Source organism: Klenkia soli (assembly GCF_900103975.1).
Taxonomy (GTDB): domain Bacteria; phylum Actinomycetota; class Actinomycetes; order Mycobacteriales; family Geodermatophilaceae; genus Klenkia; species Klenkia soli.
Map to the genome: position 1 here is coordinate 1 of NZ_FNIR01000016.1, position 57,671 is coordinate 57,671.

Genomic DNA, 57,671 nt, shown 5'->3' on the forward strand with positions numbered 1-57,671 from the left:
TGCGGGCGGCGGGCCACGATGGCCAGGTCGGCCAGCAGCAGCACCGTGAGCCCGACGAACGTGCTGATCTCGAACCAGACGGGGAGTTCCACGTCGGGACACCCTACGGCGGTCCCTGTGCGCCGGCCGTGCGCTCCGCAGGTGTCGGTCCCCACACGCCGAGGGGCCCACCGGACGTCGTCCGGTGGGCCCCTCGGGTCAGCGGGAGGTCAGTCCCCGCGGGTGCCGTCGGTGACGGCGGCGGTGCGACCGGACGGCGGCGCCTCGCCGCGAGCACCGGCCGGGCTGCCGTCGCGGTCGCCGGGGCCCTGGGCGTGCAGGCCGTCGCGGCCGGCACCCTTGTCCCCCGCGCCGGTCGGGCTGGTGAGCCCGGCGGCCTCGTCCTTCTTGTTCTTGCGCAGGCTCAGCACTGTGGTGACGACCAGCGTGACCAGGATGACCAGCAGGGACAGCCAGGTCGGGATCTCCGGGATCACCGTGATGTGCTCGCCGCCGTTGATGAAGGGCAGCTCGTTGGTGTGCAGCGCGTGGATGACCAGCTTGATCCCGATGAAGCCCAGGATCACGGCCAAGCCGTAGGCCAGGTACACCAGGCGGTCCAGCAGCCCGTCGATGAGGAAGAACAGCTGGCGCAGGCCCAGCAGCGAGAACGCGTTGGCCGCGAACACCAGGTAGGTCTCCTGGGTCAGGCCGAAGATGGCCGGGATCGAGTCGACGGCGAAGATGATGTCCGCGGTGCCGATGGCGATCAGCGCGATCATCAGCGGGGTGATGAAGCGCTTGCCGTCGATCTTCGTGGTGAGCCGGTCGGAGTGGTACTCCTCGGTGGTCGGCACGACCTTCTTGACCAACCGGAGGACGCCGTTCTCCTTGAACTCCTCCTCCTCGTCGTGGCCGCCGCTGCGGGCCTGCACGACGGCGGTGTAGATGAGGATCGCGCCGAAGAGGTAGAAGACCCAGCTGAAGTTCTCGATGGCCGCGGCACCGACGAAGATGAAGATCGTGCGCAGCACCAGCGCGAACGCGATGCCGAACAGCAGCACCTTCTGCTGCAGCTCGCGCGGCACGCCGAAGCTGGCCATGATCAGCACGAACACGAACAGGTTGTCGACGCTGAGCGCCTTCTCGGTCACGTAGCCGGCGAAGTACTCACCGCCGAAGGTGCCGCCGGCGAAGACCAGCACGCCGAGGCCGAACAGGATCGCGATGCCGACGTAGATCGCCGACCAGGTGGCCGACTCCTTCAACGAGGGGGCGTGCGGCGTGCGGACGTGTCCGACGAAGTCGAACACGATCATGGCCAGGACCGCGGCGACGGTCAGGCCCCATACCCAGAGCGGGACGTCCAAGGGATTCCTCCGGTGTTCTGCAGACGGGCACCGGAGGTCTCTCCCGCCGACCCCCGAGGGATCGGCCGGCAGCGCCGGGGACCGATGGCGGTCCCGTGTTGACGACATCTGCCGCGGGGGATACTCCCCTCCACGCGAGTCCGTTGTGCGCGATGTGCTGCGATTGCAAACGGCAACCACACCGCGCGGCGGACTCGGAACGGTGAACGAGCACAGGTGGTGCTGGGTTCCCGCTCAGCCGGTGAGCGGGGTCACCGGCAGCCGCACCCGGAAGTGCGCACCCCGCACCGACGGCTCGCAGGACACCTCCCCGCCGTGCGCCCGCGCCAGGGCCCGCGCGATCGGCAGCCCCAACCCGGCCCCGCCGTCCCGACCCCGCGCGGCGTCCAGGCGCACCAGCCGGTCGAACACCCGCTCGCGCTGGTCGGCGGGCACGCCGGGGCCGTCGTCGGTCACGTCCACCTGCGCCCAGCCGCCGTCGCCGGTGACCCGGACCTGCACCGACCCGGCCGGACCCGCCGCGCGGACCGCGTTGCGCAGCAGGTTGTCCAGCACCTGGGCGACGCGGTCGGGGTCGACGTCGGCGCCCACCGGGTCACCGGTCACCCGCACCGGTCCCCCGACCCGCCCGGCGCTCCGCCGGGCCAGGTCGACCAGGTCGGTCGGGCGGCGCTGCAGCGCCGGGGCGTCACCGCTGTCGAACCGGGCGACGTCCAGCAGGTCCCCCACGAGACGGGCCGACCGCTGCAGCTCCCGCACCGCACCGGCCAGCAGCTCCTCCCGCCGGTCCCGCGGCGGGTCGCTGCGCAGCACCGTCTCCACCGAGGCCTGGACGGCGGCCAGCGGGGTGCGCAGCTCGTGCGCGGCGTCCCCCAGCAGGTCGCGCATGCCCGCCTCGGCCCGCCGTGCCGTCCGTTCGGCGCCCTCCAGCTCGTCGAGCATGTCGTCGAAGGCGGCGGCCGTGCTGCCCAGCTCGGTCTGCGGCCGGTCGGGGCGCAGCCGTCGCCCGCGGTCCCCCGAGGTGATCGAGCGGGCCAGGGTGGTCATCCGGCCCAGCGGTCGCAACCCCAGCCCGACGGTGGCGCTGACCAGCAACGCGGCCAGCGCGAGCGTGACGGCCGACCCCAGCAGCAGCACCCACCGCAGCTGGGTCACCGCGTCGGTGATCGGGCTCTGGTCGGCCACCAGGGTGAGCCGCGACCCGTCGGAGAGCTCGGTCTGCAGCAGGTACGCGTCGCCGGTGTCCACCACGGCGCCGGGGTCCGGTGCTGGAGCGGCCGGCCCGGGGCGGGACGCCGGACCCCCGGCCGGTCCCGCGGGCGGGTCGGCGATCTGGCCGACCTCCTCGCCGTCCGCGGTCTCGAGCCGGGCCTGCACGGTGTCCCCGGTGACCGCGCTGACCACCTCCTCGTCGGAGCGGCCCTGGTCCACCAGCGTCTGGGCGATCTCGGCCCGGTCGACCAGCCGTTCCCGCAGGTCGCTGCGCAGGTTGGCGCCCAGCACGAGGTCGACGGTCACCCCGAGGACGACCAGCAGGACCGCGAGCAGGCCCAGCACCCACAGGCTCAGCCGGCGGCGCAGCGATGCGGTGCGCAGGCCGGGTGCGGTCACGTGCGCACCGTGTAGCCCAGGCCGCGGACGGTGTGCACGAGCCGGTCGCCGTGCGCCTCGAGCTTGCGGCGCAGCGCGCTGACGTGCACCTCCACCAGGTTCGGGTCGTAGTCCCCGTAGCCCCAGACCTGCGTGAGGATCTGCGTCTTGGACACGGTGCGGCCGCGGTTGCCGACCAGGTAGCCCAGCAGGCGCAGCTCGGTGGCGGTGAGGTCCAGCCGGGCACCCGCACGCGTGGCGGTGCCCGCCGGCTCGTCGACGACCAGGTCGCCGACCTCCACCGCGCCCGGCCAGCGGCCGCGTCGGTTCAGCACGGCACGCACCCGGGCGACGAGCTCGGCCATGGCGAAGGGCTTCACCAGGTAGTCGTCGGCACCGGCCGCGAAGCCGGCCAGCCGGTCGGGCACGGCGTCGCGGGCGGTGAGGACGACGATGCCGGCGTCGCCCGCGCGTCGGACGTCGCCGGCCAGCTCCAGACCGTCGCGGCCGGGCAGCATCACGTCCAGCACCACCAGGTCCGGGCGGAAGCCGGTCAGGTCGGCGGACAGCGTGCTGCCGTCCGCGCGGCCCTCGACCACGCAGCCCTCGTCGGCCAGCGCGGTGACCACGCCCTCGCGGATCGCCGTCTCGTCCTCGACCACCAGCACCCGGGGCCTCGTCTCGCTCTGCACGGGAGCGATGGTGCCTGCCCCCACCTGAAGCCGCGCTGAAGAAGCGGCCCGCGGGCGCCGACTTCAGGGTGGGTTCAGGGTCGGCACCCACGGTGGGGACATGCCGTTCCACCCCGGGACGGCCATCCCCCAGGAGGACCTGTGACCCGCACCGCCCGCACCCGCCGCTGGACCGCCGCCGTCGTCGGTGGCACCGCCACGGGCGCCGTCCTGCTCGGCGGCGGCATCGCCCTGGCCGACGGCACCGACTCCCCCAGCACCACCCCCGAGGCCGGCACCTCCGCCGACGCCCCCGCTGCCCCGGCGGCCGGTGACCGGGTCGTCGGCACCGTGACCGCGGTGTCGGACTCCGCGCTCACCGTCACCGACGACACAGGGACCGAGCACGAGCTGACCCTGTCCGACGACACCCGCTTCGGCGGCGGCCCCACCAGCGGCCCCGACGGCGGCCCGGCCGCCGGTGGCCCCGGTGCCGGTGGTCCCGGCGGCCCGTCCGCCCCGGCCGACGGCTCCGCCCCCGCCGCCCCGTCCGACGGCTCCGCTCCTGCCGCCCCGTCCGACGGCTCCACCCCGGCCGCCCCGGCCGACGGTTCCGCCCCGGCGGCGCCGGCCGACGGCAGCGCGCCGGCCGCCCCGGCCGAGGGCGGCAGCTCCGACAGCACCGGTGCCCCCGCAGCGCCGGCAGCCCCGGCAGCCGGGTCCGTCGACGACATCGCGGTCGGCGACCGGGTCGAGGTCCGGGTCGCCGACGGCGCAGCGGTCGAGGTGCACGAGGTGGTCGCCACCGTCGACGGCACCGTCGTCTCGGTCGACGGCACAGACCTCACGGTCGTCACCACCCCCGGCCTCCGGGTGGAGGTCGACGCCGCCGCGCTCTCCTCGCTGCCCTCGGTGGGCGACGACGTGCACCTGCACGGCACCGCCACCGACGACGGGCGCTCCGTGGTCGCCGACGAGTCCACCGACGGGCCGCGATGACCACCGTTCTCTGGGTCGACCTGGCCCTCGTCCTGCTGCTGGCCGGCGGCGCCGTCGCCGGCTGGCGGCGGGGAGGCCTGCGGCTGGCCGGCTCCGTCGTCGGGCTGGTGGTCGGTCTCGCCGTCGGGGCCGCGCTGGTCCCGCTGCTGACCGGCTCCCTGGTGGGCGCCACCCGCGTGGTGGTCACCGTGCTGGGGGTCCTGGTGGTGGCCGCCCTGGGCTCGGGCCTCGGGCGTGCGGCCGGCGGACTGCTGGCCGGGCTGGTGGCCCGGCTGCACCTCGGCGTGCTCGACCGGGCCGCCGGCGCCGTCGGGGGGCTGCTGCTGGCCTTCGTGCTGGTCGGGCTCGTGCTGTCGGTGCTCGACCTGGACCCCGGTGTCGGCGGGCAGTGGCTGGCCACCGCCCGCACGTCCCAGCTGGGCGGCCTGGCCTCCGACGCCGCCGACCACGCCCTGCGCGTGGTCCACGTGCCCTCCGCAGGTCTGCACCTGCCGACCGGAGGGGGACCGCGATGAGCTGGCGGGACGGCGACACGACGGAGTTCCCCGCCGTCGGCCCGGACCTGCCCGGCGGCCGCCGGCCGACGCACGTCGTCGGCCCGTGGGCCCTGGGCACCCGGGACGAACCCACCACCGAGCAGCCGACCGTCGACGCCGTCGCCGGGCCGGCCGCCACGGGTGACCGTCCGGATCACCGGCGCCGGCGACTGGTCCTGGCGGCTGTAGGCCTCGTGGCCGTGGCGGCCGTGGCCGTCGGCGGGGTGGCGGTGGGTGCGGCGCTGAGCCCGGCCGACTCGTCGAGCACCGCACCGGCGGGATCGGTCACCAGCACCGTGCCCACCGACGACGGCTCGTCCGGCGACGGTTCCACGACGGGGTCCGGGACGGGGTCCACGACCGACACCCCCGCCGGTGACCCCGGTACCGCCCCGGACGGCGCGCCGGACGACCGCGGCACCGACGGCGGAGACACCTCCACGGGCGGCCCAGCCGCTGATGACCCGGCCGCAGGTGGCCCGGCCGCGGGTCCGGCGGCACCCGGTGGCGGTGGCCCCGCAGCAGGCGGTGGACCCGCCGGTGGTGGTCCCCGGGGCTGATCACGAGCACGGTCCACCGTGCCGGGGGATGGTCCGCGGTCTGCAGCGGACCATCCCCCCGCGGCCCTGCCCCACCTCCGCCCGGCGCTGCCTCCCCGTGCTCCCCGCGCCCCCGGCCGGACGGTCGGGTCAGGCGTGGGCCTGGTCGAACTGGCGCAGCTCCCTCTTCAGCTCGTTGAGCTCGTCACGCAGCCGGGCGGCCACCTCGAACTGCAGCTCGCGGGCCGCAGCCAGCATCTGGTCGTTCATCTCGGTGATCATGTCGGCCAGGGCCGCGCGCGGCAGGCCCTCCACGTCGATGGCCCCCGCCTTCTTGCCCTTGGCCTTCGACGACAACCCGGGCACCGGCGCCTTGCCGCGCGACTGCTGCCGGCCCGACCCGCCGAACTCCTCGGTGGCCCGCTCGGCGTCCTCGCTGGCCTTGTAGATGCCGTCGAGGATGTCGACGATCTTCTTGCGCAGCGGCTGCGGGTCGACGCCCTTCTCCTTGTTGTAGGCGATCTGCTTCTCGCGCCGCCGGCCGGTCTCGTCGATGGCCTGGGCCATCGACGGGGTGATCTTGTCGGCGTACATGTGCACCTGGCCTGACACGTTGCGCGCTGCCCGGCCGATGGTCTGGATCAGCGAGGTGCCCGACCGCAGGAACCCCTCCTTGTCGGCGTCGAGGATCGCCACCAGCGACACCTCGGGGAGGTCGAGGCCCTCGCGCAGCAGGTTGATGCCGACCAGGACGTCGTACTCGCCCTGCCGCAGTTCGCGCAGCAGCTCGACCCGGCGCAGGGTGTCGACCTCGGAGTGCAGGTACCGCACCTTGATGCCCAGCTCGAGCAGGTAGTCGGTGAGGTCCTCGCTCATCTTCTTGGTCAGCGTGGTGACCAGGATCCGCTCGTCCTTCTCGGTGCGGGTGCGGATCTCGTGCACCAGGTCGTCGATCTGGCCCTTGGTCGGCTTGACGACGATCTCGGGGTCGACCAGCCCGGTGGGCCGGATGACCTGCTCCACGAACTCGCCCTGCGTGCGGCCCAGCTCGTACTTGCCGGGTGTCGCCGACAGGTACACGGCCTGGCCGATGCGGTCGGTGAACTCCTCCCACTTGAGCGGGCGGTTGTCCATCGCCGAGGGCAGCCGGAAGCCGTGGTCGACCAGGGTGCGCTTGCGGCTCATGTCGCCCTCGTACATGCCGCCGATCTGCGGCACCGTCACGTGCGACTCGTCGATCACCAGCAGGAAGTCGTCGGGGAAGTAGTCGATCAGGCAGGCACCGGCGGAGCCGGCGCCGCGGCCGTCGATGTGCCGCGAGTAGTTCTCGATGCCCGAGCAGAACCCGACCTGGCGCATCATCTCGATGTCGTAGGTGGTGCGCATGCGCAGCCGCTGGGCCTCGAGCAGCTTGCCCTGCTTGTCGAGCTCGGCCAGCCGGGCCTCGAGCTCGGCCTCGATGCCGCCGATGGCCCGCTCCATGCGCTCGGGCCCGGCCACGTAGTGGGTGGCCGGGAAGACGTAGAGCTCCTCGACCTCGCGGACCACCTCACCCGTGAGCGGGTGCAGGTAGTAGAGCCGCTCGACCTCGTCGCCGAACATCTCGATGCGGACGGCGAGTTCCTCGTAGACCGGGAACACCTCGATGGTGTCGCCCCGGACCCGGAACGTGCCGCGGGTGAAGGCCAGGTCGTTGCGGGTGTACTGCTCGGTGACCAGCGTGCGCAGCAGCTCGTCGCGGTCGCGCTCCTGGCCCAGGGAGATCTTCAGGGCCCGGTCGACGTACTCCTGCGGGGTGCCCAGGCCGTAGATGCAGGACACCGTGGAGACCACGACGACGTCGCGACGGGTGAGCAGGCTCTGCGTGGTGGAGTGCCGCAGGCGCTCGACCTCCTCGTTGATCGAGGAGTCCTTCTCGATGTAGGTGTCGGTCTGCGGGACGTACGCCTCGGGTTGGTAGTAGTCGTAGTAGGAGACGAAGTACTCGACCGCGTTGTTGGGCAGCAGTTCCTTGAACTCGTTGGCCAGCTGGGCCGCGAGGGTCTTGTTGGGCGCCATGACCAGGGTCGGGCGCTGCACCTGCTCGATGAGCCAGGCCGTGGTCGCCGACTTGCCGGTGCCGGTGGCACCGAGCAGCACGGTGTCCTTCTGGCCGCCGTTGACCGCCGCCGCCAGCTCGCGGATGGCGGTCGGCTGGTCACCCGAGGGCTGGAACTCGCTGATGACCTCGAACGTGCCGCGGGTGGGCCGGAGGTCCGTCGTGGTGCTCACGGACCGAATGTAGGACCGGGTACCGACAGAACCGCCGGGTCGACCGGATCGTCCCGCGGCACCCGTGGGACCACAGTGGCGTAACTACACGGATGTGACTCTTCTCGCCCGAGGGCTTGCGCGCCGCGAACGGCCTGCTTAGCGTGGGTGCTGCAGGACCACGGGGACGTCGTCACCCGCGCCGCACGGCCCGCTCCGGCGGGTACCGCGGACGGCCGCGACGCTCCGGTACCACCCGGGATCCCCGGGCACGGCCGGCTCCCGTCCTGGCGTCACCGCGGCGGCCACCGGCCGTCGTCCACGAAGCCCCTCCGGCCACCGGCCCGAGGGGCTTCGTCGTCCCCGGGTCCCCGCGACCGGGCCCCCACGGGGCCGGCGGGGCCACACCCGGCGGACCCGGGCCGGTCACGGCAGACTCGTCCCGGGTCGTCGTGACCCGATCGTCACCGGCACCAGGTGTGGTGCCCGTGGCCCCTGGGCACCGGCGCTCTCGCAGCACCGCCCCACCGGCCCCGGATCCACCGCGGCCGCCCAGCGCAGGAGGAACTCAGACCACATGACCACCCAGGTCTGGCCAGGTACCGCCTATCCCCTCGGGGCGACGTACGACGGCACCGGCACGAACTTCGCGATCTTCAGCGAGGTGGCCGAGAAGGTCGAGCTGTGCCTGTTCGACGACGACGGCAACGAGGAGCGCATCCGCCTCCCCGAGATGGACGCCTTCGTCTGGCACGCCTTCCTGCCCGGCGTGCAGCCGGGGCAGCGCTACGGCTACCGCGTGCACGGGCCCTACGACCCCGACCAGGGCCAGCGGTGCAACCCGAACAAGCTGCTGATGGACCCCTACGCCAAGGCCGTCGACGGCGGCATCGACTGGGACCCGTCGCTGTTCGGCTACGACTTCGAGACCCAGGAGCGCAACGACGACGACTCCGCGGCGCACATGCCGAAGTCGGTCGTGATCAACCCCTACTTCGACTGGGGCAGCGACCGGCTCCCCCGCACCCCCTACCACAAGTCGGTCATCTACGAGGCCCACGTCAAGGGCCTGACGATGACCCACCCGCGCATCCCCGAGGAGCTGCGCGGCACCTACGCCGGCATCGCGCACCCGGCGATCATCGAGCACCTGACCGACCTGGGCATCACCGCGATCGAGCTCATGCCGGTCCACGAGTTCGTGCAGGACGACACGCTCCAGCAGAAGGGGTTGCGCAACTACTGGGGCTACAACTCGATCGGGTTCTTCGCCCCGCACCACGAGTACGCCAGCAACCAGGGCCCCGGCATGGCCGTGCAGGAGTTCAAGGGCATGGTCCGCACGCTGCACGACGCCGGCATCGAGGTGATCCTCGACGTGGTCTACAACCACACCGCCGAGGGCAACCACAACGGCCCGACCCTGTCGTTCAAGGGCATCGACAACCAGGCCTACTACCGGCTCGTCGAGGACGACCAGCAGTTCTACATGGACTACACGGGCACCGGGAACTCCCTCAACGTCCGCCAGCCGCAGTCGCTGCAGCTGATCATGGACTCCCTGCGCTACTGGGTCACCGAGATGCACGTCGACGGCTTCCGCTTCGACCTCGCCTCCACGCTGGCCCGCGAGCTGCACGACGTCGACAAGCTCTCGGCGTTCTTCGACCTGGTCCACCAGGACCCGATCGTCAGCCAGGTCAAGCTCATCGCCGAGCCCTGGGACGTCGGCGACGGCGGCTACCAGGTCGGCAACTTCCCGTCGCTGTGGACCGAGTGGAACGGCAAGTACCGAGACACGGTGCGCGACTTCTGGCGCGGCGAGGACGCCACGGTCGGGGAGTTCGCCAGCCGGATCACCGGGTCGGCCGACCTCTACCAGCACTCCGGCCGCCGGCCGGTGGCCAGCATCAACTTCGTCACCGCCCACGACGGCTTCACCATCAACGACCTCGTCTCCTACAACGAGAAGCACAACGAGGCCAACGGCGAGGGCAACAACGACGGCGAGAGCCACAACCGCAGCTGGAACTGCGGGGTCGAGGGCGAGACCGACGACCCCGAGGTCCTCGCGCTGCGCGCCCAGCAGCGCCGCAACTTCATCGCGACCCTGATGCTCAGCCAGGGCGTGCCCATGCTGCTGCACGGCGACGAGCTGGGCCGCAGCCAGGGCGGCAACAACAACGGCTACTGCCAGGACTCCGAGCTGACCTGGATCGACTGGTCCGACGTCGACGAGGGCCTCGTCGAGTTCACCAAGCTGGTCACCCACCTGCGGAACAACCACCCGACGTTCCGCCGCCGCCGGTTCTTCAACGGCCGACCGGTCGGCCGCGGCGAGGGCGACCCGGTGCCCGACATCGCCTGGCTGACCCCGTCCGGCGACCTGATGACCGAGGAGGACTGGGACGCCCACTACGCCAAGAGCGTGGCGGTCTACCTCAACGGCAACGGCATCCGGTCCACCGACGAGCGCGGCGACGCCGTGACCGACGACTGCTTCATCCTCGCGTTCAACGCCTGGCACGAGGACATCGAGTTCACGCTGCCCTCGTCGGAGTACGCACCGGTCTGGTCGGTCGTCGTCGACACCGCCGAGTTCGGCCCGGTCGAGCCCAACGAGAGCCAGGCCGGTGACGTCCTGACCGTCAAGGGTCGGGCCATGGTCGTGCTGCGCAGCGTCTCGTGAGCGGCGGGATCCCCAGCGGCACGTACCGGCTGCAGTTCCACGCCGACTTCACCCTGGACGACGGCGCGGCGCTGGCCGGCTACCTCGCCGACCTGGGCGTCAGCCACGCCTACGCCTCGCCGCTGCTGCGGTCGGCCGAGGGCTCCAGCCACGGGTACGACACCACCGACCACGAGCACGTCGACGAGGCGCGCGGCGGCCGCCCGGGGCTGGACCGGTTCGTGGCCGCGCTGCACGAGCGGGGCCTGGGCCTGGTGCTGGACCTCGTGCCCAACCACATGGGCGTCGACGACGCGCACGCGGCGGGCTGGTGGTGGTCGCTGCTCGAGCAGGGGACCGACAGCCCCCACGCGCACGCCTTCGACGTCGACTGGGCCGCCGGTGGTGGCCGGGTGCGCGTGCCGGTCCTCGGCTCGGCCGACGACCTCGCACAGCTGACGGTCGAGGACGGCGAGCTCCGCTACTACGAGCACCGCTTCCCGATCGCCCCGGGCACCGGCCCCACCGATGACGACCCGGCAACGCCGCAGGAGGTGCACGACCGGCAGCACTACGAGCTCGTTGACTGGCGGCGGGCCGACGGCGACCTCAACTACCGCCGGTTCTTCGCCATCAACACCCTGGCCGGGTTGCGGGTCGAGGACGAGCGGGTCTTCGAGGCCACCCACGCGCTGGTCCGCGAGCTGCTGGCGGACGGGGCGGTCGACGGGCTGCGGATCGACCACCCCGACGGCCTCGCCGACCCGGGCCAGTACCTGGACCGGCTCGCCGAGCTCAGCGACCACCGCTGGACGGTCGTGGAGAAGATCCTCGAGCCCGGCGAGCACCTCCCGTCCGGGTGGGCGACGGCCGGCACCACCGGCTACGACGCCCTGGCCGAGGTGGACGGCGTCCTGGTCGACCCGGCCGGCGAGCCGGCGTTCACCGCGCTGGACACCGAGATCGCCGGGCGGGCCGTCGACTACGCCGAGCTGGTGCACGGCACCAAGCGCGAGGTCACCGACGGCATCCTGGGCTCCGAGGTGCAGCGGCTGGCCCGGCTCGTCGGTGACCTCCCGGGTGTCGAGCCCGCGCAGGTGACCGAGGCGCTGGCCGAGCTGCTGGCCTGCTTCGACGTCTACCGCACCTACCTGCCCGAGGGCCGCGCGCACCTGGACAGCACGGTGGCGGCCGTCCGCGAGCGCCGTCCGGACCTCACCGCGGCCGTCGACGGCCTGCACCCGCTGCTGGCCACCCCGCACACCGAGCTGGCCACCCGGTTCGAGCAGACGTCGGGCCCGGTGATGGCTAAGGGCGTGGAGGACAGCGCCTACTACCGGTGGTCCCGGTTCGTGGCGCTGAACGAGGTGGGCGGTGACCCGACCCGGTTCGGGCTGCCCGTCGCCGACTTCCACGCCGCCCAGGCCGAGCGCGCCGACGGGAGGGCGGCGTCGATGACCACGCTGTCCACCCACGACACCAAGCGCAGCGAGGACGTCCGCGCGCGGCTGGCGGTCCTCGCCGAGCTGCCCGGTGAGTGGGCCGGCCTGGTCCGCGGGTGGCTGACCCGGCACCCGCTGGCCGACCGCCCGCTGGCCCACCAGATCTGGCAGAACCTGGTCGGCGCGTGGCCGCTGTCGGCCGAGCGGGCGCACGCCTACGCGGAGAAGGCGGCCCGCGAGGCCGGCACCTCGACGACCTACACGGCCGTGGACGAGGAGTTCGAGGCCTCGCTGCACGCGATGGTCGACGCCGCGTTCGAGGACCCGACCACCCGGGCCGAGGTCGACGCGTTCGTGGAGCGGATCTCCCCGTACGGCTGGTCGAACTCGCTCTCCCAGAAGCTGCTGCAGCTGACGATCGCCGGCGTCCCGGACGTCTACCAGGGCACCGAGCTGTGGGACTTCTCGCTGGTCGACCCGGACAACCGCCGTCCGGTCGACTACGCGCAGCGCCGCACCCTGCTGGCCGAGCTCGACGGCGGCACCGTGCCCGCCGTCGACGCCACCGGCGCGGCCAAGCTGCTGGTGGTCTCGCGGGCGCTGCGGCACCGCCGGGACTCCCCCGCGGCGTTCGCCGGGTACTCGCCCGTCGAGGTCACCGGGCCCGCCGCCGACCACGCCGTGGCCTTCGACCGCGGTGGGGTGGTCACCGTGGCCACCCGGCTGCCGGTCCGGTTGGCGGCCGAGGGCGGCTGGCGGGACACCGCGCTGCAGCTCCCGCACGGCGGCTGGCGTGACCTGCTCACCGGCACCCGGGTCGTCTCCGACCTCCACGGGGCGCCGCTGGCCGACCTGCTCACCGCCCTCCCCGTCGCGCTCCTCGTCCGCGACTGACGGCCACCCCCGAGAACCGAGGAACCAGCATGAGCACCGACAACGCCGACTTCGCCGTGTGGGCGCCGCTCCCCGAGCGCGTGCGCCTGCAGGTCGACGGCGCCGTCCACGACATGACCCGGGACGACGACGGCTGGTGGCGGGCGACGGTGCCCGCCGCGCCGGAGGCCGACTACGGCTTCCTGCTCGACGACACCACCCCGGCCCGACCCGACCCCCGGGGGCGTCGCCAGCCCGACGGCGTCCACGGCCTCACCCGCCGGTTCGACCCGAGCGGGTACCGCTGGGGCGACCGGGCCTGGACCGGCCGCCCGCTGGCCGGCGGGGTCGTCTACGAGCTGCACGTGGGCACCTTCACCGAGGCGGGCACCTTCGACGCCGCGGTGACCCGGCTGGACCACCTGGTCGAGCTGGGCGTCGGCTTCGTCGAGCTGCTGCCGGTCAACGGGTTCAACGGCACGCACAACTGGGGCTACGACGGCGTCGCCTGGTACGCCGTCCACGAGGGCTACGGGGGGCCCGCGGGCTACCAGCGGTTCGTCGACGCCTGCCACCAGCGGGGCCTCGCGGTCATCCAGGACGTCGTCTACAACCACCTGGGCCCCTCCGGGAACTACCTGCCCGAGTTCTTCCCGGTGTTCAGCGAGGGCGGGGCGAACACCTGGGGCGACTCGGTGAACCTGTCCGGTCCGCACTCCGACGAGGTCCGGCGCTACGTCATCGACAACGCGCTGATGTGGCTGCGCGACATGCACGTCGACGGCCTCCGGCTGGACGCCGTGCACGCGCTGGTCGACGAGCGGGCCACGCACGTGCTCGAGGAGCTGGCCGCCGAGGTCGACGCGCTCAGCGTCACCGAGGGCCGGCCGCTCACGCTGATCGCCGAGTCCGACCTCAACGACCCGCGCATGGTCACCCCGCGGGCCGCGGGCGGGCTGGGGCTCACGGCGCAGTGGAGCGACGACTTCCACCACTCGCTGCACGCCGTGCTCACCGGCGAGGGCCAGGGCTACTACCGGGACTTCGCCGAGGGCGGCCTCGGCGGGCTGGCCAAGGTGCTGACCGGGGCGTTCTTCCACGACGGCGCCTGGTCGTCGTTCCGCAAGCGGCACCACGGCCGCCCGGTCGACACCGACCGGCTGCCCGGCTGGAAGTTCCTGGCCTACCTGCAGGACCACGACCAGATCGGCAACCGGGCCACCGGTGACCGCATCTCGGCCACCCTCTCCCCCGGGCTGCTCGCCGTCGGTGCCACCATCACGCTGACCAGCCCGTTCACCCCGATGCTGTTCATGGGCGAGGAGTGGGGCGCCGGCACCCCGTGGCAGTTCTTCACCAGCCACCCCGAGCCCGAGCTGGGGAAGGCGACCGCCGAGGGCCGGATCGGCGAGTTCGCCGAGCACGGCTGGGACGCCGACGAGGTGCCCGACCCGCAGGACCCGGGCACGTTCACCCGCTCGAAGCTGGACTGGTCCGAGCTCGAGCAGCGTCCGCACGCCGACCTGCTGGCGCTGCACACCGCGCTGCTCGCGCTGCGCCGGGCCCGGCCGGAGCTGGTCGACGCCGACCTCACCCGGGTGCAGGTCGACTGGGACGACGCCGACCGCTGGCTGGTGGTCCACCGCGGGTCGCTGCGGGTGGTGGTCAACCTGGCCGCCGAGCCGCGGGAGGTCGACCTGGACCGCCCGGCCACCGAGGTGCTGCTCGCGACCGGCGAGCTGCCCACCCTGGACGGCGGGACGGTCACCCTGCCGGCCGAGTCCGCCGCCGTGCTGGCCACCGGCTGACGAGGGCGCCCGGGCCGTCCCCGCCGACGGCCCGGGCTGCTTGACTGCACGGGTGGACCTGCCCGTGAACCCGCCGGTCAAGCCGATGCTCGCCAAGGCCGCCAAGGAGGTGCCCGAGGGCGACTTCTTCTACGAGCCCAAGTGGGACGGCTTCCGGTGCATCGTCTTCCGCGACGGCGACGAGGTCGAGCTGGGCAGCCGCAACGAACGGCCGCTGACCCGCTACTTCCCCGAGGTGGTCGAGGCGGTGAAGGCCCAGCTGCCGCAGCGGTGCGTGCTCGACGGCGAGATCGTCGTCCCCCGCGGGGACCGGCTGCACTTCGAGTCGCTGCTGCAGCGCATCCACCCCGCCAAGTCGCGGGTGGACAGGCTGGCGGCCGAGACCCCGGCGTCCTTCCTGGCCTTCGACGTGCTGGCCCTCGGTGACGAGTCGCTGCTCGAGCTGCCCTTCCGCGAGCGGCAGGCCCGGCTGCGCGAGGCGCTGGCCGACGTGCAGGCACCCGTGTACGTGACCACGCTGACCACCGACGCCGTGGTCGCCCGCCGCTGGTTCGAGGAGTTCGAGGGTGCCGGCCTGGACGGCGTGGTGGCCAAGCCCGCCGACGCCCCCTACTCCCCCGACCAGCGCACGATGACCAAGGTCAAGCACGTGCGCACGGCGGACGTCGTGGTGGCCGGGTTCCGCTGGCACAAGACCTCGACGCCCGAGAACCCGCTGGTGGGCTCGCTGCTGCTGGGCCTGCACCGGGACGGCGCGCTGCAGCACATCGGGGTGGCCGCCTCCTTCACGACCAAGCGCCGCGGCGAGCTGGTCGACGAGCTGACGCCCTACCTGGCCGACGCGATCTCCGGCCACCCGTGGCAGGAGTGGGCGAACGCCCAGGTCGAGGCATCCGGCGAGCAGCGCATGCCGGGCGCGAAGAGCCGCTGGAACGTCGGCAAGGACCTCTCCTGGGTGCCGCTGCGGCCCGAGCTGGTCGTCGAGATCCGCTACGACCAGCTCGAGGGCGAGCGGCTCCGGCACACCGGCCAGTTCCAGCGCTGGCGCCCGGACAAGGACGCCGCCGACTGCACCTACGACCAGCTCGACATCCCGGTCAGCTACGACCTGGGCGAGGTGCTCGGGGGCTGAGAGGCTGACCACGCGGGGCGCCTGGGACGGGCGTGACGGGCGGGGCCCTCCTAGGGTGGTTCCCCGTGACCGCTCCTCCCCGTCGTCCCGCCGTCCTGGTGGCGCTGCTGGCCGTCGTCCTCGTCGTGCTGTCCGCCTGCTCCTCCGGGGACTCCACCGAGGAGGCGGCGACCAGCTCCTCCGCGGCGTCGGCCACGCCGACCGAGACGCCGGTCCAGCCGGTCGAGTGGTCCGACTGCACCGCCGACATCGCGCCGATCATCGCCGGCCGGGCCGGTGCCGACCGCCCGCTGACGTTCGGCTGCGGGCAGATCGAGGTGCCGCTGAGCTACGACGACCCGACCGGGCCCACCTTGTCGCTGTTCGCCGTCCGCGCGGTCTCGGGCACCCAGGCCGACCGGATCGGCTCGCTGGTGGTCAACCCCGGCGGGCCCGGGCTGTCCGCGACCGACGCCGCCGTGCAGTCCGCCCTCACGCTGCCCGACGGCGTGCTGGGCCGCTTCGACGTGGTGGGCGTCGACCCCCGCGGCGTGGGCCTGTCCCAGCCGGTCGAGTGCATCTCCGACGACACCAAGGACCAGCTGACGGCCTCCGAGCCGCGGCCCAGCACCGCCGACGAGCTGGACAGCGCGTTCGCGCTGGCCGACGACGTCGCGCAGGGCTGCGCCGACACCTACGGCGCCGGGCTGGGCGCCTTCTCCACCGTCGACTCCGCCCGCGACCTCGACCGGGTCCGCCAGGCCCTGGGCGACACCCAGCTGACCTACCTGGGCTACAGCTACGGCACCACCCTCGGCTCGACCTACGCCGAGCTCTACCCGGAGAACGTGCGGGCCCTGGTGCTCGACGGCGCGGTCGACCCCGACGCCGACCGGCAGTCCGCCGCCGAGGCCCAGGCGCAGGGCTTCGAGGCGGCGTTCGACGCCTTCGCCGCCAACTGCACGAGCCTGGTGGGCGGCTGCCCGGTCGGTGCCGACCCGCGCACCTTCGTGGGTGACCTGCTCACCCAGGCCGAGGCCACGCCGATCCCCAGCAGCCGCGAGGGCGAGACCCGCCAGGCCACCCCGGGGCTGGTGCTGGCCGCCGTCCGCTCGGCGCTCTACAACCCCGCCGCCTGGCCGCAGCTCGCGCAGTCCCTGGCCGCCGCGCAGGCCGGCGACTCCGCCGGGGTGCTCACCCTGGCCGACACCTTCACCGGGCGCGGCGAGGACGGCACCTACACCAACACCATCGACGCCAACATCACGATCAGCTGCTCCGACACCGACGAGTCCTACTCGCAGTCCGACGTCCGCACGCTGGTGGCCGACTGGGGTGCGCGGTACCCGCTGTTCGGGGCGGACTCCGCGCTGTCGCTGTACACCTGCACCCCGTGGGACGCACCCCGCACCCCGCTGCCCGACCGCGACGCCGAGGGGGCCGCGCCCATCCTGGTGATCGGCACGCAGGGCGATCCGGTCACCCCGCTGCCCGGCGCCGTCGACATGGCCGAGGACCTCGCCTCCGGCGTGCTGCTGACCTGGCAGGGCAGCGGGCACACCGCCTACCCCAAGACCGACTGCGTCACGGCCGCCGTCGACTCCTACCTGATCGACCTCGCGGCGCCGACGGCCGACCTGACCTGCCCGGCCTAGTCCCCGCGCCCTAGTCTCCGGGCATGGCCAGCAGCAAGGACGCCGTCGTGCTCGAGGTCGGCGGCCGGGAGGTGCGGGTGTCGAGCCCGGGCCGGGTCGTCTACGACGCCACGGACTCCACCCCGCAGGTCACCAAGCTCCAGGTCTGCGAGTACGTGGCCGGCGTCGCCGGCCCCATGCTGGCGGCGTTGGGCGACCGCCCCACGGCGATGGAGCGCTGGCCCGACGGGTGGCACGAGGGCATGCGGCTGGCCACCGGCCCCCGCGACCCCGATGCCGACGGCTTCTACCAGAAGCGGCTGCCCAAGGGCGCCCCCGAGTGGATCAGCACGGCCCGCATCACCTTCCCCGGCGGCCGGACGGCGGACGAGCTGTGCCCCACCGAGGCCGGCCACCTGGTGTGGGCCGCGCAGATGGGCACGCTGACCTTCCACCCGTGGCCGGTCCGGCGGCCCGACGTCGACCACCCCGACGAGCTGCGCATCGACCTCGACCCGCAGCCGGGCACCACCTTCGCCGACGTCCGCCGGGTGGCCGACACCACCCGCGAGCTGCTCGCCGAGCTGGGCATCCGCGGCTACGCCAAGACCAGCGGCAACCGGGGCGTGCACGTCTACGTGCGCATCCGGCCCGAGCACACCTTCGAGGACGTCCGGCACGCCGCGATCGGGCTGGGCCGCGAGCTCGAGCGCCGGGACGACGGCGTCACCACCGCCTGGTGGAAGGAGGAACGCGGCGAGCGGGTGTTCGTCGACTTCAACCAGAACAACCGCGACCGCACCATCGCCGGCGCCTGGAGCCTGCGCGCCCGACCCGGCGCGCCGGTGAGCACCCCGGTGACCTGGGCACAGCTGGCCGAGGTCCACGACCCGGCGGCCCTCAACCTGCACACCGTCCCCGAGCGGCTGGCCGACGGCGACCCGTGGGCCGGCATGGACGACGTGGCCCACGACCTGGCACCCCTGCTGGAGCTGTGGGAGACCCTGCCCGGCGGCGAGCTCAACTTCCCCCCGGACTACCCCAAGATGCCTGGTGAGCCGCCGCGGGTGCAGCCCAGCAAGAAGGTGGCCGCGCACTGGGACGACGACGGCAACCGCGTCGACGGCTGAGGGTCCGGGTCAGGCCGGCACGCCGAGGGTGATCGCGGCCAGCCAGCCCGTGGCGGCTGGGGCCGTGCGCAGCAGCGCCGTGGCGTCGTAGAAGGCGTCGCCGTCGTTGCGGGTGTCGCGCCCGGCGTGCTGGCGGTACGGGTCGCTGCCGGCGTACACCGCGTCGGAGACCGCGTCGTCGAAGAACAGCTGCGTGGTGAGCACCGTGGTCTCGGCCAGGTGCACCTTCAGGTGCAGGTGCGCCGTGCGGGTCGGGTACCAGCCGGGGTAGACGGTGCCGAAGCGCACGACGCCGTCCGGTCCGGTGACCTGGGTGCCGCGCAGGGCCGTGCCCGGGTCGGTGACCGCCGACTGGGCGTCCCCGTACTCGTCCCGGCCGCCCGGGTCGCCGCCCTGCCCGGGCAGCGCGCCGGCGAAGCCGGAGTACACCCCGAGCGCGTCGCACTGCCACAGGTCGACGACGGCCTGGTCGACCGGCGCGCAGTCCGGCAGCCGCACCACCCGGAACGCCAGGTCCAGCGGCACCCCGGGGCGGTCCTCGCGGACGTCGCTGCGCACGGCGTGCGCGTCGAACCAGGTCGAGCCGGCGATCGTCTCCGCGGTGAGCACGCACGTGCCGGCGGCGTCGAGCAGGTCGCTGGCCACCGGAGCCGGGGGCGTGGTCGGCGCGGGGGCCGTGCTGGTGGTGGCATCGGTGGCCGGGGTCGTCGCCACCGGCGGAGCTGCCGCTGGCGCGCTGCCGCCGCGGCAGGCCGCGAGCACCCCGGCGAGGCTCAGCAGGCCGCCGGCACCCAGCACCCGTCGCCGGTCGATCTCTCGGGTCACGAGGACGCACCGTACGACGCGCACCTGTGCGGGACGGCCCCGTCCAGGTTGCTCGTGTAGGAACGTGCGGCCGTCGCACCGGGCGACGGCGCGACGGAGGTCGATGTGCGGACCGGACGAAGCAGGCTGATCGCCCTCGGTGCAGCGCTCCTGCTGGTGGGGGGCTGCTCCTCGGGGGCCATGGAGGACCCGGCCGCGTCGGCGACGACGTCGCCCAGCGCGGCCCCGACCACGACCGCGGCACCCACCACGACCTCGCCGCCGACCCCGGCCGTGGCGAACCAGCTGCCCGGCATGCCCACCGTGGCCGACGCCCGCAACGTCTACGGGTCGGCCGGCGCCGGCATGCTCAGCGCCGCGGCCGCCGCCGCCGTGCCCATGGTCTACGTGCCGCACAACAGCGGCGAGGTCTGGGAGATCGACCCCAGCACCTTCCAGGTGGTGCGCAAGTTCCCGGCCGGGCAAGAGGTCCAGCACGTCGTCCCCTCCTGGGACATGACGACGCTGTACGCGACCGACGACGTGGGCAACACGATCACCCCGATCGACCCGCTCACCGGGGAGCCGGGCGACCGCATCCCGGTGGTCGACCCGTACAACATGTACTCGACCCCCGACGGCAGCTCGGCGATCTCGGTGGCCGAGGCCCGCCGGACCCTGGTGTTCTACGACCCGCACACCTGGGTCGAGCAGAGCCGACTGGAGATCCCCGACTGCGCGGGCATCGACCACGCCGACTTCACCCCCGACGGGCGCACCGCGGTCTTCAGCTGCGAGTTCGCCGGCCGAGTGGCCGTCGTCGACGTCCCCTCGCGCACCCTGCTGCGGATGATCGACATGCCGACCCGGAACACCCACATGGGCCCGCAGGACGTCAAGCTGGCCCCCGACGGCAGCCGCTTCTACATCGCGGACTCCGACCAGGGCGGCCTCTGGGTGCTCGACGGCGCGGCCACCCAGGTCATCGGCCAGATCCCGACCGCGGCGGGTGCCCACGGCCTCTACCTCAGCCGGGACGCCACCCAGCTCTACGTCACCAACCGGCACGCGGGCAGCGTGTCCGTGCTCGACGCCGACACCGGCGCCCCGATCACCACCTGGCCCATCGCGGGGTCGTCCAGCCCCGACATGGGCGGGGTGACCGCCGACGGCACCCAGCTGTGGCTGTCGGGCCGCTACGACGACGAGGTCTACGTGATGTCCACCGTCGACGGGCACATGATCGCCCGCATCCCGGTCGGCCACGGGCCGCACGGCCTCTGCGTCTGGCCGCAGCCCGGGCGCTACTCGCTGGGTCACACGGGCATCACCCGCTGACCCGACGGCGCACCCCGACCACGCCTCGGACACCCCGGCGGGGGGCGGGTGGTGACGGGACTGGACACGTGTGGTTAGGGTTCAGTCGTCGGGAAGGCTCTGTAAGTGGCAGGACCCCGACGTACGACCTCAGCTAGGAGCGAGCAATGCCCGAAGGAACAGTGAAGTGGTTCAACGCCGAGAAGGGGTTCGGCTTTGCCACCCCCGATGGCGGCGGCCCGGACGTCTTCGTCCACTACTCGGCGATTCAGACCAGCGGGTACCGCTCGCTCGATGAGGGCCAGCGCATCTCGTTCGACGTCGAGCAGGGCCAGAAGGGCCCGCAGGCTGCGAACGTCAACCCGGTCTGATCTCCTGACCGGCGGCTGACTCAAGCCACCTGAACCACCGGCAGCGCCCCTCGACCTCCGGGTCGGGGGGCGCTGCTGCGTTCAGTGGGCGCGGGGCACGTAGCCGCCGATCAGCGCGGACATCAGCAGCGCCCCGGCATCCGGCCCGACGGCCGTCGCGGCGTCGGCCAGCGCCCGCCAGCGGTCCCGCTCCACATCGGTGGCCGCACCGGTGGCCCGGGCGGCCAGCTGCTCCCCCAGCCGCTCCCACTCCGACTGCGGGGTCGGCCACAGCCCGGTCAGCCGGCGGGCCTCGCCGGAGATGCCGGTGATGCGGACGACGTCGCCGGCGACGTTGGTCAGCGCGGCGACGTAGCCGGTGTCGACCAGCCCGCGGACGGCGGCGACGACCTGCGGCCGGGGCAGCCCGCTGGCCGGCACCACCTGGCCGAGGTAGGGCGCTCCCCCGTGCTCGGGGCTGTCGACCAGCCGGGCGACGGCCCGGAGGACGGGCAGGTCGCGGGTGAACCAGGAGTCGGGCAGCAAGTCGGGCACCGGACCACGTTACGGGGTGCCCGTCGGGCGCGGCGGACCCTGAGCGCAGCTCATGACCCCGGCGAAGAAAGTCACCCGTTGTTCATGGACCTGGTCACAGCGCGCTGACAGGATCGGCACATCCCCCGCCCACCCGATGGCCGCCCGCGCGTGCGCCTGCGAGGAGAACCGTGACCACGACCAGAACGGCGCCGGTCCTCGGCGTCGCCGTGTGCGCCCTGGTGGCCGGCGGGTTGGCCACCGCCGCCCCGGCCGCCGCCGCACCCGCCGACGCCCGCATCACCGAGATCCACTACGACGACGCCGGCGCGGACACCGGCGAGGCGGTCGAGGTGACCGCGCCGACCGCCGCCGACCTCACCGGCCTGCAGGTCGTGCTCTACAACGGCAACGGCGGCGCGCCCTACGCCACCCTCGACGTCCCGGCCGCCGACGACGGCATCGCCGTCGTGCCGGCGGTCGGCATCCAGAACGGGTCGCCCGACGGTCTGGCCCTGGTCACCGCCGACGGAACCGTCCTCGAGTTCCTGTCCTACGAGGGCGTGCTCACCGCCGTCGGTGGGCCGGCCGACCGGCTGACCAGCCGGGACATCGGCGTGCAGGAGGACGGGTCCCCGGAGGGCCAGTCGCTGCAGCTGGTCGACGGGGTCTGGGTCGGCCCGACGGCGTCCACGTTCGGCGGCACCGGCGGCACCCCGCCGCCGACGCCCACCGGACCCGCCTGCGACGCCACCGCGACCCCGATCGGCGCCGTGCAGGGCGCCGGCGCCACCACGCCCGTCGCCGGGCAGCAGGTGAGCGTCCACGGCACCGTCGTCGCCGACCTGCAGGACGGCGGCGCCCAGGGCTTCCACGTGCAGGACGCCGGGGACGGCGACCCCGCCACCTCCGACGCCGTCTTCGTCTACGCACCCGGGGGCGCCCCGGTCGACCTGGGCGACGTCGTCACGGTGACCGGCACGGCCGCCGAGTTCCCGGCCGACGACCCGCTCGCGGTCACCCAGCTGACCCAGGTCGCCTACACCGACTGCGGCACCGCAGCGCTGCCGGAGCCGGCCGCGCTGCCGCTGCCCAGCGACGACGCCACCCGCGAGGCGCTGGAGGGCATGCTCGTCGCCCCCGCCACCGACCTGACCGTCTCCGAGCTGTTCGACCTGACCAGCTTCGGCGAGGTGCTGCTGTCCTCGGGCGGACGCCTGCTCTCCCCCACCCAGGCCGCCGAGCCCGGTGCCGCCGCCGCGGCGGTCGCCGCGGACAACGCGACCCGGTCGATCACGCTGGACGACGGCTCCTCCGCCCGCCTGGGCCGCGGCACCGTGCCGCCGTACCTGGCGCCCGGCGACCCGGTCCGCATCGGCGACACCGCCCAGCTGGGCCCGGTGGTGCTCAGCGCGGGCTTCGGCACCTGGCGGCTGCAGCCGGCCGCCGGCGCGCCGGACAGCACCTTCGCCCCGACCAACCCCCGCACCGACGCACCGGCCCCGGTCGGCGGCGACCTGCGGATCGCCGACTACAACGTGCTCAACTACTTCGTCACGTTCGGCGGGGAGTCCCGGGGCGCCACCAGCGCTGCGGAGCTGGCCGAGCAGCAGGCCAAGATCGTCGCCGGGCTGCGGGCCCTGGACGCCGACGTGATCACGCTGCACGAGATCGAGAACTCCGCCGTGACCACCCCGGAGACCCCGTACGCCGCGGTCGAGACCCTGGTGGCGGCGTTGGAGGCCGCCGACGGGCACGACTGGGACTACGCCCGGGCCCACGAGGACGGCGACGTGATCACCAACGCGATCATCCACCGCACCGACGTCGTCACCCCGGTCGGCGACCCGGTGGCCTACACCAGCCCGACCTTCGACAACGCCCGCAGCCCGATCGCGCAGACGTTCTCCACGGTGGCCGGGGCCGACGTGGTCACCGTCGTCGCCAACCACCTGAAGTCCAAGGGCAGCGCCTGCGCGACCGGCAACGACACCGCCGTCGGCGGGGCGGGCAACTGCAACGCCGACCGGACGGCGCAGGCCACCGAGCTGGTCGCCTTCGCCCAGCAGCTGGCCGAGTCCACCGGCGACCCGGACGTGCTGCTGACCGGCGACTTCAACTCCTACCGGTTCGAGGACCCGCTGGACGTCGTCCGGGGCGCCGGGTACACGGAGCTGGGCGAGACCTTCGCGCCCGACCAGTACAGCTACGTGTTCGACGGCGGTTCCGGGTCGCTGGACCACGCCTTCGCCACCGCGTCGCTGCTCCCCCAGGTGACCGGCCTCACCGTGTGGGAGACCAACGCGGTCGAGTCCTTCGCCTACCAGTACGACTCCGGCGTCGACCCCCTCTACGCGCCGGACCCCTACCGGGCCAGCGACCACAACCCCACGGTGATCGGCCTGTCGCTGGAGACCGCCGCCACCGCGACGGTGTCCGAGCCCCGGCCCTTCCGCGGCGACCGCGTCACCGTCACCGGTGCCGGGTTCGCCCCGGGCGAGCGGGTGACCGCCACCATCGGCGGCCGGTCGGCCGGCTCCGGGACGGCGGGGCCCGACGGCCGGGTGACCCTGACCCCGCGGGTACCGGTGCTGCTGGGCGCCGGTGACCAGCCGGTCGTGCTGACCGGGACCTCCGGCGAGGACGCGAGCACCGCCATCACCCTGCGCACCCCCTGGCAGGAGCTGCTGGACCGCTTCCTGCGGCTGTTCGGCTGACCCCTCACCGCCCCGCCCGCACCCGGGCGGGGGTGGCGGGCCGGTCGTACCGTGGGGTGCATGACGCAGCATGTCGACAAGCAGCCCTCGGTCGTGAAGACCGACGCGGAGTGGCGGGCCCAGCTCTCGCCCGAGGAGTACGCCGTGCTCCGCCAGGCCGGCACCGAGCGGCCCTGGGTCGGCGAGTACACCGACACGAAGACCGTCGGGGTCTACCACTGCCGCGCCTGCGGCGCCGAGCTCTTCCGCTCCGAGACCAAGTTCGACTCGCACTGCGGCTGGCCGTCGTTCTACGAGCCGACCAGCGCGGACAACGTGGTGCTGAAGTCCGACCGGTCGCTGGGCATGGTCCGCACCGAGGTGCTGTGCGGCAGCTGCCACAGCCACCTGGGCCACGTCTTCGAGGACGCCCCGCAGACCCCGACCGGCGACCGCTACTGCATCAACTCGGTGTCGATCACCTTGGCGCCGGCCGCCGGCTGAGCAGTTCTGCTCAGGCCTGCCGCCACCCGGGTGCGCCAGGGTGGCGGCATGGGCCGTCTCCGCACCGCCGTCCTGCTCGCGCTGGTCGCCACCGGGGTGGTCGGCTGCAGCACACCGCGCGCCGAGGTCGAGGCCGCCGAGCGCCTCTGGGGCTCGATCCCGGACGACGTCCGCGACGCCCTGGGCCTCGGTGACCCGGAAGGCCATGCCTGGGGCAGCATCGGCGAGCACTGGCAGATCGAGGCCGAGCTGGGCATCCGCGCGACGCCCGACCCGCGGGTGCTCGGGAGCGGCATCGCGAGCGCCTGCCACGCCGTCGTCGACGCGCTGGCCGGCACCGACGTCCAGGCCTTCGGGGTCATGCCGTTCGTGCCAGGCGTCGTCCGGGCCACGCACGAGACGTGCGACCGGGGCCTGGCGCTGGGCAGCTGGTCGACCGAGCTGGGCTCGGCGGACTCCCCCGGCCGGTGGACCGAGCAGGGCGACCTCGTGCTCGGCCGCGAGCGGGACGGCCGGGCCGAGATGCTCGGGCCTGGCCTACGGCTGACCGCCGGCACCGTCACCGCCAGCAGCACGACCACACCGTGGACGTCGGCCGTCGTCCCGTTCGACGCCGCGGCGTGGGACGCCGCCCTGACCGCGGCCAGCACGCCCCTCCCGCTGTCGCCGGCACCGCCGGACCAGCAGATCGTGCTGCGCGTGCCCGCGGGCACCGCCGTGACCGGGACCGCCGAGTGCGGGGTCGGCCGAGGGGCGACGACGGTGACCGTCGCCTCCCCCATCTTCGCCGCGGCGACGATCTCCTCGATCTCGGTGCACGCCGCCTCCCCCGACGACGACCCCGCGCCGGGGGGCGCCCTCTGCGGTGCCGGGCCGGTGAGCGCGCCGATCCGGCCGACGCTGAGCTACACCACCGCGGCCGGCGAGGCCGTCGACGTCGCGGTGGTGGCGGTGGGCCGGGAGACCGTGCGGGGCTCGCGCCTCACGGCCTCGGTCGCCGCCGGGTGAGGGTCAGGCCAGACCGGCGACCAGCTCGGACGCCGAGCGGCGGGCGCCGGTGTAGAAGGGGATCTCCTCGCGCACGTGCCGGCGGGCCCGGGAGGCCCGCAGGTCGCGCATGAGGTCGACGATGCGGTGCAGCTCGTCGGCCTCGAAGGCCAGCATCCACTCGTAGTCGCCCAGCCCGAACGAGGCCACCGTGTTGGCCCGGACGTCGGGGTAGGGCCGGGCCTGCATGCCGTGCTCCTTGAGCATGTCCCGCCGCTCCTCGTCGGGCAGCAGGTACCACTCGTAGGACCGCACGAACGGGTAGACGCAGACCCACGCCCGCGGCTCCTCGTCGGCCAGGAACGCCGGGATGTGCGAGCGGTTGAACTCGGCCGGGCGGTGCAGCGCCATCTGCGACCACACCGGCTCCAGGCGCTGCCCCAGCGCGGTGCGGCGCAGCCGGGTGTAGGCCTCCTGCAGCGCCTCGGCGGTCTCGGCGTGCCACCAGACCATGAGGTCGGCGTCGGCCCGCAGGCCGGCGACGTCGTAGAGCCCGCGGACGACGACGTCCTTGCCGGCCAGCTCGTCGACCAGCGAGCCCAGCTCGTCGGCGGCCGGCTGCCGCGGGTCGTCGCCGAAGGGGCGGGCCAGCCGGAACACCGACCACATCGTGTAGCGGATGGTGGCGTTGAGCTCGTTGGCCCGCTTGCCGATGCTCTTCTGCTCGGGCTGGTCGGTCATGGGAGCCATTCTCCCCTGTGCCACGCCGCCGGTCAGGTGAGGGTGGCCACGGCCCGGCGGGCGTCGCGGATGCAGGCGGGGACGCCGACCCCGTCGTAGGCGGCCCCGGCGACGGCCAGCCCGGGCACCTCGGCCACGGCGGCCCGGACCTGCGCCACGCGGTCGACGTGGCCGACCAGGTACTGCGGCAGTCCCCCGCCCCAGCGGACCAGGTGGGTCTCGACCGGCTCCGGCCGCGGCAGGTCCAGCAGCTCCACGACCTCGGCGACCACCGCGGCGGTGAGGTCGTCGTCGGAGCGCTGCAGCTGCTCCTCCTCCAGGTACCGGCCGACCGAGGAGCGCACCCGCAGCAGGCCGTCGCCGTCCAGGTGCGGCCACTTCTGCGACGAGATGGTGACGCCCTTGACCAGCCGGCCGGCCACCGGCGGCACCAGCAGGCCCGAGCCGTCGGCCAGCTCCTGGCCGGGGAAGGCCATCGCCACGACCGCCATCGAGGCGTACGGGATCCCGGTCAGCGGCTCGACGGCGTCCGGGGCGACGTCGGCCAGCAGCCGGGCCGCCTTGCCGGCCGGCACCGTGACCACGACGGCGTCCGCGGCGAGGACCTCGCGGTCGGCGCCGACGGTGAGCTCGAGACCGCCGGGCACCCGCCGCAGCGTGTGCGCCGGGGTGCGCAGCCGCACCGTGCCCGGCGGCAGCGCTTCGACCAGGGCCAGCGGGAGGGAGGCCACGCCGCCGGGCAGGGTGGCGAACACCGGGCCCTCGGGCGAGCCGGCCGCGGCCTCGCGGCTGCGGGCACCGGCGTCCCGCGCGGCCGCCGCGGCGGCGAGCACGGAGTCGTGCCGCGGTAGCCGGGCGGCCAGGGCCGGCATGGTCGCCCGCACCGACAGCCGGTCGGCCTGCCCGGCGTACACGCCGCCGAGCAGGGGTTCCACCAGCCGGTCGACCACCTCGTCGCCCAGCCGCTCGCGCAGCAGACCGCCCACGGTGCGGTCGGCGTCGAAGTGCAGTGGCTGCAACGAGCGCTCCGCACGCACCCGGGCGACGCCGTCCGCGGAGAGCAGGTCGTCCAGGCCCTCGGCCGAGGTCGGCACGCCCAGCAGGGTGCCGGCCGGGAGCCGGTGCCGGCCCGAGGGGAGCACCACCGAGGCCGACGTCGTGCGCGGGGCGACCGTCTCCAGGCCGAGCTCGGCCATCAGCGCCACGGCCTCGGGCACCCGGGCCAGCACCGCCTCGGCGCCGGTGTCGTACCAGGTGCCGGCCAGCTCGACACGGCCCAGCTTCCCGCCCACCCGGTCACCGGCCTCGAGCACCACCACCTCGTCGCCGGGGTGCTCGCGGTGCCAGGCGTACGCCGCCGTCAGGCCGGTGATGCCGGCCCCGACCACGACGCACCGGCTCATGCCTCGGCGCTCAGCTGGTGCACGAGCTCCACGACGTGGGTGATCGCGCCCGGGTCGGTGTCGGGCAGCACGCCGTGGCCCAGGTTGAAGACGTGCCCGCGGGCGGCCCGGCCCTGCCGGAAGACCCGGCGGACCTCGCCCTCCAGCGTGGCGCGGTCGGCCAGCAGCACGGCGGGGTCCAGGTTGCCCTGCAGCGAGTAGCCGGGGCCCACCCGGCGGGCGGCCTCGTCCAGCGGCACCCGCCAGTCGACACCTACGACGTCGGCCCCGGCATCGCCGATCAGCGGGAGCAGCTCACCGGTGCCCACGCCGAAGTGGATCCGCGGCACGTCGCGCTCCCCCGCGGCCCGGTTGCCCAACCCGTCGAACACCGCCCGTGAGTGCGGCAGGACCCGGGTGGCGTAGTCCGTCGCGGACAGCACGCCGGCCCAGGAGTCGAACAGCTGGACGGCGGAGACGCCGGCGTCGACCTGGGCCCGCAGGTAGACCGCCGCCGACAGCGACAGCTTGGCCAGCAGCCGCTGCCAGGCCTCGGGCTCGGCGTACATGAAGGCCTTGGTGCGGGCGTGCTCCTTGGAGGGGCCGCCCTCGATCAGGTAGGTGGCCAGGGTGAACGGGGCACCGGCGAAGCCGATCAGCGGCGTGGCCCCCAGCTCGCCGACCAGCCGCGTCACCGAGGTGGTCAGGAAGTCCAGCTGACCCGGGTCGAGGTCGGGCAGGGCGTCGACGTCGGCCACGGTGCGCACCGGTTCGGCCACGACCGGGCCCACCCCGGGCTTGATCTCGATGTCCACCCCGGCGACGACGAGCGGCAGCACGATGTCGGAGAAGAGGATCGCGGCGTCGACCCCGTGCCGGCGGACCGGCTGGAGGGTGATCTCGGTGACCAGGTCGGGGTCCTGGCAGGCCTGCAGCATGGCCGTGCCGGCCCGCAGCGCGCGGTACTCGGGCAGCGACCGGCCGGCCTGCCGCATGAACCACACCGGGGTGCGACCCACCGGGTGCCCCAGGGCGGCCCGGACGAGGTCCGAGTCGGCCGGGGAGGTGCTGCTGGCGGTGTCCGGTGCTGCTGCTGTGCCCACGACCAGCCATCCTCCCAGACCTCCGCGGCGCCGCCCCGCGGGCTCCGGACCACCCTCCGCGGCGGACACGCCGAGGGCCATCACTCTCCGTGCACGACCGATTGGCGCGTCGGAAGGGCGGGGTGTCGGTACAGCGACCTACCCTTCGGGCGTGGATCCCCAGCGCAGGCCAGGTCGTGGCCCGGGTGGCGACGGCGAACGTCCGCCGCCGCCGGCCGAGTTCCAGGCCGCGCTCGACGCGTTGGCCACCGTCCGCGCACGCAGCGAGATCGCCCTCGAGCACATCCCGGCCCCCCAGCGCCTGGCCCCGTGGTCGCACGCCATCGGGGCGCGGGTGGCCGAGCCCGGCGAGATCGCCGGCGAGGACGACGTCGAGATCGCCAGCGGCCGGTTCATCGTCCTGCACGACCCCGCCGGGCACGAGGCCTGGGACGGCACCACGCGGTGCGTCGGCTACGTCTCGGCGGTCACCGACGAGTCGATGGTCGACGACACGATGTTCTCCGAGGTCGCCTGGAGCTGGCTGGTCGAGGCGCTGTCCGACCACGGCGCGGCCCACCACTCGCTGGGCGGCACGGTCACCCGCACCGCCTCCACCCGGTTCGGCGACATCGCCGGCCCCGAGCACTCCGTCGACGTCGAGATCCGGGCCTCCTGGACCGCCGGCGACACCGACCTCGACCGGCACCTCGGCGCGTGGCTCGAGGTGCTGGGCAACGCCGCCGGTCTCCCCCCGCCGGGTGTGCACCTGCTCGGTTCGGCCGGCAACGGCCGGGCATCGGGCGGCAGCACCTCCTAGAGTGAGCCGGTTGCTCCATCCGGAGCAACGACCGATGGGCCGACTGCGGCGACACGCTGACGGCCGGAGCGCTGGAGCGACCACCACGTGACCCTGGGACACCCGCGTGCCGACGGCGCGCTGCTGCCCCCGGACGCCACCGCCCTCGTCGTCGACCCCGCCCCCCTGCTCCGCGAGGCCCTCGCCGCGCGGTTGCGCTCCCTGGGTGCGCGGGACGTCGAGGAGGCCGCCGGCCTCGAGGAGGCCCGGGTCCGGGCGCACGTCTCGGGCCCGCGCGCGCTCTGCGTCCTCGACGTCGACCTGCCCGACGGCGGCCCGCCCACGGCCGGTGACGTCGGTCGCGGGTTGGACCTGCTGCCCGAGCTGCACGCCGACGGCTGGCCGGTGGTGGTCGTGCTGACCGCGGTGACCGACCCCGCCGTCGTCCGGGCCGCGTTCGTGGCGGGCGTGCGCGGGTACCTGCTGAAGTCGTCCCCGCTGGCCGTGCTGACCGAGGGGTTGCGGGTGGCCCTGGGCGGGGAGGTCTACGCCGACCCGGGCATCGCCAACAGCCTCGCGGTCGGCCTGACCCGCGGGTCACCCGACGACGGCCCCGGCCACCTGTCGGCCCGCGAGCTCGACATCCTGCGGCTGGTCGCCGCGGGGCACACGAACAAGGAGATCGGTGACTTGGTGGATCTGTCCGCCCTCACGGTGAAGAGCCACCTGGCCCGCATCGCGCGCAAGCTGGGCACCGGCGACCGGGCGCACATGGTCGCGCTCGCCCTGCGCAGCGGGGTGATCGCATGACCGAGGCCGCGCCCGACGACAAGGCCCCCGACCAGGCCCCCGCCCAGGCCCCCGACCAGGCCCCCGAGGAGTCGACCGCGGTGCCGCTGCTGGCCCCGCGCGACGGACTGCCCCCGGTGATCGAGACGTCGACCGCGCTGGTCGAGTACGCCGGCAAGCTGGCGGGCGGTTCCGGCCCGGTGGCCGTCGACGCCGAGCGGGCCTCGGGCTACCGCTACGGCCAGAAGGCCTACCTGGTGCAGCTGCGCCGGGCCGGGAGCGGCACCGGGCTCGTCGACCCCGTGCCGCTGCCGGACATGGGGCCGATCCAGGCCGCGATCGGCGATGCCGAGTGGGTGCTGCACGCCGCCAACCAGGACCTCCCGTGCCTGGCCGAGATCGGCCTGGTGCCGACCCGGCTGTTCGACACCGAGCTGGCCGCCCGGCTCGCCGGGCTCCCCCGGGTGGGGCTGGGTGCCGTCGTCGAGTCGCTGCTGGGCTTCACGCTGCAGAAGGGGCACTCGGCCGCCGACTGGTCGACCCGGCCGCTGCCCACCGACTGGCTGGTCTACGCGGCCCTGGACGTCGAGGTGCTGGTCGACCTGCGCGACGCGCTGGCCGCGATCCTCGAGGAGCAGGGCAAGACCGAGTGGGCCCGGCAGGAGTTCGCCGCCGTCCTCGCCGCCGGTCCCCCGGCCCCCCGGGTCGACCCCTGGCGGCGGACGTCGGGCATGCACGGCCTGCGCAGCCGGCGGCAGCTCGCCGTGCTGCGGGCGCTGTGGGAGGCCCGCGACCTGCTCGCCCGGCGCCGCGACATCGCCCCCGGCCGGGTGCTGCCCGACTCCGCCATGGTCGCCGCGGTCGCCGCGGATCCGACGTCGGTCGAGCAGCTGGCCGACCTGCCGGTGTTCCGCGGTCGGGCCAACCGCAAGATCGCCAGCACCTGGTTCGCGGCGCTGCAGAAGGGCCGCGCCGTCCCCGAGGGTCAGCTGCCCGCGCCCAGCCTGCCCGGTGACGGTCCGCCGCCGGTGAACCGCTGGGCCGACCGCGACCCCGAGGCCGCCCAGCGCCTGCAGGCCGCCCGCGCCGGGTTGGCCGCGCTCGGCGAGCAGTGGTCGGTGCCGGTGGAGAACCTGCTGACCCCCGATCTCGTCCGCCGGCTGATGTGGTCCCCGCCCGCCGAGGTGTCGGCGGAGTCGGTCGCCGGCGTCCTGCGCGACGGCGGCGCCCGCGAGTGGCAGATCGGCCTGACGACGGACCTGCTGACGGCGGCCGCCACGACCTCCTGAGGCCACCGCCGCCCACCCCGCATCCCGACCCCGCCCCGCCCCGCCCCCGGCATGGGAGCCCATGCACCCACCTCCGGGGCCCAGGGGTGGGTGCATGGGCTCCCATGCCGGGGAGGGAGGGGGTGCGCGCGGCGGGTTACCGGCGGGTAACTTGTCGGCGACGCGGTTCGGCGTCCCGACCGCGACCCGTCCCACCGGAGGTCTCGTGTCCCGCTCCCTGCGAGAGGTCGTCTTCGTCGACGGCGTGCGCACCCCGTTCGGCAAGGCCGGCCCGAAGGGCATGTACGCCGAGACCCGGGCGGACGACCTGGTCGTCCGCTGCATCCGTGAGCTCATGCGCCGCAACCCGGAGCTGCCGCCCGAGCGGGTCGACGAGGTGGCGATCGCCGCCACCACCCAGATCGGCGACCAGGGCCTGACCATCGGCCGCACCGCCGCGCTGCTGGCCGGGTTGCCGAAGTCCGTCCCGGGCTTCGCGATCGACCGCATGTGCGCCGGTGCGATGACCGCGGTCACGACCACGGCCTCGGGCATCGCCTTCGGCGCCTACGACGTCGCCATCGCCGGCGGCGTCGAGCACATGGGCCACCACCCGATGGGCGAGGGCGTCGACCCCAACCCCCGGTTCGTGTCCGAGAAGATCGTCGACTCCTCGGCGCTGGTCATGGGCTCGACCGCGGAGAACCTGCACGACCGGTTCCCGCACCTGACCAAGGAGCGCGCCGACGCCTTCGCCGTCGGCAGCCAGGACAAGTACGCCGCCGCGCTGGCCGCGGGCAAGATCGGCCCCGAGCTGGTCAGCGTGGCCACCCGCTCGGCCGAGCAGGGCTGGGGGCTGGCCACCGCCGACGAGCCCCCGCGCCCGGGCACCACGGTCGAGGGCCTCGCCGGCCTCAAGACCCCGTTCCGCCCGCACGGCCACGTCACCGCCGGCAACGCCGCCGGGCTCAACGACGGCGCCACGAGCTGCCTGCTCGCGGCCGAGGACGTCGCCACCGAGCTCGGGCTGCAGATCGGCATGCGCCTGGTGGGCTTCGGCTTCGCCGGGGTCGAGCCCGAGGTGATGGGCGTCGGCCCGGTGCCCTCCACCGAGAAGGCCTTCGCGAGCACCGGGCTGACCATCGACGACATCGGGCTGTTCGAGCTCAACGAGGCCTTCGCCGTCCAGGTGCTGGCCTTCCTGGACCACTTCGGCATCGCCGACGACGACCCGCGGGTGAACCCGTGGGGCGGCGCGATCGCGGTGGGCCACCCGCTGGCGTCCTCCGGCGTCCGGCTGATGACCCAGCTGTCGCGGCAGTTCGCCGAGCGCCCCGACGTCCGGTACGGGCTCACCGCCATGTGCGTGGGCATCGGCATGGGCGGGACCGTCATCTGGGAGAACCCGAACTGGGAGGGCGACAAGTGAGCGAGCAGTTCCCCGACGAGGTCGTCACGCAGGCGCTCACCCGGCTGGTCACCCTGCCCGGCGTCGAGAAGCCGCTGGCGCTGATCACCCTGGACAACGGGCACGACCACACCCGGCCCTCCACCTTCGGCCCGGGCGGGCTGGCCTCGCTGGACGCCGCCCTCGACCAGGTGCTGGCCGCCGACGTCGCGGGCATCGCGGTCACCGGCAAGCCGTTCGTGTTCGCCGTCGGCGCCGACCTCTCCGGCGTCCCCCGGATCTCCACCCGCGACGAGGCGCTGGAGATCGCCCGGCAGGGCCACCTGGTGTTCGCCCGGCTGCGCGACGCCGACGTGCCGACGTTCGCCTTCGTCAACGGCGCGGCGCTGGGCGGTGGTCTGGAGCTGGCGCTGCACGCGCAGCACCGCACGATCTCGGCCGGGGCGTTCGTCGCCTTCCCCGAGGTCTTCCTCGGTCTGGTGCCCGGCTGGGGCGGCACCCAGCTGCTGCCGAACCTGATCGGCATCGACGCCGCGGTGTCGGTGATCGTGGAGAACGCGCTCTCCCAGAACCGGATGACGTCCGGCCCGCGGGCGGCGAAGCTCGGCATCGCCGACGTCGTGCTCGAGCCGGCCGACTTCCTGGAGCGCTCGCTGGAGTGGGCCGCCGGGGTGCTCACCGGCGCCGTCGCCGTGGACCGCCGGGAGGTCGACCGGGGGGCGTGGGACGACGCGATCGCCCGCGCCCGGCAGGTCGTCGCCGCCCGCACCCGCAATGCCTCGCCGGCCGCCGTCCGCGCCGTGGACCTGCTCGAGCTGGCCCGCGACGCGTCCTTCGCCGCCGGGACGGCGGCCGAGGACGAGGCCCTGGCCGACCTGATCATGACCCCGGAGCTGCGGGCCTCGCTCTACGCCTTCGACCTGACCCAGAAGCGGGCCAAGCGGCCGGCCGGGGCGCCTGACCGAGCGCTGGCGCGGAAGGTCACCAAGGTCGGCGTCGTCGGGGCCGGGCTGATGGCCTCGCAGCTGGCCCTGCTGTTCCTCCGCCGGCTCGAGGTGCCCGTCGTGCTCACCGACGTCGACAAGGCCCGGGTGGACAAGGGCGTGGGCTGGGTGCACGGCGAGCTGGACAAGCTGGCCGGCAAGGGGCGCCTGTCCCCCGACGCGTTGAACCGGTTGAAGGGCCTGGTCTCCGGGTCGCTGGAGAAGAGCGCGTTCGCCGACGCCGACCTGGTGATCGAGGCGGTGTTCGAGGAGCTGTCGGTCAAGCAGCAGGTGTTCGCCGAGGTGGAGGCGGTCGTGTCCGACACGTGCGTGCTGGCCACCAACACCTCGGCGCTGTCGATCACCGAGATGGCTGCTGAGCTCCAGCACCCCGAGCGGGTGGTCGGCATGCACTTCTTCAACCCGGTCGCGGTGCTGCCGCTGCTGGAGGTCGTGCGGGCCGACAAGACCGACGACGCCACCTTGGCCACCGCGTTCGCCGTCGGCAAGCAGCTGAAGAAGTCCTGCGTGCTCGTCGCCGACGCCCCGGCGTTCGTGGTCAACCGGCTGCTCACCCGGTTCCTCGGCGAGGTCACCGCCGCCGTCGACGCCGGCACACCGGTCGACGTCGCCGAGCGGGCGCTGGACCCCCTCGGCCTGCCGATGACGCCGTTCGAGCTCCTGTCGCTCGTCGGGCCGCCGGTGGCGCTGCACGTCGCCGAGCGCATGCACGAGGCGTTCCCCGACCGGTTCGGGGTGGGCACCGGGCTGCGCCGGATGGTGGAGCTCCGCAAGACCAGCGTGTTCAGCGAGCCCGGGGTGGTCGACCCCGAGCTGGCCGACGCGTTCACCTCGACCGGCACCGGACCCTCGGCCGACGAGCTGCGGGCGAACGCCGAGCGGGCGATGGCCGAGGAGATCACCCTCATGCTGGACGAGGGCGTGGTGCAGGCCGTCGAGGACATCGACCTCGCGATGCTCCTGGGCGCCGGCTGGCCCTTCTGGCTCGGCGGCATCACCCCGTACCTGCGCCGGGTCGGCACCCTGTAGCCGCCGGGACCGCAGAACCGCACCGCCGGCACGCCTGCCACCCGCGTGCCGGCGGTGCGGTTCTGCACCCTCGACACGTGGGTGATGCTCTGCAGGTGGACGTCGAGGTGAACGCGCTGGCGCTGAACGTGACCATCCCCGAGCACCTGCGGTGGACCGACGTCCGGCGGGACGAGGAGTTCACCCTGCAGACCCTCACCGTCCGGCTGCTGCCCGACGGCACCCCGGCCGCGAAGGCCTACGGCCGGCCCACCGCGGGTGGGCGGGGTGCCTACGTGTCGTTCCCGGTGCCCGACCGCCCGGAGCTCACCGAGCTGGTCGAGGCAGCCGCCGCCCGCGCCGCGCAGCTGTGGGGCGCCGCCGTCCGGCCGTGACCACGGACCCCGGGGCACCGCGTCCCGGCGTGCCGTGCGCGCAGGTCCGTGATCACCGGGGAGGGGGCGGGGCTAGCGGAAGCCGTCGGTGAGGGAGTCGATGGTGCGGTCGACCTCGGCGACCTTGATGTGGCTGATGCCCGCGGTCGCGCCGGCGGCGAGCATCGCCTCGTGCACCCCGCGCAGGGTCGCCCACACCTGGTCGGCCTCGCCCTCGAGCGTGGTGCCCAGCGCGCCGACCTCGTAGGTCAGCCCGGAGGCCTGGATGACCGCGATGGCCGCCTTGACGTGCGCGTAGGGCTCGTCGGGGGTGCCGGCGGGCGACGGGGCCACCTGGATCTCAGCGATCAGCACGGTTCTCCTCGGTGCGGTCGGCGCGGTCGGTGATGCGGGCGGCCCACTCGACCACCCGACGGGCGACGTCCTGCTCGGTGAGGCCGTGGTCGGTCAGCACCTCGGCGCGGCTGCCGTGCTCGAGGAACACCTGCGGCAGCCCGATGCAGCGGACCGGCACGTCGACCTCGGCGTCGCGCAGCGCGGCGGCCAGCGTCTCGCCCACCCCGCCCGAGCGGCCGCCGTCCTCCAGGGTCACGACCAGCCGGTGCTCGGCGCACATCGCCACCAGCTCGGGCGACGCCGGCAGCACCCACCGCGGGTCGACGACGGTGACCTCGATGCCCTGCTGCGCCGCGCGCTCGGCGGCGGCCAGCCCCGCGGGGACCAGCGAGCCGCAGGCCACCAGCAGCACCTCCGCCGACCCCCGCCGCAGCACGTCGACCGGACCGACCCGCTCGAGAGCCGGCAGCGAGGGCAGCACCGCGCCCTTGGGGAAGCGCAGCACGGTGGGCCCGTCGGTGACGGCGAGCGCCTCGCGCAGCGCCTCCTTCAGCGTCGCCTCGTCGCGGGGCATCGCCATGCGCAGACCCGGCACGACCGCGCAGATCGAGGTGTCCCACATGCCGTTGTGCGACGCACCGTCGGTGCCGGTCACCCCGGCCCGGTCCAGCACGACGGTGACCGGCTGGCGGTGCAGCGCGACGTCCATCAGCAGCTGGTCGAAGGCCCGGTTGAGGAACGTGGAGTAGATCGCGACGACCGGGTGCAGCCCGGCCATCGCCAGGCCCGCGGCGGAGGTCAACGCGTGCTGCTCGGCGATGCCGACGTCGAAGGTGCGGTCGGGGTAGCGCTCGGCGAAGGCGGCCAGCCCGGTGGGGTGCAGCATCGCCGCGGTGATCGCCACGACGTCGGACCGCTCGGCGCCCACGGCCACCAGCTCGTCGGAGAACGCCGTCGTCCAGTCGCGCCCCGCCGAGGCCGGGCTGACGCCGGAGTCGGGGTCGAAGGCCCCCGTGGCGTGCCAGGCGTCGATCGTGTCGCTCTGCGCCGGCGCGTACCCGAAGCCCTTCGTGGTGACCGCGTGCACGATCACCGGGCCGCCGAACGCCCGCGCCCGGCGCAGCGCGGACTCCATGCCGGCGACGTCGTGGCCGTCGACCGGCCCGACGTACTTCATGCCGAGGTCCTCGAACATGCCCTGCGGGGACAGGACGTCCTTGAGGCCCTTCTTGATCGCGTGCAGCGCGTCGTAGAGCGCGGTGCCGACCACCGGCGCGCGCGAGACCGACTGCCGGACGGCGAGCAGCGCCTGCTCGTAGCCCGGCCGCAGCCGCAGGGTGGCCAGCGCGTCGGCCACGCCGCCGATGGTCGGTGAGTAGGAGCGGCCGTTGTCGTTGACCACGATGACCACGGGGCGGTCCTGCGCCGCGGCGATGTTGTTCAGCGCCTCCCAGGCCATGCCGCCGGTGAGCGCGCCGTCGCCGATCACCGCGACCACCGGCCGGACGTCGCCGCGGACGGCGAAGGCCTTGGCCAGCCCGTCGGCGTAGGACAGCGAGGTGGACGCGTGGCTGTTCTCGACCCAGTCGTGCTCGCTCTCGGCCCGCGACGGGTAGCCGGAGAGGCCACCGCGCTGGCGCAGGCCGGGGAAGCCCGCCAGCCGGCCGGTGAGCAGCTTGTGCACGTAGGACTGGTGACCGGTGTCGAAGACCACCGGCTCGCGGGGGGAGTCGAAGACCCGGTGGATCGCGATGGTCAGCTCGACGGCGCCGAGGTTCGGGCCGAGGTGGCCCCCGGTCTTGGCCACGTTGCTCACCAGCGCGTCGCGGATCTCCGCGGCCAGCACCGGCAGCTGGTCGGGCGTCAGCGCCCGCAGATCGGCAGGCCCGGTGAGCGATCGGAGCAGTGACACGGCCCCGACTGTAACCGCGCCACCGCCGCGGGCCCGGGCCAGCGGCGGGGTCACAGCCTGGGCGCCCAGCGCTCGCCCCGCAGCGCCCCGCCCACCAACCCGACGGCGCGGGCGGCCGCGGCCAGCCGGGTGCCCTCGCGCTCGTAGGCCGCCATCGCCGCCTCCATGGCCTCGGGCGGCAGCTCGTCGGCCAGCTCCACGCGCACCGTGCGCCACCCCGCCCGGGCGGCCTCCAGCCCGGCGGCGACGTGGTCGGCGGCGAACCTGGCCAGCAGCACCGGGTACCGCCGCAGCACCTCGTGCGTGCGGTACTCCGGCGGCACCAGGTCGTAGAGCCAGGCGACGGCGGTGCGCTCCCAGTCGGGTGCCCCGGGCGGGCGGACCTCCTCGGGCCACCCCGCCGGCGCGGTGCCGTCGCGGCCGGGTCCTGCCGTGCCGTCGCGGCCGGGTCCTGCCGTGCCGTCGCGGCCGGGTCCTGCCGTGCCGTCGCGGCCGGGCGACGCGGGGGTGGGCACCTCAGCGAGTCTGCCCCGCGGGTACGACATCGGCGGGGTCGAGCAGGGCCTCGCGCAGCGCCCGCCCGACGGCGACGGAGGCCTCCTCGGTGGGGTGGACGCCGTCCAGGGTGGCGCCGTCCCGGTAGTCGCCGTCGTCGTCGCGGATCCCGCCCATCGGGTCGACGTACTGCCAGCCCTCCTCGTCGGCGAGCCGGGCGAGGGCGTCGTCCATGGCCAGGGTCTCGGCCCCGAGGCCGTCCTCCGGGGCGACGGCGGACAGCACCACCCGCGGGATGCCGACCGCGTCGGCGATCTGCACCAGCTGGTCCAGCACCTGCTGGGTCGGCACGTCCCAGTCGATGTCGTTGTTGCCGGCCATCAGCACCAGGACGTCGGCGTCGGCCGGCGGCTCGGCCGCGACGCCGGCCAGCATGTCCTCGGTGGTGGCTCCGGCGTGCGCCCAGCCACCCAGGACGTGCACGCCCTGGCCGGTCGCCCACCACGTCCAGGAGTCGCGGGCGAGCACCCCGGCGTCGAAGTCGGGGCAGCTCATCTCGGTGATCGAGTCACCCACGACCACCACGCGCAACGGGTCGGCGGTGGGCGCCGCCGGGGCGACCGCGGCCGCCGACCGCGCCACCGGGACGGCGCACCCCGCGAGGACGAGCACCGCCCCGACCAGCCCACCGGCGGCCGCCGCCCGCCCCCTCACCGGGCGCCCGAGCCGACCAGCTCGGACGGGGACGACGCCGGGCCGCCCGCGGCGACCGGCCGCCGCGGGCGGCGACCCACCAGCACCGCCCGGCCCAGGCGCAGCGCCTGGGCCGGCGACAGGTGCGGCAGGTAGGCCTGCGAGACCGCCCGGGCGATCCGCGGCAGGTCGGCGGTGTCCAGGTGGACCAGCCACAGCGGCCGGTGCCGCGGCTGGAACTTGGCCTTGAACGACAGCAGGGACCGGAAGCCGTACACCGGCTCCATCAACCGACCCGTGGCCTCGAGGAGGCGGGCCAGGGCGTCGTCCTCGCCGCCGCCGGCCGGGAAGGCCAGCGGAGCACCGGACAGGCTCACGAACTCGGCCCTCTCCTCCTGGAAGGTCAGCGCCGCGGTGCCGACCAGGAACTCCATGGTGCCCGGTGGGCACCCGGGGCTGCGCCGCATGAGGTCCAGTGTCCACCCGACCCGGACGCCGTCCCGGCTGGCCGGCAGCCAGCTGGTGATCCCGTGGACCCGGCCGTCGGGTCCGACCGAGAGCAGGCAGCGGACGTCGGGGTCCTCGAGCTCGTCGAGCCCGCCCAGGGTGAACCCCATCTCGGGCAGGCCCTTGCCGGCCAACCACTCCTCCGAGGAGCGGGCCACCTGCTCGCGCAGGGCCAGCGGCGCCTCCGCCCAGCGCAGCCACACCGCCTGCACGCCGTCCCGCGCGGCGCGGTTGACCGCCGTCCGCACGTCCTGCCACTTCTTGCCGGTGAAGGCCAGCTGCCCCAGCGGCAGCCAGGTCTCGCTGGCCACCTGGACCCGCCGGGCACCGGGCAGGGCCTCGACCACCCCGTCGGTCACCGAGTACCAGCACGGCGTCCAGCCGCGGGCCAGGCACCAGGTGGTGAACTCCGGGACCGCCCGCGCGCGGGCGTCGGGGGCACCGACCGGGTCACCGGTGGTCAGCGCGACCCCGCCGACCACGCGGAAGGCGACGACGGCCTGCCCGTCCTCGGTGAACCACCAGCGGTTGCCGACCCAGGTGGTCATGAACGACAGCGCCCCGTCGCCGTGCCGGTCGACCAGGGCGCGGGCCCGGGCGGCGTCCCCGCTGGGCACGGCCGGCCGGACGACGATCCAGGCCGACCCCACCAGGACCACCCAGCAGGCCACGCCGGTCCAGTTGGCGAGCACCCGCGCGGCACCGTGCAGCGGCGCGAGCTCCGGCAGGACCTCGCCCAGCCAGCCCGGGGGCAGCATGCGGGCGGGCAGGTCCAGCAGCAGCCGGCCCACGGTGGGCGGCCGGGACCACTCGCCCCGCAGCAGCAGCCCTGCCCCGACGTAGGCCAGCACCACGACCCCGAGGCCGCCGCCGGCCAGCCCGGCCCAGCGCCGAGCCGTGCCCGGTGCCGCGGGCACCGGGAACCGGTTCCGGGTCAGCAGCAGCAGGACCAGCACCGTCACCGGGGCGGCCACCGGCGCCCACACGGCCACGACCGGCAGCCCGCCCCGCGGGGTGCCGAGGGTGGTCAGGGCCGCCTGGGGGTCCTGCAGCACGGCGGCGACGACCACCGCGCCGACCACCGCGAGCACCCCGGAGTACACGACGGCACCGACCCAGGCAGCTCGCCGACCACGGCGGAGACCCTCGGCGAGCACCAGCTGCACCAGCACCGGCAGCGCCGAGAGCAGGGTGGGCCCCAGGCCCGCCAGGTGGGAACGGCCCAGCAGCACCCGGCAGTCGTCGAGCTGCGTCCCCTTGCCGCAGAGGGTGCTCAGGGTGCCGGCGTCGGGTGCCCCCGAGACGAACAGGTGCGACAGGACCGACCACGGACCGGTGGACGTCCGCGCCAACGCCGCCACCAGCGGCCCGATCGCCGCCGCGGCGACCACCAGGGCGACCAGGGCCCGGGACTCGCGCCGGCTGACCGGCCCCCGCTCGACGTGCCGGCCGCGCAGGCGCACGGCCAGCTCGCCGGCCAGCAGGCCGACCACCCACCCCGCCAGCCGGTGCACGTCGCCCCCGGTGCCGCCGTAGAGCACCAGCATGACCAGCCCGACGCCGAGCACCACCCGGACCCGGCGGCGCACCAGCGGCGTCGCGACGGCCGAGGCCGCCGCGACCGTCGCGAGGACCCCGGGCAGCGGGCCGACCACCAGCGCGCCCGCCAGCCGCAGGCCCCAGCGGTCCCCGGTGGTGGCCAGCAGCGCCGACGCCCCGGCACCGAGCAGACCGGCAGCCACCTGGCCCAGGACCAGCGCAGGTGCGGTCCGGCGACTGCCCCACCGGTGCTCCACCGGACCGAGCAGGGCCGCGATCAGCAGCAGCGTGACCAGGGTCCCGGCGGGGGTGGCCACCGACAGGGCCGAGGCCGGCAGCGTCCACCAGCGCCCCGCCGCCAGCGCGTGCGCACCGGTGCCCAGCGTGCGGTCGGTGCCCCAGGAGGCGCCGACGGCGACGACGACCACGAGGACGGCGGTCACCGGCACCCGGCGCAGCAGGGCCACGAACCGCCCGGTGACCTGGGCGGGGTTCACGAGGGGAGCCCCAGCTGCTGGGCCAGCCACGGGAGCGCGCCCTCGAGGCCGGGGCCCCAGACCTCCCAGGAGTGGCCGCCCGGCAGCGCGGTGCTGACCACCGTCGCCCCGGCCTTCTTCAGCGCCGCGGCGACCTCCTCCGCCTGCGGCCGGTACTGGTCGTCGCCCCGGCCCACCACCAGGTAGGCGTGCAGGTCCGGGTACTGGCGGGCGGCCAGGAGGTGCAGCGGGTCGACGGCGTCGAAGGCGGCCTCGTTCCCGCCGAAGGTGGCCTGCAGCGTGTCGGCGGTGCTGCCCAGGGTGGGCGCGCGCTGGCCCGATGCGTCGAAGATCGTCGGGAAGAGGTCGGGGTGGTTGGTGGCCAGCTGGAGGGCGCAGGTGCCCCCGTAGGAGAAGCCGCCGACCGCCCAGTGCGCGTGGTCGGTGTCCACCTGGAGGTTCGCGCCGATCCAGGCCGGCACGTCCACCGACAGGTACGTGTCGGCCTTGCCCAGCGCGGAGTCCATGCACAGCGGGTTGCTGCCCTCCCCGCCCAGGTCGTCGGGCATGACCACCACCGGGGCGAGGCCGTGGTGCTCCGCCGCCCAGTCGTCGAGGCGGTGCGCCAGCTGGCCGCCGTCGATCCAGTCCCGCGGGCTGCCCGGCTGACCGCCCAGCAGCACCAGGACGGGCAGCGCGGGCCGGTTCGAGCTCAGGTAGGCCGGCGGCAGGTAGACCCAGGCCGGTCGCGCGGGGAAGCCCGACGCGGTCGCCGGGATGGTCACCTGCGTCAGCGCGCCGGTGTCGGGCATCCCGGCCGGCGGCGTCCAGTCGGCCAGCGAGGTGGAGGACACGGCGTCGGTGGTGAGGACGTCGGCGGCGTCGACCTGGTCGTAGGGCGGCAGCTGCAGCGCGGCGGCCACCGTCGGGTACGGCTGGTAGACGGCGTTGACGTTGTTGGCCGCGCCGAGCACCACCCCGACCAGGGCCAGCGCGATCAGCGCCCGCCGCCACCACCGGGCCCGGGCCCAGCCGGCCACCGCGAGGGTGATCCCGAGCAGCCCCAGCCCGATCCACAGCGGCACCACCCACGGCAGCCCGTCGGGGAAGGGCTTGGCCACGACCAGCACGACCTGGGCGATGCCCAGCAGCACCGCGGCGACCAGCACCGCGACCGGGACGCGCCGGGTGAACCAGCGCCGGTCCCGGTGGGCGACCAGCAGCGCGGCGAGGCCCACGAACAGGACCACGACCAACGTGACGTACAGGGCCCCGGAGACCAGGTGCAGTCCGATGAACCAGCGCCACAGGTGGCTGAGCACGATGTCCTCCTCGATCGACAGGAGCACCGTCCAGGTGTCCGCTGGAGGGAACCGGGAGATCAGCTGTGAGCCGCCTGCACACCGTGCGGACAGCCGACCGACGGGAGGTCCACAGCCGGCCGGGAGCCGGCTGCCAGCCACCGGCCTCACAGTGCACAGCCGTGACGTTGCTGCACGCCCACGACCCGGCGACCGCCCCGGCCCCCGCCGCGGCCGGTCCCCGCCGCCGCCCACGACCGGACCAGCTGGCCCTGGCCGCGCTGCTGGCCGGCACGACCGCGCTGTACACGGTCGGCCTCCCCCGGTCCGGCTGGGGCAACGCCTTCTACGCCGGCGCCGCCCAGGCCGGGGCGCAGAGCTGGTCGGCCTGGTTCTTCGGCGCCTCGGACGCCCCGGGCGCCGTGACGGTGGACAAGCCCCCGGCCGCGCTGTGGGTCATGGGTCTGTCGGTGCGGCTGTTCGGCCTGTCGAGCTGGTCCGTGCTGGTGCCCCAGGCGCTGATGGGCGTGCTCGCCGTCGCCGTCCTCGCCGCGGCGGTGCGGCGGGTGCTGGGCCCGTGGGCCGGGGTGCTGGCCGGGCTGCTGCTGGCGGTCACACCCGTGGCCACGCTGATGTTCCGGTACGACAACCCCGACGCGCTGCTGACCCTGCTGTGCGTGCTGGCCGCGTGGGCCGTGGGCCGCGCGCTCGAGGACGGCCGGACCCGGTGGCTGCTGCTGGCCGGCACCGTCGTCGGGCTGGCCTTCCTGACCAAGTCGCTGCAGGCCTTCCTGGTGCTGCCGGGCCTGGCGGGGGCCTACCTGGTGGCCGGGCCGCCGCGGCTGCGGCGCCGGGTCGGCCAGCTGCTGGCCGCCGGGGTGGCGCTGGTCGTGACCGCCGGGTGGTGGGTGCTGGCCGTCTCCCTGGTCCCCCGCGGCGACCGGCCGTGGGTCGGCGGCACCACCGACGACAACCCGCTGAGCCTGGCCCTGGGCTACAACGGGCTGGGGCGGCTCAGCGGCGACGAGGCCGCCGGCGGGGGCGGCATGCACCAGAGCTCCTCGAGCATCTGGCGGCTGGTCGGGTCCGGCGGGGACGAGTCGGGCTGGCTGCTGCCGGTGGCGGCGCTGGCCCTGGTGGCCGGGCTGGTCGTCACCGCGCGCGCCGCACGGACCGACCGGGTGCGCGGCGCCCTGCTGGTGTGGGGCGGCTGGCTGGTCGTCGCCGCCGGCGTGCTGAGCGTCATGAAGGGCATCGAGCACAGCTACTACGCGGTGCAGCTGGCCCCGGCCATCGCCGCCGTGGTCGCGATCGGCGGCACCGTGCTCTGGCGGGCCGGGCCGGTCGGCCGTCGCGTGCTGGGCGCCGGTCTCGTCGTCGCGACCGCGTGGAGCGCCGCCGTGGCGGTCGTGCACTGGCACCGGCCCGCCGCGGCCGCCGTCCTCTCCGGTGTCCTGCTGGCCCTGGTCGCCGCGGCGCTGGTGGCCCTCCGCCGGGGTGGGCGGCGCCGGTTCCTGACCGCTGCGGTGCTGGCCGTCGTCCTCGGTCCGGCGCTGTGGTCGGTCAGCACGGCCGCCGGGGTCCACGAGAGCAGCAACGTCTACGCCGACCCGCCGCCGCTGACCGCCCGGGGGTGGCTGGAGGGCCGGCCCGACGGTCCCGGTGTCACGCAGACCGCGCTGCACGACATCCGGGACGGCGCCGCCGGCTACACCTGGGCGGCCGCCACCACCGGGCACCACGGAGCGGGCATCCAGCTGGCCACCGGCGTGCCGGTCATGGACATCGGCGGCTTCTCCGGCCAGGACCCCACCCTCACCCTGGCGCAGTTCCGGGCCGACGTCGCCGCGCACCGGATCCACTTCTACGTCGACGGCCTCGGCGGTGGCCCCGACGCCTCCCGCATCCGCGACTGGGTGCGGGCCCACGGCACGCCGGTCCCCGCCGGCGACACGAAGCTCTGGGACCTGTCGGACCTGGCGCGGAGCTAGCGGGCCGGCTCCAGCAGCGCGACGCACTCCACGTGGGCGGTCATGGGGAAGGCGTCGTAGGCGCGCAGACCGGTGAGCCGCCAGCCGGCCTCGGCGAAGACCGCGACGTCGCGGGCCAGCGACGCGGGGTCGCAGGCCACGTAGACCACGGCCCGGGCCCCGGTGTCGGCCAGCACGGCGCTCACCTCGCGCCCGGCCCCCGACCGCGGGGGGTCCAGGACGACGACGTCGGGCGGGCCGTCCAGCTCGGCCAGCAGCTCGGTGAGCCCCTCGGCGTCGACGTCGCCCTGCCAGACCTCGGCCTGCGGGAGGTCGGACAGGTTGTCCGAGGCCGCGGCGCACGCACCGGCGTCGGACTCCACGCAGACCACCTGACCCGCCGCCCCGACCCCGGCGGCCAACGAGCCGCCGAACAGGCCGGCTCCCGCGTAGAGGTCCAGCACCCGCTCCCCCGACCGCACCCCGGCGAACCCGGCGACCGCGCCCACGAGGGCGTCGGCCGCGGCGGGGTGGACCTGCCAGAACCCGGTGCCCTCGACCTGCCAGTCGCGGTGCCAGGCCTTGCGCTCGGCCCGCGACCCGGTGGCCCCGGCACCGGACGGCCGGACGACCCGGGTGGACTGCGGGTGGCCCCGGCGGTCCAGCGTCGTGGTGGTCACGCCGCCGACGGAGTCCACGGCCACGTCCACCGCCCCGGCGCCGTCCCAGCGGCGGCCCAGCACGGCGTCGGCCGCGGGCTCGACGGTGATCGGGCAGTCGTCGAGCACGAACACCTCGCGGGAGCGGTGCGGCCGCAGGCCGGGCCGACCGGACCGGTCGACCGCGAAGCGGGCGCGGGACCGCCAGCGCAGCGGTCCACCGGGCAGCTCCTCGACGTCGAGGGAGACGTCCATGCCGGCCAGCCGGGCGAACTGCTCGGTGACGACGTCGCCCTTGAGCCGGCGCTGCGCGGCCGGGTCGACGTGCTGCCAGTCGCACCCCCCGCACCGGCCCGGGCCCGAGGACGAGCACGGCCGCTCGACCCGGTCCGGCGAGGGGTCCAGCACCTCGACGGCGTCGGCGCGGCAGTAGCCGGCGTGCCGGTCCTCGGTGACGGCGACGACGACCCGCTCACCGGGCAGCGCGTGCCGCACGAAGACCACCCGGCCCTCGTGCCGGGCCACGCAGTGCCCGCCGTGCGCCACCGGTCCGACCGTCACCTCGAACCGCTCGCCCAGCCAGGTCATGGGGGGTCCGTCGTGATGCCGCGGCGCAGGTCACCCGGGGCCACCCCCGGCCGCATGGCGTCCTCGCGGTCCCGGGAACCCTCGAGCTGCCAGGGCACGGTGGTGATCATGACCCCGGGTTGGAACTGCAGCCGGGCGCGCAGCCGCAGCGCGCTCTGGTTGTGCAGCACGTTCTCGAACCAGTGGCCCACCACGTACTGCGGCACGAAGACCACCACCAGCTCGCGCGGGCTGTCGCGGCGGATGTCCTTGACGAAGTCCAGCACCGGCCGGGTGATCTCCCGGTAGGGCGACTCGAGCACCGTCAGGGGCACCGGGATGTCGTAGCGGTCCCAGTCGGCCTGCAGCGCCCGGGTGTCGGCGTCGTCCACGTTGACGGTGAGCGCGGTGAGCTGGTCGGGCCGGGTGGCCCGGGCGAAGGCCAGGGCCCGCAGCGTGGGCTTGTGCACCTTGCTCACCAGGACGACGGCGTGCACCTTCGAGGGCAGAGTGCGGGAGTCACCGCTGGGCACCAGCTGCTCGGCCACCTGCGTGTAGTGCCGGTTGATCTGGCGCATCAGCAGGTAGATGAACGGCATCGCGACGATGACGATCCAGGCGCCGCGGGTGAACTTGGTCAGCACGATGATGATCAGCACGATCGTGGTGATCGAGCCGCCGAGGGCGTTGATGACCTGCGAGCGGCGCATGCGGGCCCGCTCGACGCCCTCGACCAGCTTCATCTCGCGCTTCCAGTGCCGCACCATGCCCCACTGGCCGATGGTGAAGCTGGTGAACACCCCGACGATGTAGAGCTGGATCAGCCGGGTCGAGTCGGCCTGGAAGGCGACCAGCATGACCACGGCGAAGCCCGACAGCAGCAGGATCCCGTTGCTGTAGACCAGCTTGTCGCCGCGGGTGTGCAGCTGCTTGGGCATGAAGCGGTCCTGCGCCAGCACCGAGCCCAGCAGCGGGAACCCGTTGAACGCGGTGTTCGCCGCCAGGATCAGCACCAGGGCGGTCGCCGCCTGGATGTAGTAGAAGCCGATCCCGTCGCTGCCGAACACCGCGCCGGAGACCTGGGCGATGACGGTCAGCTGGGGCTGGGTCTCGCAGTTGGCGAAGCCCTCGAGGTCGCAGGGGAACTCGGCGTACTTGACCCCGGAGAACAGCGCCAGCGCGGTCACCCCGGCGAACATGGCCGCCGCGATGCCGCCCATGAGGGCCAGCGTGGTGGCGGCGTTCTTCGACTTCGGCGGGCGGAACGCCGGCACCCCGTTGGCGATCGCCTCGACGCCGGTCAACGCGGTGCAGCCCGAGGCGAAGGCGCGCAGCACGAAGAAGATCAGCGCGAGGCCGGCCAGGTTGGAGTACTCGGGCTCGGGCGTGATCGTGTAGCTCGCGCTCTCGGCGACGAGCGAGGCGTCGGTGAAGAAGTACTTTATTAACCCGGTCACGACCATGACCAGGATGCCGGCCACGAACAGGTAGGTGGGGACGGCGAAGCTCTTGCCCGACTCACGCACCCCGCGCAGGTTCGCCGCGGCCAGGAACGCCACCAGCCCGACGGCGATGACCACGCGGTGCTGGGCCAGCCCCGGGAACGCCGAGATGATGTTGTCGGTGCCGGAGGCGACCGAGACCGCCACCGTCATCACGTAGTCGGTGAGCAGCGCGCTGGCCACCACCAGCGAGGCGAACCGCCCGTGGTTCTTGGCCGCCACCTCGTAGTCACCCCCGCCGGAGGGGTAGGCGTGCACCACCTGGCGGTAGGACAGCACCACCACGACCAGCAGCAGGACGACGGCCACGGCCAGCCACGGCGCCAGGAAGAGGAAGGCCGACCCGGCGAGGGTCAGCACGATGAGGATCTCCTGGGTGGCGTAGGCCACCGAGGAGAGCGGGTCGCTGGCGAAGATCGGGAGCGCCAGGCGCTTGGGGAGCAACGACTCGCCGGCCTTGTCGCTGCGGACCGGTCGGCCGAGGACGAGACGTTTGGGGAGTTGTCCGAGGTCGGACAGCGAAGGCACGCGGCGATCGTACGGACGCTGCATGTGCACGCGGCCCCGGCCACGTCATGTCGCCGGTGTAGCTTCGCGCGCTGTACGGCCCGGCGGTCCGCGTCGGCCGGCAGGACCCGCGGGGAGTGCACGTGCACGTGGTCGTCATGGGCTGCGGCCGGGTCGGTTCGGCCATCGCGCGGCGCCTGGAGGAGATCGGGCACAGCGTCGCGGTCATCGACCAGAACGCCGAGGCCTTCCGCCGGCTGGGCCCCGAGTTCAACGGCCGCCAGGTCACCGGTCTCGGCTTCGACCGGCAGACGCTGCTGGACGCCGGCATCGACTCCGCCGGCGCCTTCGCCGCGGTGAGCAGCGGCGACAACTCCAACATCATCAGCGCCCGGGTCGCGCGCGAGACGTTCGGCGTCGAGCACGTCGTGGCCCGCATCTACGACTCCAAGCGGGCCGAGGTCTACGAGCGCATGGGCATCCCCAGCGTGGCGACCGTCCCGTGGACGGTCAGCCGGCTGATGCGCGAGCTGCTCAGCGTCAAGGTGACCGAGATCTGGCGCGAGCCCACCGGCAAGGTGCTGCTCATGCGGGTCACCGTCACCGACGGCTGGGTCGGCCGTCCGCTGGCCGACCTGGAGAAGGCCAGCGGCGCCCGTGCCGCCTGGCTGGTGCGCTTCGGCGAGGCCCAGCTCCCCCGGCCCAGCACCGTGCTGCAGACCGGCGACCACCTGGTGGTCGCCGCCACCGACGAGATCGCCGTCGCCGTGCACGACGTCGTCGAGAACGCACCCGAGGGAGGGCAGCACTGATGCGCGTCGCCATCGTGGGCGCCGGCGCCGTGGGGCGCTCGATAGCCGGGGAGCTGCTGGGCAACGGCCACGCCGTCATGCTCATCGAGAAGAACGCCGCCAAGGTGCGGGCCAAGGCCGTCCCCGGCGCCGAGTGGGTGCAGGCCGACGCCTGCGAGGTCAGCGCCCTCGAGGAGGCCCACCTGGCCACCTGCGACGTCGTCATCGCCGCCACCGGTGACGACAAGGCCAACCTGGTCGTCTCGCTGCTGGCGAAGACGGAGTTCGCGGTCAACCGCGTGGTGGCCCGGGTGAAGGACCCCCGCAACGAGTGGCTCTACACAGAGGCGTGGGGCGTGGACGTCGCCGTCTCCACCCCGCGCGTGCTGGCCGCGCTCGTCGAGGAGGCCGTGACCGTCGGCGACGTCGTCCGGCTGATGAGCTTCCGCAAGGGTGCGGCCAACCTGACCGAGATCACCCTCGCCGACGACACCCCGTGGGTCGGCCGCCCACTGCGCGACGTCCCGCTGCCCCGCGAGACGGTGCTGACGGCCATCCTGCGCGGCGAGCGGGTCATCACCCCGACCCCGGACGAACCCCTCGAGGCCGGCGACGAGCTGCTCTTCATCATGCACGGCGACGTCGAGGAGGACCTGCAGGAGGTCCTGTCCGGCAAGCCCGTCTAGGCCCCGTCCAGAGGCTCGCCGCGAGCTCGCGAGCGGTGAGGAGGACGGGGTCCTTCCTCTGCAGGAGGTCCTGTCGGGCAAGCGGCTGGACTGAGCCGGGTCAGGCGGTGGTGCGGTGGCGGTGCAGGCGGGCGACGGCCCAGAGGGTGACCACCAGCGCCACGCCGGTGACCGGTAGCCCGAGCACCAGGGACGACGTCCCCAGCAGGGCCACCTCGTCGCGCCAGTAGAGGAACCCCTGCACCGCTGCGCGCACCACGAAGGTCGCTGCCCAGAGCAGGGTCAGCCAGGTGTAGACCCGCATCATGCGGCGGTCGGTGCGCCAGTGCCGCTCGGGGGCCGCGTCGGGCTCCCGCAGGGTCGCCTCGTCGTCCTGGGCCCGGACCTCGGCCACCCGGGCCTTCGCCCGGCCCCGGAGCGACCCCTTGAGGCTGTGGTCGGCCATCGAGCCGAGGTGGCTGGGGGCCAGGAACTCGGCGGCGACGCCGACCAGCGGCCACCGCACCAGCACCGAGCCCAGCAGCAGCACGCCCAGGCCGGCGTTGCGGATCAGCCCGACCACGAAGAAGTCGCGGGCCTCGCCCGACGCACGGGCGATGGCCACCGCGATGGCCACCCCGATCAGCCCGCTGAAGGCCTGCTGCAGGCTCTCCTTGCGGAGCAGCCGCAACCCGAAGACCAGCAGGGCCGCACCGAGCGCGGCCCAGATGCCGACGGTCAGCCCGCCGAAGCCGTTGGCCACCACGAAGGCCACCGTGGGCAGCGAGACGTCGACCATGCCGCGCCAGCCCCCGAGGGAGTCCAGCACCAGGTCACGGTCGAACGCGGGGGCCTTGCGGCCGGCGGGTCGGCTCACCCGGCGCCCAGCTCGTACCAGGGGTTGTAGATGACCTTGCGGCCCTCGAAGGAGGCGAACCGCCCGCGGGCGCTCAGGGTACGGCCGGGCTCGATGCCCGGGATCCGCCGGCGCCCGAGCCAGACCAGGGTGACCGACCCGGAGCCGTCGAACAGCTCGGCCTCCAGGGTCGGCACGGTCTCGCGCGGGGTGTAGACCACCGACCGCAGCCGGCCGGTGACCGCCACGACCTTGCCCTTCTGGCAGCTGCCGACCGGCTCGCAGCCGGAGCTGGCCACGTCGGACTGCAGCTCCTGCGCGTCGATCGTCGCGTCGTCGGCGGTCAGCTTGGCCAGCGTCTTGGACAGCCAGCTCTTCGGACGGGTCTCGGTCACGCGTCCAGGGTAGGACCGCTGCGGCCCTTCGCCGCGGCCTGCTGGGCGGCGACCTGCTCGGCCGCCCGCGCGGGGAGCGTCATGGGCAGCTGCTCGCGCACCGGCATCGGGTCGGTCCCCCGGACGACGACGATGTTCCGGAAGGCCGCCTCCAGCGCGGCACCGGCCTCGGGGGTCTCGGCGGCCGGGCCGCTGATCATGCCCCGCAGGAACCACCGCGGACCGTCCACGCCGATGAAGCGGGCCGGTCGGTGGACCGCCTCGGCCGGCGCAGTCTGCCCCGGCTGGGGCGGCGGGCTGGCCTTGACGAACCCGGCCAGCTCCGGGCCGAAGGGACCCTCCCGCTCGGTGAGCGAGCCGCCCTGGCCGCCGGCGCTGGTGGCGAGGTCGGCCCGCACGCCGTCCCAGATGCCACCGGCCCGGGGGGCCGCGAAGGCCGAGACCTGGAGCAGGGAGTCCCCCTCGCGCAGGCTGGCCCCGATGACCTTCTGCTGCGCGTTGACGTCGACCCGCAGCTCCATGCCGGGGACGCCGGGCAGCTTCAGCGACCCCAGGTCCACGCGGGGGACGCCGTCCTCGGGGGCGTCGGCGGAGTCCCAGGGCCCGGTGGTCTCGTCGCGCTCGCGCTCGCGCACCTGCGGCTCGGGCGGGACGCCGCGCTCGCGCACGCTGCGCTCGATCCGGTTGCGCCGTCGTCCGAACGGCATGTCAGGCCTGCCCCTCTGTCGTGGTGGTGGTGCGCCCGGTGGAACCGTGCCCCCCGGTGCCCCGCCGGGTGGCCGGCAGGTCGGCCACCGGGGTGAACACGGCCCGCACGACCGGCTGGACGACCAGCTGGGCCACCCGGTCGCCGCGGCGGAGCCGGATGGTGGTGACCGGGTCGGTGTTCACCAGGTTGACCTTGATCTCGCCGCGGTACCCGGCGTCGATGGTGCCCGGCGCGTTCACCATGCCCAGGCCCAGCCGGTGGGCGAGGCCGGAGCGGGGGTGCACGAACCCGGCGTACCCCTCGGGGATGGCCACGGCGACCCCGGTGCCGACCAGCGCCCGCTGGTGCGGTGCCAGCTCGACGTCCTCGGTGATCGTGAGGTCGGCCCCCGCGTCGCCCGGGAGTGCGTAGGCGGGGACGACGGCGCCCTCGGCGAGGGTGACGGCGATCTCCAACGGGGACGACACGGGGCGAGGCTAGTGCCGGCCGGGCGCGCGCGGGACCGGCCCCCGCAGATCGGCGAGGACCGCCTCGGCGAGCTGCCCGGTGGCCTTGCGGTTGCTGCGCGCGGCCAGCCCCGCGCCGATCATCAGCGGGGCGGCCGAGGAGACGTTGCGGGCCAGCCGCCGGGTCACCCGGCGGCGCAGCGCGTTCACCCCGGCGCTGCCCAGGGTGGCGAGCAGACCGCCGCCGCCGGGACCGGACTCGACGGCGCGCTGGCGCGTCCAGCTGGTCAGGTAGGCACCGGCGCGCGCCCGCGCGTCGCCCTCGGCGGGCCGGCCGTGCAGCTCGTGCAGCTCGCCGATCAGCACCACCTCGACCGCGGCCACCAGGACCGTCTCGGCCCCGAGCTCCAGCGGCAGCGCGATCATCGACGGCGGCGCGAACCACTGCGCAGCGGTCAGCCCGCCGGTGGCGGCCCCGATGCCGGCGGTGATGCGGGCGTACCGCGTGACCAGCGCGTCGGCCACGGCCGCCTCGTCCATGCCCGGGTACGCGGCCCGCAGGCGGGCGGCGTCGCGGATGGGCAACCGCGGGGCGGCGGCGTGCAGCAGGTCGGTGAGGACGGTCCCCGGGTGCCACCCCGGACCGGTGTCCCCGGCCCGGTCGCTCCCCCGGCCCTCGTCGTCCCGGCCCTCGTCGTCCCGGCCGCTCCCGCGCGCCGCCGTGCCGACGGCCGCGACCACGTCGCGCAGCACCGCCGCCGCCCGGCCGCCCTTGCCGGTCGGCTCCTGGCCGTCGGGGCGGTCCCCCAGCAGCCCGGCCACCGCGTCGGCCACCGACCGCGCGGCCCGCGCGAGCGGTCCGGCGGTCGGCTCGTCGTCGACGACGGGGCGGGGCGGGGGGACGTCCCGCGGCGGCAGGGTCACCTCAGGCGCAGTCGCGGCAGATCAGCCGATCGCCCTTGGTGCTGGCCAGCCGGCTGCGGTGGTGGACCAGGAAGCAGCTGGAGCAGGTGAACTCGTCCTCCTGCTTCGGCAGCACCCGGACGGTGAGCTCCTCGTTGGACAGGTCGGCGCCGGGGAGCTCGAGCGCCTCGTTGAAGTCGGTCTCGTCGACGTCGACCGACGAGGACTGCGCCTCGGCCCGTCGTGCCTTGAGCTCCTCCAGCGAGTCCTCGCCGAGCTCGTCGGCCTCGTTGCGTCGTGGGGCGTCGTAGTCGGTGGCCATGGTGTGCCCCTCTTCCTTCGTCGTCCGGGCCTGCGGGCCCGGGGTGCTGTGTGCCGGCGTCCCGGTGGCCGCGGTCTCGGGCCGCCCTGGACGTGCCCCGCGGCGGTTGCCGTCGGGACTCCGGCGTGGCCCCCAACGTGGCGGACCCCGCGTTTGTGCCCGACCCGGCGACCGTCACACACCGCGGCCGGACCGAACCGGTGCGTGGTGTCCCACAGCCCTGGAGCAGCGGCGTCCGGGCCAGGGGCGGCAGAGGTTACCCTGCGCCGATGACCGCCACCGTGGGTGCTGATCCAGGGGTCGTCGGCCCCTACCTGGCCACCGTCCTCGAGGACGAGCGGTGGCGCGAGGTCGACGTCGACCTGATCGCCGCAGGCATGTCCAACCTGACCTACGTGGTGACGCCGCGCGGTGGCAGCGCGGACGACGCCGTGATCCTCCGCCGCCCACCGACCGGGGCCGTGCTGGCCACCGCGCACGACATGGCCCGCGAGCACCGGGTCATCAGCGGCCTGGCCGGCACACCCGTGCCGGTGCCGCGCACGCTGCACCTGTGCACCGACACCGAGGTGCTGGGCGCCCCGTTCTACGTGATGGAGCGGGTCGTCGGCGTGCACGTGGTCGACGAGCTGCCGGCCGGCTACGCCGACACCGAGCCCGAGCGCCGGGCGCTGGGCGACGGCCTGGTCGACGTCCTCGCCGACCTGCACACCGTCGACCCCGCCGCGGTGGGCCTGGGCGACTTCGGCCGCCCCGAGGGCTTCCTGGCCCGCCAGGTGCGGCGCTGGACCACCCAGTGGGAGGCCACCCGCGACACCGACCGGCCCGACCTCGACGAGCTCGCCGCCCAGCTGGCGGCCAGCGTGCCGACCACCCGGCGCAGCGGCATCGTGCACGGCGACTACCGCATGGACAACTGCCTGCTGGACCCGCAGACCCCCGGTCGGGTGCGCGCGGTGCTCGACTGGGAGATGTCCACCCTCGGTGACCCGCTCACCGACCTCGGCATGCTCTTCGTCTACTGGCCGCAGGCCGGCGAGGACCGCGGCGTCGCCCTGTCGGCGGTGACCGCGCTGCCCGGTTTCCCGACCAGGGCGCAGGTGGCCGAGCGCTACGCCGAGCGCACCGGCACCGACCTCGGCGACCTCTCCTGGTACGTCGGCTTCGCCTACTTCAAGTTCGCGTCCATCCTGGCCGGCATCGTGGCCCGCTCGGCCGCCGGCGCCATGGCCGGGAAGGACGCCACCGGGTACGCCGACAAGATCGGCCCGTGCGTCGAGCTCGGACGCGCCGCACTCCGGGACGGTGCGGTCTGACCGGCCCCGACGCCACTACCATCTGGCCGAACCCCGTCCTCCCCCGAGCGGAGCGCAGTTGAGCGAGACCAGCGACCGGCGCCCCCCGCGCGCCCGCCGCGACCGCAGGCCGATGATCCCCGTGATCTTCCTGCTCGTGCTCGCCCTCGCCGCGCTCGGCGTGTGGTGGAACGTGTTCCGGGACGCCGAGGCCATCGCCCAGGACAACGCCGCCGCGTGCAGCACCGCGGCCGAGGCACCCACCGCCCTGGACCCCGCCACCGTCGAGCTGCACGTGCTCAACGCCACCGACACCGCCGGGCTGGCCCAGACCGTGGCCACCACCCTGCAGTCCCGCGGCTTCGTCGTCAGCGAGATCGCCAACGACCCCAGCCCCCGCAAGGCCGAGGTCACCGGCGTGGGCGAGCTGCGCTTCGGGCCCCGCGGCGCGTCGACCGCCGACTACGTCGCGCTGTACCTCCCCGGCGCGACCGACTACACCGACACCCGCGCCGACTCCACCGTCGACGTCGTCATCGGCCCCGAGTTCGCCGAGCTGGCCACCCAGGAGCAGGTCGACGCCGCCCTCACCACGGTCGCGAGCGCCACCGCCGCCTGCTAGGTCGTCGGTCGGCCCGGCTGCAGGGGCCCGGGGCGCGCGCAGCGTGTCCCGGGGGGCAGTCGGGTCCTTCTGCCTCCGGGCCCCCTCCTCGCGATCCCCAGGGGTCAGTCGTGTGCTCGGGCGACGAGTGCTCGGAAGCCATCCGCGATGGTCGGTGGGGTGGCCAGGACCAGGGGGTCGGCCTTGCCCCAGCCGGTGGTGACCTCGACGTGCAGGCCGGCCTCGGTGGCGACCAGGTCGGCGGCCAGGTGGTCCCAGGGCTTGAGGTCCAGCTGGTAGAACGCGTCGACCCGGCCCGCGGCGGCCAGGCAGATCTCCACCGCGGCCGAGCCCCAGCGCCGCACGTCCCGCACCTCGGGGAGGACCCGGGCCAGCACCTCGCCCTGCCGGGTCCGGATACCCCGGTCGTAGGCGAAGCCGGTGGCCACCAGGGTGTGCTCCAGGTCCGGGGGCGACGAGCAGCGCAGCGCCGTGCGGACGCCGTCCCGCTCGGACCAGGCACCCCGGCCGCGCACGGCGGCGAACGTCTCCCCCGTCGGGACGTCGGCGACCACGCCGACCTCGACCACGCCGTCGACCTCGGCGGCGATGCAGACGGCGTACGAGCCGAGGCCGTAGAGGAAGTTCACCGTCCCGTCGATCGGGTCCACCACCCAGCGCACCCCGCTGGTGCCGCTGCGCGAGGCCCCCTCCTCCCCCAGCACGCCGTCGTCGGGGCGGGCCCCGAGCAGCCGGTCGACCACCAGGCGCTCGCTGGCCTTGTCGACGGCGGTCACCACGTCCACCGCGGTGGTCTTGCTCTCGACGTCGTCCCCCGCCCGGGCCCGGCCGGCGGCGACCAGCGCGGCGGCCTCCCCGGCGGTGGCCAGCGCGAGGGCCAGCAGCTGGTCGACGAGGGTCTGGGGGGCGGCCTGCTCGGGGGATGCACTCACAGGGGTGATCCTGCCGGTGCCGCTCGCGGGCCCGACCGCATACCCTGCCCGCGTGCAGGGCTTCGGAGTGGACGTCGGCGGCAGCGGCATCAAGGGATGCCTGGTGGACCTGGATCGGGGTGAGCTCATCGGCGAACGGGTCCGCATCCCCACCCCGCAGCCGGCCCTCCCCGACTCCGTCTGCGACGTGATCGGCGAGGTCGTCGGCCAGTTCGACTGGCAGGGGCGGGTCGGGGTCACCTACCCGGGCGTCATGAAGAGCGGCGTGGCCTACACCGCCGCCAACATGGACGCCTCGTGGATCGGCACCGACATGGCCAAGGCCGTCGAGACCCGGGTGCCCGGCACGGTGCAGACCCTCAACGACGCCGACGCCGCCGGGCTGGCCGAGATGGCCTTCGGCGCCGGCAAGGGCCAGCGCGGCCTGGTGCTGATGCTGACCTTCGGCACCGGCATCGGCAGCGCGCTGTTCATCGACGGGCAGCTCGTGCCCAACACCGAGCTCGGCCACATCGAGGTCGACGGCAAGGACGGCGAGAAGGCCGCCTCCGCCGCCGCACGCGAGCGCGAGGAGCTCTCCTACCCCGACTGGGCCAAGCGGGTCGACCGCTACCTGGACACCCTCGAGCGGGGCATCTGGCCCGACCTCATCGTGGTCGGCGGCGGGGTCAGCAAGAAGGCGCACAAGTGGGTGCCGCTGCTGTCCACCCGCACCCCGGTGGTGCCGGCGCAGCTGCTCAACGACGCCGGCATCGTCGGCGCCGCGCTGGCCGCGGAGCAGCGCATCGGGCAGTAGCCGACCCGGCAACCGCTATCGGGGCGGAGCCGTGCCGGATCCCCGTGGGCACGGGAGTGACCGTCGCTACAATGACGGAGCCCCACCGGCACCGGCTCAGGCCGGCACCGGGGTTCGCACCGCAGCACGGGAAGGAACACGAGTGCCCGCCGCCAAGTCCAGCCCCGAGGCCCGAGAGTCCGGCACCGCCCCCGTGCCGCGGAGGGCGGCGGCGAAGCGCACCCCCCGCGCCAAGCCCACCATCGAGCCCTCCCCCGGCCAGGAGGGCACCGGCGCCACGGTGCTCACCGCCGTCGCCAGCGAGGACAGCACCGTCGCCGTGGTGGCCGGCAAGACCGGCCTCGTGCTCGACGAGTCCGCCGTCGTCGGCACCGACGGACCGGCCGAGGCCGAGGAGAAGGACGACGAGGCCACCGCCGGCCCCGGCGGCACCGAGTTCGAGTGGGACGACGAGGAGGAGTCCGAGGCGCTCCGCAAGGCCCGCAAGGACGCCGAGCTCACCGCCTCCGCCGACTCCGTCCGCGCCTACCTCAAGCAGATCGGCAAGGTGGCCCTGCTCAACGCCGAGGAGGAGGTCGACCTCGCCAAGCGCATCGAGGCCGGCCTCTACGGCTCCGAGCGGCTGCGCGCGGTCGAGGAGCAGGGCACCAAGCTCACCCCGCAGATGCGCCGCGACCTGAACTGGATCGTGCGCGACGGCGAGCGGGCCAAGAACCACCTGCTCGAGGCCAACCTCCGCTTGGTCGTGTCGCTGGCCAAGCGCTACACCGGCCGCGGCATGGCGTTCCTGGACCTGATCCAGGAGGG

At 74.5% G+C, this 57,671-nt stretch carries 51 protein-coding genes (1 of these 51 running past the window's edge); 27 read left to right on the forward strand and 24 right to left on the reverse strand.

Going from position 1 to position 57,671, the window contains the following annotated elements; genetic code table 11:
• Positions 1-209 precede the first annotated feature (209 nt).
• The 3 genes from BLS67_RS20855 to BLS67_RS20865 form a co-directional block, all read right to left on the reverse strand.
• A complete protein-coding gene (locus BLS67_RS20855; RefSeq protein WP_091249478.1) occupies positions 210-1,349 on the reverse strand; it encodes a TerC family protein in 1,140 nt (379 codons plus the stop codon).
• 234 nt (positions 1,350-1,583) lie between these two features.
• The gene (locus tag BLS67_RS20860) at positions 1,584-2,960 is read right to left on the reverse strand and encodes a HAMP domain-containing sensor histidine kinase (RefSeq protein WP_091249481.1); all 1,377 of its coding nucleotides are present in this window, start codon (positions 2,958-2,960) and stop codon (positions 1,584-1,586) included.
• Positions 2,957-3,631, reverse strand: a complete 675-nt coding sequence (locus BLS67_RS20865) for a response regulator transcription factor (protein ID WP_207500779.1) — start codon at positions 3,629-3,631, stop codon at positions 2,957-2,959. The genes BLS67_RS20860 and BLS67_RS20865 overlap by 4 nt, the downstream gene beginning before the upstream one ends.
• Positions 3,632-3,772: 141 nt before the next feature.
• On the opposite strand from BLS67_RS20865, the gene BLS67_RS20870 reads away from it, so the two are divergent.
• Genes BLS67_RS20870 through BLS67_RS20880 form a run of 3 tightly spaced genes read left to right on the forward strand, consistent with a single transcriptional unit; the run spans position 3,773 to position 5,705 of the window.
• Entirely contained in the window at positions 3,773-4,609 is an 837-nt protein-coding gene (locus tag BLS67_RS20870; protein WP_091249487.1) for a hypothetical protein, read from the forward strand.
• On the forward strand, positions 4,606-5,124 hold the full coding sequence (locus BLS67_RS20875) for a CvpA family protein (protein ID WP_091249491.1): 519 nt from the start codon (positions 4,606-4,608) through the stop codon (positions 5,122-5,124). Before BLS67_RS20870 ends, BLS67_RS20875 begins: the two co-directional genes overlap by 4 nt.
• Positions 5,121-5,705: a hypothetical protein gene (locus BLS67_RS20880; protein WP_091249492.1), complete on the forward strand. Its 585-nt coding sequence runs from the start codon at positions 5,121-5,123 to the stop codon at positions 5,703-5,705. Before BLS67_RS20875 ends, BLS67_RS20880 begins: the two co-directional genes overlap by 4 nt.
• A 129-nt stretch (positions 5,706-5,834) precedes the next feature.
• Here BLS67_RS20880 and uvrB read toward each other — a convergent pair whose 3' ends face one another.
• Positions 5,835-7,955 carry an excinuclease ABC subunit UvrB gene (gene uvrB / locus BLS67_RS20885; protein ID WP_091249493.1) on the reverse strand — a complete coding sequence of 707 codons (2,121 nt, stop codon included), beginning with the start codon at positions 7,953-7,955 and terminating at the stop codon, positions 5,835-5,837.
• A gap of 556 nt (positions 7,956-8,511) precedes the next feature.
• On the opposite strand from uvrB, the gene glgX reads away from it, so the two are divergent.
• From glgX to BLS67_RS20915, 6 genes are all read left to right on the forward strand, one after another.
• Positions 8,512-10,623 (forward strand): glycogen debranching protein GlgX, encoded by a 2,112-nt coding sequence (gene glgX, locus BLS67_RS20890; protein ID WP_091249496.1) that lies wholly within the window; start codon positions 8,512-8,514, stop codon positions 10,621-10,623.
• A complete protein-coding gene (treY, locus tag BLS67_RS20895) occupies positions 10,620-12,938 on the forward strand; it encodes a malto-oligosyltrehalose synthase (protein WP_207500780.1) in 2,319 nt (772 codons plus the stop codon). Before glgX ends, treY begins: the two co-directional genes overlap by 4 nt.
• Positions 12,939-12,967: 29 nt before the next feature.
• Entirely contained in the window at positions 12,968-14,725 is a 1,758-nt protein-coding gene (treZ, locus tag BLS67_RS20900; protein ID WP_091249499.1) for a malto-oligosyltrehalose trehalohydrolase, read from the forward strand.
• A gap of 52 nt (positions 14,726-14,777) precedes the next feature.
• Positions 14,778-15,857: an ATP-dependent DNA ligase gene (locus BLS67_RS20905; protein WP_091249503.1), complete on the forward strand. Its 1,080-nt coding sequence runs from the start codon at positions 14,778-14,780 to the stop codon at positions 15,855-15,857.
• 65 nt (positions 15,858-15,922) lie between these two features.
• Positions 15,923-17,491, forward strand: a complete 1,569-nt coding sequence (locus tag BLS67_RS20910) for an alpha/beta hydrolase (RefSeq protein WP_242654246.1) — start codon at positions 15,923-15,925, stop codon at positions 17,489-17,491.
• Between the two features lie 23 nt (positions 17,492-17,514).
• Positions 17,515-18,600 carry a DNA polymerase domain-containing protein gene (locus BLS67_RS20915; protein ID WP_091249506.1) on the forward strand — a complete coding sequence of 362 codons (1,086 nt, stop codon included), beginning with the start codon at positions 17,515-17,517 and terminating at the stop codon, positions 18,598-18,600.
• 9 nt (positions 18,601-18,609) lie between these two features.
• On the opposite strand, the gene BLS67_RS20920 is transcribed toward BLS67_RS20915, so the two are convergent.
• Complete coding sequence (locus tag BLS67_RS20920; protein WP_207500782.1) at positions 18,610-19,425, reverse strand: dioxygenase family protein; 816 nt, start codon at positions 19,423-19,425, stop codon at positions 18,610-18,612.
• Between the two features lie 105 nt (positions 19,426-19,530).
• On the opposite strand from BLS67_RS20920, the gene BLS67_RS20925 reads away from it, so the two are divergent.
• A complete protein-coding gene (locus BLS67_RS20925; protein WP_091249512.1) occupies positions 19,531-20,742 on the forward strand; it encodes a YncE family protein in 1,212 nt (403 codons plus the stop codon).
• Between the two features lie 146 nt (positions 20,743-20,888).
• Positions 20,889-21,092: a cold-shock protein gene (locus BLS67_RS20930; RefSeq protein ID WP_055766945.1), complete on the forward strand. Its 204-nt coding sequence runs from the start codon at positions 20,889-20,891 to the stop codon at positions 21,090-21,092.
• 81 nt (positions 21,093-21,173) lie between these two features.
• On the opposite strand, the gene BLS67_RS20935 is transcribed toward BLS67_RS20930, so the two are convergent.
• A complete protein-coding gene (locus BLS67_RS20935; protein WP_091249515.1) occupies positions 21,174-21,626 on the reverse strand; it encodes a hypothetical protein in 453 nt (150 codons plus the stop codon).
• A gap of 170 nt (positions 21,627-21,796) precedes the next feature.
• Here BLS67_RS20935 and BLS67_RS20940 point away from each other — a divergent pair, with 170 nt between their 5' ends.
• Genes BLS67_RS20940 through BLS67_RS20950 form a run of 3 tightly spaced genes read left to right on the forward strand, consistent with a single transcriptional unit; the run spans position 21,797 to position 25,813 of the window.
• Positions 21,797-24,322 carry an ExeM/NucH family extracellular endonuclease gene (locus BLS67_RS20940; RefSeq protein WP_091249520.1) on the forward strand — a complete coding sequence of 842 codons (2,526 nt, stop codon included), beginning with the start codon at positions 21,797-21,799 and terminating at the stop codon, positions 24,320-24,322.
• 60 nt (positions 24,323-24,382) lie between these two features.
• Positions 24,383-24,805 (forward strand): peptide-methionine (R)-S-oxide reductase MsrB, encoded by a 423-nt coding sequence (gene msrB / locus BLS67_RS20945; protein ID WP_091249524.1) that lies wholly within the window; start codon positions 24,383-24,385, stop codon positions 24,803-24,805.
• Positions 24,806-24,853: 48 nt separating this feature from the next.
• The gene (locus BLS67_RS20950; protein WP_131801811.1) at positions 24,854-25,813 is read left to right on the forward strand and encodes a hypothetical protein; all 960 of its coding nucleotides are present in this window, start codon (positions 24,854-24,856) and stop codon (positions 25,811-25,813) included.
• A gap of 3 nt (positions 25,814-25,816) precedes the next feature.
• Here BLS67_RS20950 and hemQ read toward each other — a convergent pair whose 3' ends face one another.
• From hemQ to hemE, 3 genes are read right to left on the reverse strand one after another with little or no spacing between them, the layout of a single operon-like run.
• Positions 25,817-26,533 (reverse strand): hydrogen peroxide-dependent heme synthase, encoded by a 717-nt coding sequence (gene hemQ, locus BLS67_RS20955; protein ID WP_091249530.1) that lies wholly within the window; start codon positions 26,531-26,533, stop codon positions 25,817-25,819.
• Positions 26,534-26,565: 32 nt separating this feature from the next.
• Complete coding sequence (gene hemG, locus BLS67_RS20960) at positions 26,566-27,936, reverse strand: protoporphyrinogen oxidase (protein WP_091249534.1); 1,371 nt, start codon at positions 27,934-27,936, stop codon at positions 26,566-26,568.
• Positions 27,933-29,018, reverse strand: a complete 1,086-nt coding sequence (gene hemE / locus BLS67_RS20965) for a uroporphyrinogen decarboxylase (RefSeq protein ID WP_242654247.1) — start codon at positions 29,016-29,018, stop codon at positions 27,933-27,935. The genes hemG and hemE overlap by 4 nt, the downstream gene beginning before the upstream one ends.
• 151 nt (positions 29,019-29,169) lie before the next feature.
• Here hemE and BLS67_RS20970 point away from each other — a divergent pair, with 151 nt between their 5' ends.
• The 6 genes from BLS67_RS20970 (at position 29,170) to BLS67_RS20995 (ending at position 35,668) form a co-directional block, all read left to right on the forward strand.
• On the forward strand, positions 29,170-29,817 hold the full coding sequence (locus BLS67_RS20970) for a DUF3000 domain-containing protein (protein WP_091249537.1): 648 nt from the start codon (positions 29,170-29,172) through the stop codon (positions 29,815-29,817).
• 87 nt (positions 29,818-29,904) lie between these two features.
• Positions 29,905-30,606, forward strand: coding sequence for a LuxR C-terminal-related transcriptional regulator (locus BLS67_RS20975; protein ID WP_091249540.1), 702 nt, complete (start codon positions 29,905-29,907; stop codon positions 30,604-30,606).
• Positions 30,603-31,874, forward strand: coding sequence for a ribonuclease D (locus tag BLS67_RS20980; protein ID WP_091249543.1), 1,272 nt, complete (start codon positions 30,603-30,605; stop codon positions 31,872-31,874). The genes BLS67_RS20975 and BLS67_RS20980 overlap by 4 nt, the downstream gene beginning before the upstream one ends.
• Positions 31,875-32,079: 205 nt before the next feature.
• On the forward strand, positions 32,080-33,282 hold the full coding sequence (locus BLS67_RS20985; RefSeq protein ID WP_091249546.1) for a thiolase family protein: 1,203 nt from the start codon (positions 32,080-32,082) through the stop codon (positions 33,280-33,282).
• Positions 33,279-35,294, forward strand: a complete 2,016-nt coding sequence (locus tag BLS67_RS20990) for a 3-hydroxyacyl-CoA dehydrogenase NAD-binding domain-containing protein (protein ID WP_091249550.1) — start codon at positions 33,279-33,281, stop codon at positions 35,292-35,294. Before BLS67_RS20985 ends, BLS67_RS20990 begins: the two co-directional genes overlap by 4 nt.
• A 77-nt stretch (positions 35,295-35,371) precedes the next feature.
• Positions 35,372-35,668 carry a hypothetical protein gene (locus BLS67_RS20995; RefSeq protein WP_242654248.1) on the forward strand — a complete coding sequence of 99 codons (297 nt, stop codon included), beginning with the start codon at positions 35,372-35,374 and terminating at the stop codon, positions 35,666-35,668.
• A 72-nt stretch (positions 35,669-35,740) separates the two neighbouring features.
• On the opposite strand, the gene BLS67_RS21000 is transcribed toward BLS67_RS20995, so the two are convergent.
• From BLS67_RS21000 to BLS67_RS21025, 6 genes are read right to left on the reverse strand one after another with little or no spacing between them, the layout of a single operon-like run.
• The gene (locus tag BLS67_RS21000; protein WP_207500783.1) at positions 35,741-36,022 is read right to left on the reverse strand and encodes a thiamine-binding protein; all 282 of its coding nucleotides are present in this window, start codon (positions 36,020-36,022) and stop codon (positions 35,741-35,743) included.
• Complete coding sequence (gene dxs / locus BLS67_RS21005; protein WP_091249553.1) at positions 36,009-37,916, reverse strand: 1-deoxy-D-xylulose-5-phosphate synthase; 1,908 nt, start codon at positions 37,914-37,916, stop codon at positions 36,009-36,011. The genes BLS67_RS21000 and dxs overlap by 14 nt, the downstream gene beginning before the upstream one ends.
• A 50-nt stretch (positions 37,917-37,966) precedes the next feature.
• Positions 37,967-38,431 (reverse strand): hypothetical protein, encoded by a 465-nt coding sequence (locus BLS67_RS21010; protein ID WP_242654249.1) that lies wholly within the window; start codon positions 38,429-38,431, stop codon positions 37,967-37,969.
• A 1-nt stretch (position 38,432) separates the two neighbouring features.
• Entirely contained in the window at positions 38,433-39,125 is a 693-nt protein-coding gene (locus tag BLS67_RS21015) for an SGNH/GDSL hydrolase family protein (RefSeq protein WP_091249556.1), read from the reverse strand.
• Entirely contained in the window at positions 39,122-41,647 is a 2,526-nt protein-coding gene (locus BLS67_RS24845; protein WP_091249560.1) for a bifunctional lysylphosphatidylglycerol flippase/synthetase MprF, read from the reverse strand. Before BLS67_RS24845 ends, BLS67_RS21015 begins: the two co-directional genes overlap by 4 nt.
• Positions 41,644-42,975 (reverse strand): alpha/beta hydrolase, encoded by a 1,332-nt coding sequence (locus tag BLS67_RS21025; protein ID WP_207500784.1) that lies wholly within the window; start codon positions 42,973-42,975, stop codon positions 41,644-41,646. Before BLS67_RS21025 ends, BLS67_RS24845 begins: the two co-directional genes overlap by 4 nt.
• Before the next feature lie 134 nt (positions 42,976-43,109).
• Here BLS67_RS21025 and BLS67_RS21030 point away from each other — a divergent pair, with 134 nt between their 5' ends.
• On the forward strand, positions 43,110-44,918 hold the full coding sequence (locus tag BLS67_RS21030) for an ArnT family glycosyltransferase (RefSeq protein ID WP_207500785.1): 1,809 nt from the start codon (positions 43,110-43,112) through the stop codon (positions 44,916-44,918).
• Here the strand turns inward: BLS67_RS21030 and BLS67_RS21035 are convergent.
• Together BLS67_RS21035 and BLS67_RS21040 are read right to left on the reverse strand one after the other, a co-directional pair.
• A complete protein-coding gene (locus tag BLS67_RS21035; RefSeq protein ID WP_091249563.1) occupies positions 44,915-46,144 on the reverse strand; it encodes a class I SAM-dependent RNA methyltransferase in 1,230 nt (409 codons plus the stop codon). The genes BLS67_RS21030 and BLS67_RS21035 overlap by 4 nt on opposite strands.
• Positions 46,141-48,153: an APC family permease gene (locus BLS67_RS21040; protein WP_091249669.1), complete on the reverse strand. Its 2,013-nt coding sequence runs from the start codon at positions 48,151-48,153 to the stop codon at positions 46,141-46,143. The genes BLS67_RS21035 and BLS67_RS21040 overlap by 4 nt, the downstream gene beginning before the upstream one ends.
• A gap of 122 nt (positions 48,154-48,275) precedes the next feature.
• Here BLS67_RS21040 and BLS67_RS21045 point away from each other — a divergent pair, with 122 nt between their 5' ends.
• Positions 48,276-48,944 carry a potassium channel family protein gene (locus BLS67_RS21045; RefSeq protein ID WP_091249673.1) on the forward strand — a complete coding sequence of 223 codons (669 nt, stop codon included), beginning with the start codon at positions 48,276-48,278 and terminating at the stop codon, positions 48,942-48,944.
• Positions 48,944-49,609: a potassium channel family protein gene (locus tag BLS67_RS21050; RefSeq protein ID WP_091249568.1), complete on the forward strand. Its 666-nt coding sequence runs from the start codon at positions 48,944-48,946 to the stop codon at positions 49,607-49,609. The genes BLS67_RS21045 and BLS67_RS21050 overlap by 1 nt, the downstream gene beginning before the upstream one ends.
• Positions 49,610-49,709: 100 nt before the next feature.
• Here BLS67_RS21050 and BLS67_RS21055 read toward each other — a convergent pair whose 3' ends face one another.
• From BLS67_RS21055 to BLS67_RS21080, 6 genes are read right to left on the reverse strand one after another with little or no spacing between them, the layout of a single operon-like run.
• On the reverse strand, positions 49,710-50,465 hold the full coding sequence (locus tag BLS67_RS21055; protein ID WP_242654250.1) for a DUF3159 domain-containing protein: 756 nt from the start codon (positions 50,463-50,465) through the stop codon (positions 49,710-49,712).
• Positions 50,462-50,839, reverse strand: coding sequence for an OB-fold nucleic acid binding domain-containing protein (locus tag BLS67_RS21060; RefSeq protein WP_091249570.1), 378 nt, complete (start codon positions 50,837-50,839; stop codon positions 50,462-50,464). The genes BLS67_RS21055 and BLS67_RS21060 overlap by 4 nt, the downstream gene beginning before the upstream one ends.
• Positions 50,836-51,546: a DUF3710 domain-containing protein gene (locus BLS67_RS21065; RefSeq protein WP_091249573.1), complete on the reverse strand. Its 711-nt coding sequence runs from the start codon at positions 51,544-51,546 to the stop codon at positions 50,836-50,838. The genes BLS67_RS21060 and BLS67_RS21065 overlap by 4 nt, the downstream gene beginning before the upstream one ends.
• A gap of 1 nt (position 51,547) precedes the next feature.
• Positions 51,548-52,015 (reverse strand): dUTP diphosphatase, encoded by a 468-nt coding sequence (gene dut, locus BLS67_RS21070; RefSeq protein ID WP_091249575.1) that lies wholly within the window; start codon positions 52,013-52,015, stop codon positions 51,548-51,550.
• Positions 52,016-52,024: 9 nt separating this feature from the next.
• On the reverse strand, positions 52,025-52,918 hold the full coding sequence (locus BLS67_RS21075; RefSeq protein WP_091249577.1) for a hypothetical protein: 894 nt from the start codon (positions 52,916-52,918) through the stop codon (positions 52,025-52,027).
• Position 52,919: 1 nt separating this feature from the next.
• Positions 52,920-53,219 (reverse strand): DUF4193 domain-containing protein, encoded by a 300-nt coding sequence (locus BLS67_RS21080; RefSeq protein ID WP_091062581.1) that lies wholly within the window; start codon positions 53,217-53,219, stop codon positions 52,920-52,922.
• Positions 53,220-53,488: 269 nt separating this feature from the next.
• On the opposite strand from BLS67_RS21080, the gene BLS67_RS21085 reads away from it, so the two are divergent.
• Both BLS67_RS21085 and BLS67_RS21090 read left to right on the forward strand, forming a co-directional pair.
• Positions 53,489-54,535: a phosphotransferase family protein gene (locus BLS67_RS21085; protein WP_091249579.1), complete on the forward strand. Its 1,047-nt coding sequence runs from the start codon at positions 53,489-53,491 to the stop codon at positions 54,533-54,535.
• 58 nt (positions 54,536-54,593) lie between these two features.
• Complete coding sequence (locus tag BLS67_RS21090; protein ID WP_242654251.1) at positions 54,594-55,136, forward strand: LytR C-terminal domain-containing protein; 543 nt, start codon at positions 54,594-54,596, stop codon at positions 55,134-55,136.
• A gap of 104 nt (positions 55,137-55,240) precedes the next feature.
• On the opposite strand, the gene BLS67_RS21095 is transcribed toward BLS67_RS21090, so the two are convergent.
• Positions 55,241-56,068 carry an inositol monophosphatase family protein gene (locus tag BLS67_RS21095; protein ID WP_242654252.1) on the reverse strand — a complete coding sequence of 276 codons (828 nt, stop codon included), beginning with the start codon at positions 56,066-56,068 and terminating at the stop codon, positions 55,241-55,243.
• Positions 56,069-56,120: 52 nt separating this feature from the next.
• Here BLS67_RS21095 and ppgK point away from each other — a divergent pair, with 52 nt between their 5' ends.
• Together ppgK and BLS67_RS21105 are read left to right on the forward strand one after the other, a co-directional pair.
• On the forward strand, positions 56,121-56,864 hold the full coding sequence (gene ppgK, locus BLS67_RS21100; RefSeq protein WP_091249685.1) for a polyphosphate--glucose phosphotransferase: 744 nt from the start codon (positions 56,121-56,123) through the stop codon (positions 56,862-56,864).
• 142 nt (positions 56,865-57,006) lie between these two features.
• Positions 57,007-57,671, forward strand: partial view of an RNA polymerase sigma factor gene (locus BLS67_RS21105; RefSeq protein WP_341350153.1) — the 5' portion only. Its footprint extends 616 nt past the window's final position; 665 of the gene's 1,281 nt are visible here — the first part of the coding sequence; the start codon lies at positions 57,007-57,009; the stop codon falls past the right edge of the window.

Coding starts and splice junctions, on each gene's coding strand:
- BLS67_RS20930 (WP_055766945.1), top strand. CDS start 20,889: ATGCCCGAAGGAACAGTGAAGTGGTTCAACGCCGAGAAGGGGTTCGGC.
- hemQ (WP_091249530.1), bottom strand. CDS start 26,533: ATGACCGACCAGCCCGAGCAGAAGAGCATCGGCAAGCGGGCCAACGAG.
- BLS67_RS20950 (WP_131801811.1), top strand. CDS start 24,854: ATGGGCCGTCTCCGCACCGCCGTCCTGCTCGCGCTGGTCGCCACCGGG.
- BLS67_RS21035 (WP_091249563.1), bottom strand. CDS start 46,144: ATGACCTGGCTGGGCGAGCGGTTCGAGGTGACGGTCGGACCGGTGGCG.
- BLS67_RS21080 (WP_091062581.1), bottom strand. CDS start 53,219: ATGGCCACCGACTACGACGCCCCACGACGCAACGAGGCCGACGAGCTC.
- BLS67_RS21050 (WP_091249568.1), top strand. CDS start 48,944: ATGCGCGTCGCCATCGTGGGCGCCGGCGCCGTGGGGCGCTCGATAGCC.
- BLS67_RS20980 (WP_091249543.1), top strand. CDS start 30,603: ATGACCGAGGCCGCGCCCGACGACAAGGCCCCCGACCAGGCCCCCGCC.
- BLS67_RS21065 (WP_091249573.1), bottom strand. CDS start 51,546: ATGCCGTTCGGACGACGGCGCAACCGGATCGAGCGCAGCGTGCGCGAG.
- BLS67_RS20880 (WP_091249492.1), top strand. CDS start 5,121: ATGAGCTGGCGGGACGGCGACACGACGGAGTTCCCCGCCGTCGGCCCG.
- msrB (WP_091249524.1), top strand. CDS start 24,383: ATGACGCAGCATGTCGACAAGCAGCCCTCGGTCGTGAAGACCGACGCG.
- treZ (WP_091249499.1), top strand. CDS start 12,968: ATGAGCACCGACAACGCCGACTTCGCCGTGTGGGCGCCGCTCCCCGAG.
- glgX (WP_091249496.1), top strand. CDS start 8,512: ATGACCACCCAGGTCTGGCCAGGTACCGCCTATCCCCTCGGGGCGACG.
- BLS67_RS21085 (WP_091249579.1), top strand. CDS start 53,489: ATGACCGCCACCGTGGGTGCTGATCCAGGGGTCGTCGGCCCCTACCTG.
- hemG (WP_091249534.1), bottom strand. CDS start 27,936: ATGAGCCGGTGCGTCGTGGTCGGGGCCGGCATCACCGGCCTGACGGCG.
- BLS67_RS20915 (WP_091249506.1), top strand. CDS start 17,515: ATGGCCAGCAGCAAGGACGCCGTCGTGCTCGAGGTCGGCGGCCGGGAG.
- BLS67_RS20875 (WP_091249491.1), top strand. CDS start 4,606: ATGACCACCGTTCTCTGGGTCGACCTGGCCCTCGTCCTGCTGCTGGCC.